Genomic DNA, 55,119 nt, shown 5'->3' with positions numbered 1-55,119 from the left:
GGCACCGGCCGCCTCGCCCGCCTGACCGGCGCGCACCTCGTGACCGACGAAACGGTGGCCTTCGCCCTCGCCCAGCAGGATCCGCTACGACGCCGGACCGCGTTCTGGGTCTCCGGGCTCGGCCTGTTCGCGGCCTGGAACGCCGGGGTGCTGATCGGGGCGCTCGCCGGAGGCGCACTCGGCGACACCGACACCTACGGCCTGGACGCGGCCTTCCCCGCCGTACTGGTCGCGCTCACGTTGCCCGCGGTGCGGAAGGACGCGCGGGTACGGCGGTCCGCGCTGCTCGGCGCGGCCGTGGCGGTCACGGTGACGGTGACGCCGGGCGTCCCGGCGGGGGTGCCGGTGCTGCTGGCCCTGGTGGGACTCGCGCTGTACCGGCGAGGGGCGACGGCATGAGCCCGACGGTGGCCGTGATCCTGGCGCTGGCGGTCGGGACGTACGCCTTCCGGCTGGTCGGACCGGTGCTGCACGGGCGGGTCGAACTCTCCGCCCGGGTACAGGAGTTGCTGTCGGCCGGGGCGGTGGTCCTGCTGGTCGCGCTGCTGGCGACCGGGGCGCTGACGGAGGGCGGCGGGTTCGCGGGGTGGGCCCGGCCCGCCGGGGTGCTGGTCGGGGGTGTGCTGGCGTGGCGGAGGGCGCCGTTCGTGGTGATCGTGCTGGGGGCGGCCGGGGCGACGGCGCTGCTGCGGTTGGCCGGGGTGGCCTGAACCGCCGTGCGCGGACCGGGCGTTGTCAGTGGCCGTCGGTATGGTCCTCGCCCATGACATCGACACCCTCGACAGCATCGACGCCATCCGCCGAAGCCGCCTTCGTGACCACCACCCGGACCTTCTACGACGCGGTCGCCGAGGACTACGCGGAGATGTTCGCCGGAGAACGCACCGAGCCGCGGGACGGCACCGTACTGGCCGACTTCGCCGAGCTGGTCGGCGGTTGCGGCGGCGGGCAAGTGGCCGACCTCGGCTGCGGACCGGGCCGTACGACCGCGTATCTCGCCTCCCTCGGCCTGGACGTCCTCGGCCTCGATCTGTCCGGTTCGATGCTCGCGATCGCCCGACGCGAGAACCCGGACCTGCCCTTCCGGCAGGGCTCGATGCTGGAGCTGGACATCCCCGACGGGGCGCTCGCGGGGGCCGTCTCCTGGTACTCGTCCATCCACACCCCTGTGGATCAACTCCCGTCCCTCTTCGCGGAGTTCCACCGCGTCCTGGCACCCGGCGGCCATCTCCTGATCGCCTTCCAGGCGGGCGACCGCCCCCTCACCCTCGACCGTCCCTTCGGCCACCCGGTCCGCCTGGACTTCGAACGGCGGCGACCGGAGGCGATGGCCGGGCTGCTGGAGGCGGCGGGGTTCGCGCTGCGGTCACGGACCGTACGGGAGGCGAAGACCGAACTCGGCGAGTCGTCAGCGCAGGCGTTTCTGACCGCCACCCGCAAGGCTGCGGCTCTGTTCCAGGGCCCGGCGGGCACCGACCTCGCTCGGGTATTCACGGACGGCGAACATGGCGATCACCGTGCCGACGCACCACGCGAAGAGCGCCGGCACGACGGGTAGCACGAGCAGCGCGGGGAGGAACAGGGCACGGCCCAGGTTCTGGCCGCGTTGCGTCCCGTACCGCCTCTCGATCCAGGCCTGCTTGGGAGTCGGCGGGTCGAGCATCTTCTCGCGGATGGCCCGGTGTTGTTTCGTCCACCCCCACACCAGGGCCACGCAGGACGCGGCGATCTGCGTCCAGTCCCACACCAGGCGCAAGGTCGGAGGCAGGTGGACGCGGAACGACTGGTACAAGTCGACGACGACACCGCACATCATCACCATCAGCACGAACCAGAGCAGCGCGCCGGAGGCACGGCGCACCAGTAGCCCGCGCCGCGCTTGTACCAAGTCCGGCGAGCGCGGGGATCTTCGGAATGTCGGAGGGGGTCATGTTCCGGACGGGTGCTCCTGGAGCCAGCGGCGGGCGCCGACCTCGCTGGGATATTCGCGGACGGTGAGCATGCCGGCACACCAGCCGACGGCCCACGCGGCGAGCGCCGGCAGGACGGGGGCCGCGAGGAGTACTCCCACGCGGCCCGCGAGGGCCAGGCCCGTGGAACGGCGGGTCTCGTCGCGCTTACGGCTGCGGAACTCGCCGGGGGCGGGCGGGTCCTGGAGGTCCCGGCGAAGACCCCGGCGCTGTACCACCCACCCCCAGACCGGTGCCCCGCACGAAGCGATCACCTGCGCCCAGTCCCACACCGTGCGCACGCCCGGCGGCAGCACCGTACGGAAGCCCCGGTAGAGGCTGACCGCGGCGAAGCACAGGAAGGCCATGACGATGAGCAGGAGTACGGCCGTGCGCACCCGGCGGAGCCAGTAGCGCGTCCCCCGCTCGTACCAGGTCGTGCCGAGCCCCGGCAGGGCCGGGATCTTGGCGGGGGTGCGGGAGGCGGGGGCGTCAGAAGAGGCTCGTGACCCCATGCCACACGTCCTTTCCCAGTCGTTCGAAGTCCTGGCCCGTCTCGGACAGGACGTTGCCGGTGCCGTGCAGCACACCGCCGACCACACCGTGGTCGTGGATGTCCTCACTCCAGTGCTCGTGGAAGGAATGGTCGATGAGGCCGGTCGCTCCGATCACCACCAGGCCGCCGCCCGCGGCGATGGCGAGCGCGGGGACCTCGAAGGGCAGGGCGGCCACCACGGCGGCGGTGGCCGCCGTACCGACCACCAGGCCGGCCACGTTGGCGCCCCCGTCCACCGCGACGGAGTGCTGCCAGGACCAGCCCTTGTCATGGTCGTCGGATGCCTCCAGCAGTCCGCAGGCACCGGCCGCGGCGACGTCCAGGACGGGGACCTCCTTGAGGAAGTCCGGCAGTTTCTCCAGGCTCTCGCCCGCGCGCAGCGCGTCCGCGGCGTCGGCCAGCTTGACGTTCAGGGCACGGTCGTAGGGCAGTTTGGTGCTGCCGTAGTCGGCGCGGGCTATGTCCTCCTCCAGCGACTGGACCTTGGCCACGGCGTCGGCGTAGGCGCCCTTGGCGGGAAAGTCCTTGGGGAGTGAGCGGCCGGCCTTCTGGAACGCCTTGCGTTCGGAGCGGAGTTCCTTCTTCGCCGCCTGCGCCTCGGCCTTGGCATCGTCGATCTTCGTGCGGGCCTTGGCGCCGCCGGCCCGTGCGTCCTCGGCGTCGAAGGCGTACAGACCACGCAGATAGTCGACGACGGTGATCTTGTCGCCGGCGGCGACCTCCGCCTTGCCGGTCACCTCCTCGTACAGCGCCCGCAACTGGTCCGCCGCCGCCAGGCGTGCCTTCTGCGCCGTGTGCAGGACCTCCTTGCGCACGGTGTCGTACTCGCTCATCGCGGAGAGCGTCTTCTGCTCGTCCGCACCGGGCGGATTCGCGGTGACCGTCGGCAGCGGGACACCCTTGTCCCCCATCGACACGCCCTTCTTCGTCGCCACGTGCTCGGCGTTCTGCAGGGCCGTCTCGCAGGTGGAGAGCGCGTCGGCGAGCGTGTCCAGGATGTCGCCCGCCTCGTGGACGAGGGCGGCGAAGGCCCCGGCGGTCACCGCGTCCTCGGTGTACGTGGCCCGGAAGGACTCCGCCGACTCGCCCTTCCAGCCCGCGTCGTCGACCAGGGCGTCCACGGCACGCGTGAGCGGAGCGATGACGTCGTCGAGTTTGTCCTTGGCGTTCTTGTACGTCGTGGCCATCGTGCGGAGTCCGCCGATGTCGCCGCCGACCCAGCTGTCGGCCATCAGCCCTCTCCCACCATCAGGTCGTCGAACACACCGTGGACGTCGATGTCGTGCCGGTGGAAGGAGTCGCGGGCATACGCGACCTTGTCGCCCCGTTCGTCCAGCCGGTCGGCGAAGCCGATGTGGAGGGCGACGATGAGATCGGCGACCTCCTTGATGGCGTGGTCAAGGCCGGCGTCCCCGCCGCTCACCACGGGCGGGGCCACCTGGTCGTGCAGCTTCCGGTAGTCCGTGGCCTGGTCGTGGAACGTCGTGGCCATCGAGGTCAGGTCGCTCATGACCGCCTTGAAGTCGGCCGACATCAGCGCACCTCCCGTGCGTAGGCGGCCAGATCGGCCGGTCGCCAGTTGCGTTGTCCGGGAGCCACCCGCGGATCGAGCAGCACGGTGACTCCCCGCTCGGCCACTCCTTCGGCGAGCGGCCCGAGGGAGGTGGCGACCCACGGCTGGGCCTCACCGAGCGCGGTGACCAGCTTCTCCAGGGTCGTGAAGGCGAAGGCCACGGTCCCGGTCGCATCGGTGGGGTGCGCGAAGAGTTCGTACGCGATGAACGGCACACGGACGGGACGGCCGTCGTCGTACGTCGTGTCGACGTAGCGAGGATGGGCGGGCACGAAGACAGGCGTCTCGTACGGCGGCACCCCGGGCCGTGGCCCCGGCCGCCCGTCCGCCGAAGGCCCGGGTGGCGGTGTCGCCTCCGCGTAGTCGAGCAGGCTCGACCGGCGCGCCTCGGGCACCTCCGCCGCTGCCGGCCCCTGCGCGTACTCAAGAAGGCGTGAACGGTTCGGCTCCCCCACCGCCGTCTCCTCATCCCCGTAGGTCGTGATCGTCGCTGTGGACGTGTTCGCGCCATCACAGTAGCCACCGACCGAGGGCCCAAATCCGGCTATGTCAGGCCTACCGACCCGTTGCATGCGCAATGCATACGGCCGCTTGGGCGCAGCCTGGCCTTCACTTGACCCGGCGATGACCAGGGTGATGACCAGACCGCACCGGCAGCTCTACGACCGCTACAGCGCCCCCGCCAGATCCAGCGCCGCCACATACCCGAACGTCATCGCCGGGCCGATCGTCGAGCCCGCGCCCGCGTAGCTGTGCCCCATGACCGCCGCGCTCGCGTTGCCCGCCGCGTACAGGCCCGGGATCACCGAACCGTCTGCCCGCAGCACCCGCGCCCGTGCGTCCGTGCGCATGCCGCCCTTGGTGCCGAGGTCGCCGGGGACGATGCGGAGGGCGTAGTACGGGGGCAGCCAGAGCGGGGCGAGGCAGGAGTTGGGGAGGATCGCGGGGTCCGTGTAGTAGTGGTCGTAGGCGCTGTCGCCGCGCCCGAAGTCGGTGTCCTTGCCGCTCGCCGCAAGGGAGTTGAAGCGGGTGACGGTGGAGCGGAGCGCCGCCGCCGGGACGCCGATCGACGTGGGGTCACGACCGCTCCAGCCCAACAAGGAAATGGAGTGGGAATGTCGCGCGGGGGTCTTTTGACGTCCTCCCCTCCCTAGGGAGGGGATTCCTGGCTCAGGCTGCCTCCGAGAGCTGCGCTCCCGGAGGTCTGACGCCCTCAGCACCAGCCGGGTTGAGACCAGCCCGGACGAGCATCACGCGCGCGGAGTTCTTGTCCCTGGGGGACGCGGCTCCGCACGCGGTGCATGCGTAGGTTCGTTCAGAAAGAGGCAGTGCGTGCTTGGTTCTCGCTCCGCACACGGAACAGTCCATCGTCGTGTGGGCCGGGTGCACGAGGTGCACGATGCGGCCGTGCTTGCGGGCCATCTCGATCAGGGCCGTCTTCGTGGCGCCGATCGCCGCATCAGCAGCTTTGCGCGCCATGGTGGTCTTCGCGAGGAACTTCGGGCGGAAGTCCTCGACGGCGATGGCATCGTGGTCACGGACGACGCGCTTGGCCCATTTGCGGGCGGCGTCCTGCCGCTGCCGGGCGATCTTCGCGTAGACCTTGGCGCGCGACTTCTTGGCCTCGCGGTGGCCTTTCGAGGAAGCCTGCCCCTTCTTCGGCTTGCGGCGGGCAACCATTCGGTCGTACCGCGACAGCCTGGCATGGGCCTTGCGCCCGTGCTGCGGGTGCGGCAGGTCGTGGGCGTCGGACGTGGTGGTCGCGGTTTCCTTGGACCGAGGCATACGCGCGGGCCGTCTTCGCACAGTGGCGCCCGCTTCTGAGCGAGGAGGCCGTCGAGAAACGGGTGGTCGACCGCATGGCCCGACAGCAGGTCCTTGAACCGTGGCCGACGCCGACGTTCAGTTTCGTGCTGGACGAGAGCGTGCTGTTGCGCCCGATCGGCGGACCCGCCGTGCACGCGGACCAGTTGCAGAACCTCCTGCGCATCGGCGGCATGCGTGCGGTCGAGCTTCAGGTGATGCCGATGGACCGCGAGGAACAGCCAAGCATGGACGGGCCGTTCAACCTCCTGACGGTCAGGAAGAGCGAGCAGGTAGCGTACGTGGAGATCCACACGTATCCACGCCTCATCACGGACGCGGAAGAAGTGCGCGTCCTGAGCGAGCGCTACGGGCTCCTCAGGGCGCAGGCCCTCAGGCCCAGCGAGTCGCTGGACCTGATCGAGAGACTGCGGGGACGCTATGAGCGCTGAGGACCTCACCTGGTTCAAAAGCAGCTACAGCAGCGGCGGAGGCGGCGAATGCCTCGAAGTCGCCTACGCCTGGCGGAAGTCGAGTCACAGCAGTGGCGAGGGCGGCGAGTGCGTAGAAGTCGCCGCCTGCCCCCACACGATCCACATCCGCGACTCCAAGAACCCCGCCGCCGCACACGTCACCGTCTCCCCCGAGGCCTGGTCGGCGTTCCTGTTCCCTAGTCGCCGCGTCAGCTGATTCGCGGCCGCACGTCGTACAGCGCCTCCACATCCCGCCCGAAGTCCCGCATGACGACCTCCCGCCGCAGCTTCATCGACGGCGTCAGATGTCCCGCCGCCTCGGTGAAGTCCACCGGCAGGATGCCGAAGCGGCGGATGGACTCGGGCCGGGAGACCAGCTTGTTGGCGTCGTCCACGGCCCGTTGCAGGACCGCCCTCAACTCGTCGTCGTCGACGAGGAGTTCGGCCGGTACCGGATGCTTGCCGTTCATCTGGCGCCAGTGGGTGATGCCTTCGAGGTCGAGGGTGATGAGGGCGGCGACGTAGGGGCGGCGGTCGCCGACGACGATGCACTGGGCGATCAACGGGTGGGCGCGCAGCCAGTTCTCCAGCGGGGCCGGGGCCACGTTCTTGCCGCCCGCGGTGATCAGGATCTCCTTCTTGCGGCCGGTGATGGTCAGATAGCCCTCGTCGTCGAGCCGGCCGATGTCACCGGTGGCGAGCCAGCCGTCCTGGGAGGCGGGGGCGACCCCGTCGCCGTGCGGGTCCCAGTAGCCGCGGAAGACCTGGCCGCCGGCGAGCAGGATCTCGCCGTCGGAGGCGATGCGGACCTTGGTGCCGGGCATCGGCCAACCCACCGTCCCCAGCCGGGGTTTGAGGGGCGGTGTGCAGGTGGCCGCGGCCGTGGTCTCCGTCAGGCCGTAGCCCTCGAAGATCTCGATTCCCGCGCCGGCGTAGAACGCGGCGAGCCGGCGGCCCAGCGGGGAGCCGCCGCAGATGATGTAACGGAGCTTGCCGCCAAGGGCGTTGCGGATCTTGCGGTAGACGAGCGGGTCGTAGAAGGCGCGGGCCGCTCTCAGCGCGCCGCTCGGGCCCGAGCCCTGGCCGGACTGGCGGCTCTCCAGGGCCTCGCCGTAACGGACGGCCGCGTTGGTCGCGCGGTCGAAGACCTTGCCCCGGCCGCCCTTCTCCGCCTTCGCCCGGGCGTTGTTGAAGACCTTCTCCAGCATGTAGGGGATGGCCAGCAGGAAGGTGGGCTGGAAGCTGGCCAGGTCCGCCAGCAGGTCCTCGGACTTGAGGCTCGCGGCGTGGCCGAGGCGGACCCGGGCGCGGATACAGGCGACCGCGACCATCCGGCCGAAGACATGGGAGTAGGGGAGGAAGAGGAGCGTGGAGGGTTCTTCGTTCGGCTTGTTCTTGAAGACGCCGTAGAGGAGTTCGATCGCGTTGTCGACCTCGGCGAGGAAGTTGCCGTGGGTGATCGCGCAGCCCTTGGGGCGGCCGGTGGTGCCCGAGGTGTAGATGACGGTGGCGAGCGTGTCGGGCAGCAACACCCCACGCCGTACGGCGACTTCCTGGTCCGGGACGCCCCGGCCCAGCTCGGCCAGCCGGTCCAGGTGGCCCTTCTCGAAGACCCACATGTGGCGCAGGTCGGGGAGGCGTGGCGTCTCCGGGCCCAGTGACGAGGCCTGCGCGACCGTCTCGGCGGCCATCGCGACCGCGCCCGTGTCCTGGAGGATCCAGCGGATCTGGAAGAGGGAGGAGGTCGGGTAGATGGGGACGGTGACCAGACCGGCCGCCCACGCCGCGAAGTCGAGGAGCGTCCACTCGTACGACGTCCGCGCCATGACCGCGATCCGGTCGCCCGGCATGAGGCCCTCCGCGATCAGCCCCTTGGCGACGGCCTGCACCTGCTCGGCGAACTCGGCCGCCGTGACGTCCGTCCAACTCCCGTCCTCCGCCTGCCTGCTGAGGACCAGGTGGTCGGGGGCCGCCGCCGCGTTCTCGAACGGCACGTCGGCGAGCGAGCCGTGCGTGGCCGGTGCTACGAGAGGCGGTACGGAGACCTCGCGGACCACGCCGTCCAGCCGCCGTATCTCGGGCTCCACGAGTACGGGCGTGCCGTCGTAGTCGTAGCCGGACGGGTAGGCGAGGGACATGGCAGCTCCTGAGGCGTGCAGCTTGTACCGCTCTGCTGCATTAGGTACGCATGGCGCGTACCGAGGCGTTCATCCGGACCCGGGGCAGGGTGTTACCTCGGGTCAGGTCGCAGATCGTACGGGCCTCTCGTGGGGACTTGGTGCGGTTTCGGGGGTGGTACGGAGCCGGGCCTGTGCAACCTCGGCGGGTTCGCAGCGTTTTGTCGGCCATGTGCCGGCCTTGCGCCGCCGGTGCGTCACCCGTGCGCCCGCCATGGACGGTCCGGCTCGCCCCACTTGGCCTTACCTGCGGTAACCTTACTCCGAAGTAAGCCGAAAAGAGCCGCCCAGGACACCACCCGGGAGTGGGACATGGCCAACCCCTATCCACCCCTCACCGACACCCCCGCGCTCACCCCGCTCCTCCTCCGCGGCGCCCTCCTCTCCCCCTTCAAACGGCCCCGCGCCGACGCCGAGTTCCCCCGTACCCATCTCGTCCTGCCCGGCGTCCGCGTGGACCTGGCCAAGCTGGCCGCCTACGAACGCGTCTGCGGCTTCCCCACCGGCGACGACGCCCTCCCCGTCACCTATCCGCACGTCCTCGGCTTCCCGCTGGCCATGCGCCTGATGAGCTGTCGCGCCTTCCCGCTCCCGCTGCTCGGCCTGGTCCACACCTCGGTGGAGATCACCCGGCACACGGCGACACCGGCCACCGGTGAGTACGAACTCACGGTCTACGTCGACGAGTTGGCCCCGCACCGGCGCGGCACCGAGGCGACGGTCACCACGGAGATGCGGACCGGCGACGCGCTCGTCTGGGAGTCACGGAGCACGTATCTCGCCCGGCACCGCACCGAGGCGCAAGCCTCCAGGGCGACCGAGGAACCGCCGCCGCTCCCCACCGTCGCCGAGTGGCGGCTCGGCGAGGACGTGGGCCGCCGCTACGGCGCCGCGTCCGGCGACCGCAACCCCATCCACCTCCACCCGCTCACCGCCCGCCTGTTCGGCTTCCCCCGCGCCATCGCGCACGGCATGTGGACGGCGGCCCGCTGCCTCGCCGCCCACGGGACCCCCGAACGCGCGCTGGTGCGGGCCGAGTTCAGGGCGCCGGTGCTGCTGCCGGGCACCGTGGAGTACGCGGCCCTCGACGACCGCTTCGCCCTGCGGGACACGGCCGGGCGGATCCACGTGAAGGGGTTCGTGCGCCCGCCCGTTGCCTGAACACCCATGAACAGTGGGCGAACAAAACGTGTCCGCCCCCTTTCGGGCGATCGCGAAACCCCAGGCGGACAAAGGGCCCTTGAGCATTCCGCACAGGAAAACCCCAGCTCGCCCAAGGCTCTTTCAAGACATCGCTCATATGTTCCTCAGGGTCGCTTCTTACCCTCGGCTCACTTCGCCGGACCCGCCAGGAAGGGCCCCTGAGCCATGCCCCCCAGACGCATCGCCGTACTCGCCGACTCGGACACCCGCTGGAAGTGGGGCGCGTCCGTGGCCCAGCAGATCGCTCCCGGGCACGCCCTCGACGCGTACTTCCTGCGCGGCCGGTCGACCCCCACCGAGCGGCAGCTCGCCGAGATCGGCATCGAGCCCGACACCGCGCGCGAACTCCCCACCGCCGAACTGGTCGACGACACGGAACTGGCCGACGCGGACATCGTCGTCATGGCCGTATCCGGCGGCACGGTCCTCGCCCTCACCCACAGCCTCGGCCTCGCCTGGGCGGGCCGCGAACACCGGCCGATCACCGTCACCGGATACGTCGGCGTCGTCTACGAGAAGATGATCGACGGACTCCTCACCCGCGGCGGCACCGACATCGTCCTCGCCAACTCCACCTACGACGCCGACCGGTTCGGCGCCGCGTTCGCGAGCGTCGGCGTCGACCCGGACTCGGTCGTGGAGTGCGCGCTGCCCTTCCTCGGCGGCGAACCCTACCGCCCGTCCACCGAACGGCCGTTCACCCTCACCTTCGCCGTCCAGCCCTCCGTCCCCAAGAGCAAGCAGGACCGGCTGCGGCTCCTGGAGCGGGCCGCCGCCCACGCCCGGCGCCACCCCGACCGCCAGGTCCTGATGAAGCTGCGCAGCCTCCCCGGCGAACACACCACCCACGTCGAGGCCGACCCCTACCAGCTCCTCATCCAGAACCTGGCCGAACCCGCCCCCGCCAACCTCCAGTTGGTCTACGGCAACATGGGCGAGGTCCTCGACCGCACCGACCTCCTGGTGACGGTCAGCTCCACCGCCGCGCTGGAGTCGATACAGCGGGGCATCCCCACCGCGATCCTCACCGACTTCGGCGTCCGCGAGGCGCACGGCAACCACTACTTCATCCACTCCGGCTGCCTGGCCTCCTGGGACGAACTCGACGCCGGCGCCCTCCCGTCGCCCGACCCCGCCTGGGCCGACGCCCAGGGCATCGGCAAGAGCGACCCCTACGCCGCCGCCCGCGCCCGCGTGGCCGCGCTGCGCGCCGCGGGACCGCTGCCGACGCTGCGCCCCTACTACACACCGGAGCGCGCCGGCATCTACCTCAACGGCCTGCTGGCCCGCAACGGCTTCGACGAGAAGGGCCGCCCGCTCAACACCCCGCTGGGCGCGGGCGGTTCGGGCCGGGTGAAGAGGGCCGTACGCGGAGTGGCCAGGCGCGGCGCCAAGGCCGTGTACCGGGTGGGGTATCAGCGGGTGGCGCCGACGCTGCGCAAGTGGGGGGCCGTCTGAGACCTCAGGGCCGGTCCTCGGTGCCGGCCGGCGGTGACCAGGGCCGCCCCTCCATCAGGTTGCCGAGGCCCGCCCACGCGAAGTTCATCAGGGTCGCCGCAGTCTGCTTCGCGCTGACGCCCGGGGTCGCGTTGGACCAGGCGGCGAGGGACTCGGCGGCACCGACCAGCGCCTCCGCGAGGCCGGCCACCTCGCGCTCGGCCAGGTCGGGATCGCGGTCTCGGTGCGCCTCGCGAGCGGTGACCGCGATCAACTCGGTGACGAACGCCACGAGTTCGGCGCGCAGCGCGGCCACCTCGGCCGCGAACGGCTCCCCGTGGGTGCGGGCCTGGAGATGCAGGACGGACCAGCCGTCCGGGTGCTGGGCGGTGTGGGTGAAGAACGCCCGCAACCCGTCCCAGAGTTGGCGGTCGGCGGGCGAGCGGGTGTCGACCCCGGCCCGCACCGCCTCGGTGAGCGCCTGGCCCTCGCGCCGGATGCACGCGGTGAACAGGTCTTCCTTCGAGTTCAGGTAGAGATACACCAACGGCTTTGACACGCCCGCGAGTTCGGCTATCTCGTCCATCGACGCGGCCATGTAGCCGCGCTGTCCGAAGGTCCGCACGGCGGCGTCGAGCATCTGCTGCTCACGGACCGCACGCGGCATCCGCTTGGTCTTCACGGCACCCATGGGGGCAAGCCTAGTTCGACCCCAGGTGTCAGGAAGTCTGCCCCTGAGGACCGGCGGCGTCGACGGCCTCGTCCTCCTGGTTGCGGTTGGCGTCCAGGTTCGCCTTCATCCGGTCGACCCTCTCGACGATCTGCACCGAGGCCCGGTCCCGCACCCCGCGCAGCACCACGAAGCTGATCGGCGCCGAGATCACCAGCGCCAGCAGAACGATCCACATGCCGTTGGACTCGCCGAAGCCGCGCGGGAAGACGCCGAGGTAGACGAGGCCCCAGACGACTCCGAGGCAGCCCGCGAAGACCGCGAGGCGCCACAGTGTGTAGCGGAACATCTCAATCCACTCTTCCGATTCGGGACAAGGGCATCAATCAGTGAAGCACGGTGCCGCACGGATCTTGCAAGGGGGTCACAGCAGCGGCAGCAGCATGAAGATGTCGTCCCGGTCGTCCCCCGGGGCGACACGGATCGCGCCGGGCACCCGGCCGACCTCCTTGTAGCCGCAGGAGCCGTAGAACCGCTCCAGGCCGTGCCCGCCCCGGCAGGTGAGGCGGATCGCCTCGATGCCGTCGAGACCGCGGGCGGCCCGCTCGGCGGCGGCCAGCAGATCCCGGCCGTACCCCTTGCCCTGGTGGCGGGGGTGGACCATCACCGTGTAGAGCCACAGCCAGTGCAGCATCAGCCGGTGCGTGTTGAACGCGAGGAACACGGTCGCGGCGACCGTGCCCGTCTCGTCCCGGCCGACCAGCAGCCGGGTACGGCCCTCCGCCATGGAGACGAAGTGCTTGATCAGCTCGGGCCGTATCTCGTCCACCGTGACCGGCGCGACGAAGCCGACCGAGCCCCCCGCGTTGGAGACGTCCGCCCAGAGGGTGAGGATCTCCTCGCGGAGGGCAGGGGTTATCGCGGGGTCCAGTTCAAAAGTCAGCGTCATGTCGGAAAACCGTGTTCACACTCGCATCGGCTGCGGCGACTCCCGCCGCGCCGGGTCCGGGCCGTCGTACTCGCGGATGATCTCGTAGCGCGTGTTCCGCTCGACCGGCTGGAAACCGGCGTCGCGGATCAGGTCGAGGAGGTCGTCGCGGGTGAGCTTGTTCGGGGTGCCGTAGTTGTCGGCGTCGTGCGTGATCTTGTACTCGACGACCGAGCCGTCCATGTCGTCCGCGCCGTGCTGGAGGGCGAGTTGGGCGGTCTGGACGCCGTGCATGACCCAGAAGACCTTGACGTGCGGGACGTTGTCGAAGAGGAGACGGGAGACCGCGAAGGTCTTGAGGGCCTCCGCGCCCGTCGCCATCTGCGTCCGCGCCTGGAGGCGGTTCCGTACCTTCCCGTCCTTCATGTCCACGAAGTCGTGCTGGTAGCGCAGCGGGATGAAGACCTGGAAACCGCCGGTCTCGTCCTGGAGTTCACGCAGCCGCAGCACGTGGTCCACGCGGTGGCGCGGCTCCTCGATGTGGCCGTAGAGCATGGTGCACGGGGTCTTCAGACCCTTCTCGTGCGCCAGCCGGTGGATGCGCGACCAGTCCTCCCAGTGCGTGCGGTGGTCCACGATGTGCTGGCGGACCTCCCAGTCGAAGATCTCCGCGCCACCGCCGGTGAGGGATTCGAGACCGGCGTCGATCAGCTCGTCGAGGATCTCGGAGGCGGACAGCCCCGAGATCGTCTCGAAGTGATGGATCTCCGTCGCCGTGAAGGCCTTCAGCGAGACGTTCGGGAGGGCCTTCTTCAGCTCGCTGAGGGAGCGCGGGTAGTAGCGCCAGGGGAGGTTCGGGTGCAGGCCGTTGACGATGTGCAGCTCGGTGAGGTTCTCGCCCTCCATCGCCTTGGCGAGGCGGACGGCCTCCTCGATGCGCATCGTGTACGCGTCCTTCTCGCCCGGCTTGCGCTGGAACGAGCAGTAGGCGCAGGACGCGGTGCACACGTTGGTCATGTTGAGGTGGCGGTTGACGTTGAAGTGGACGACGTCGCCGTTCTTCCGCGTCCGCACCTCGTGCGCCAGCCCGCCGAGCCAGGCCAGGTCGTCCGACTCGTACAGCGCGACGCCGTCCTCGCGGGACAGCCGCTCACCGGAGCGGACCTTCTGCTCCAGCTCGCGCTTGAGCCCGACATCCATGCCCATACCTCTTCCTGAGACAACTTCTTAAACGGTACGCCTACGCCACTACGCCTCTTCGGGCAGCTCTCCGACCCGGTTCTCCCACTTCGTGGAGAGCACGATGGTCGTACGGGTACGGGACACGCCCTTGGTCCCGGACAGCCGCCGGATGGTCTTCTCCAGGCCGTCCACGTCCGGTGCCCGCACCTTGAGCATGAACGAGTCCTCGCCCGCGATGAACCAGCAGTCCTCGATCTCGCTGAGGTCCTTCAGCCGGGCCGCCACGTCCTCGTGGTCGGCGGCGTCCGAGAGGGAGATGCCGATCAGGGCGATCACGCCGAGGCCGAGCGAGGCCGAGTCGACGGTCGCGCGGTAGCCGGTGATGACACCGGCCGCCTCCAGCCGGTTGATGCGGTCGGTGACGCTGGGTCCCGACAGGCCGACGAGGCGCCCCAGCTCCGCGTAGGAGGCCCGGCCGTTCTCTCTCAGGGCCTGGATGAGCTGCCTGTCCACCGCGTCCATGCGATCGATTGCCTTCCGGTGATGAGGATGAATTCGTCGGTGCCGTACGTCAGTTGCCGGTGGTGCGGGAACCCCCGAGGTCGCCCTGCCACCGGCGGTACAGATCGTGCTCGACGCCCGCCGCGTCCAGGACCCGCCCGGCGACGAAGTCCACCAGGTCCTGGATGTGGGTGGCGCCGGCGTAGAAACCGGGCGAGGCCGGCACCACGGCCGCGCCCAGGTCGTCCAGGGTCACGAGGTGCCGCAGCGTCTGCCCGTTGAGCGGCGTCTCGCGTACGGACACCACCAGCCTGCGCCGCTCCTTGAGGGTCACGCTCGCCGCCCGCTGCAACAGGTCCTTGCTCAGCCCGAGGGCGACCCCGGCGACACAGGCGGTCGACGCGGGCACGATCAGCATCCCCTTCGCGGGATACGACCCCGAGGACGGCCCCGCCGCGAGGTCGCCCGCGCTCCAGTGCCGTACGGCATCGATGTCGGGCGCGAAGGCGCCGGGCTTGCCGTCGGCGCCGAGGGCCAGCCATTCCCGCAGGTCGTCCTGCCAGTGCGCGTCCCTGAAGGAGATCCCGGTCTCGTCGAGGAGGGTGAGCCGGGACGCCCGGGACACGACGAGGTCGACACTCTCGCCCGCGTCGAGGAGCCCGCGGAGCACCGCGGCCGCGTATGGGGTGCCGGAAGCGCCGGACACCCCTACGATCCAAGGCGTACGCGGCGTCTCTCCTGGCTTGACTGGGTTCACGACACCGAGCCTAGCTGGCGTCGCGGAACGGGAACCGGCCAAGGGGGCCGGGGCGTTCTTCTGTGGGGACGAGTGGACCGCGAGTGGACCGTGGGGGGTGCCATGTCCGGTACGGAGTCGGAGTGGTCGCGGGGCGACCGCGCGAAGGCCGCGGCCAAGCTGATGGTGGGCTGGGTCGCGCTGTTGTGGCTGCTCGAAGTGGTGGACGTGGTGTCCGGCCACGCGCTCGACAGCCTCGGGATCGTGCCGCGTGAGCCGTCCCAGCTGATCGACATCGTGCCGGCCGCGTTCATCCACTTCGGCTTCGCCCATGTGGCGGCGAACAGTGTGCCGCTGCTGGTGTTCGGCTTCCTGGCGGCGCTGGGCGGCATCCGTCGCTTCGCCATGGTCTGCGCGCTGATCATCGTCGCTGACGGTCTGGGCGTGTGGCTCATATCCCCGGCGCACACCAACACGGCGGGCGCCTCCGGCCTGATCTTCGGCCTCTTCGGCTTCCTGCTGATCACCGGCTTCGTCGAGCGCCGCCCACTGGGCATAGCCGTCGGCCTGCTCATCGGCGCGGTCTGGGGCACGTCGATCCTGTTCGGCCTCGCGCCCACACAGTCGGGCGTCAGCTGGCAGGCACACCTGATCGGGCTGGCGGCGGGGGTGGGGGCGGCGTTCGCGTTCCGGCGCCCCGCACAGCAGAGGCCGGCGCTTCAGGCCTGAGGGCGGGCTTTCGGGCCGACCGGGAGGTGAGCGGTGCGGATCGTGAGCTTGCCCAGCGGGTAGTCGACGGCGACATCGGTTCCGTACGGGATGGTGTCGCGGCCGCGGTAGCCGTCAGGTCCCGGGTTCCACATCGTGACGCAGTGGCCCTTGAGGGGGTCGAGGATCAGGTAGTTGGCGATGCCTCGGGAGGCATACAAGCCCCGCTGGTATGCAATGCGATTCTCGGCCCCCGCCGGGGCGGGAATGACCGCGAGGTCCGGGCAGAACTCATGGGCGTCGTCGAACGGAAAGGCCACATCGCTCACCAGGCCCCAGTCCGACGGCAGCTGCCTCTCGACGGTGGCCCACAGCTGCTGAATCGTGCGCCCGTGGTGCGGTGTGACCGGTGTCGCCACCACGCTGCCCTCGACGATCTCCGTCAGGAAACCGGGAAACGCGTCCTCGAAACGAGAGAGCTGTGCGTGCAGGCGGTCCACGGACCGCACGCCACTCACACGGTCAGACCCCGGACCAGGAGATCGAGAAGCGCACACACGAACAGGGCGATCCCGATGAACCCGTTGACGCTGAAGAACGCCCTGTTCAACCGCGAAAGATCATGCGGTCGCACGATCGAGTGCTCGTAGACGAACGCGCCCGCGACGATCAGCAGACCGAACCAGAAGAAGGCGCCGGCGCCGGTCGCCGCGCCGTACCAGGCGAGGAGGGCCGTGGTGATCGCGTGGCAGACGCGGGCGCCCCAGATGGATGCCGGGATGCCGAAGCGGGCCGGGACCGACATGACGCCGATCTCGCGGTCGGTCTCGATGTCCTGGCAGGCGTAGATCAGGTCGAAGCCGCCGATCCAGATGCCGACGGCGAGGCCGAGGATCACCGCGTCCCAGGACCACTCGCCGGTGATCGCCAGCCAGCCGCCGACCGGGCCCATCGCCTGGGCGAGACCGAGGATGGCCTGCGGGAAGTTCGTGAACCGCTTGCCGTAGGGGTAGATCACCATCGGGATCACGGCGATGGGGGCCAGTGCCAGGCAGAGGGGGTTCAGCAGGGCCGCCGAGCCGAGGAAGACGACCAGCGCGACCAGCGCGCCCGTCCACGCGTGCTTGACCGTCATCGCGCCGGTCACCAGCTCGCGGTGTGCCGTGCGCGGGTTACGGGCGTCGATCTCCCGGTCGATGATCCGGTTCACCGCCATCGCGAACGTGCGCAGCCCCACCATGCAGATGGTGACCAGCAGCAGCCGCCCCCAGTGGATGTTCTTGTCCCACTGGAACATCGCGGTCAGCGCCGCGATGTAGGCGAAGGGCAGGGCGAAGACGGAGTGCTCGATCATGACGAGGCGTAGGAACGCCTTGGTGCGCCCCGGCTGCGGGATCGCGGCTGACGCGCTGCTCACAGGCCGTACTCCTTCCACCGGCGGTCGACCTTCGCCGCCGTCTCCGGGTCGGACAGCACCATCTCGGGCCAGCCGCCGTCCCGCGTGTAGCCCTCCTCGGGCCACTTCCTCGTCGCGTCGATGCCCGCCTTGCCGCCCCAGAACTGCTGGTAGGAGGCGTGGTCGAGATGATCGACGGGTCCTTCCACGACCGAGAGGTCCCGGGCGTAGTCCGTGTTGCCGAGGGCTCGCCACGCGACCTCGTGCAGATCGTGGACGTCGCAGTCGGAGTCGACGACCACGATCAGCTTGGTCAGGGACATCATGTGCGCACCCCAGACCGCGTGCATCACCTTCTGGGCGTGCTTCGGATACTTCTTGTCGATGGAGACGATCGCGCAGTTGTGGAATCCACCCGCTTCGGGCAGGTGGTAGTCCACGATGTCCGGCACGATGATCTTCAGGAGGGGGAGGAAGAAGCGCTCCGTCGCCCGTCCCAGCGGTCCGTCCTCCGTCGGAGGCCGCCCTACGACGATCGACTGAAGCAACGGCCGCTTCCGCATCGTGACGCAGTCGATGGTGAGGGCCGGGAAGGGCTCCTGGGGCGTGTAGAACCCGGTGTGGTCGCCGAACGGCCCCTCCGGCAGCATCTCGCCGGGCTCCAGCCACCCCTCGATGACGACCTCGGCCTGCGCCGGCACCTGCAAGGGCACGGTCTTGCAGTCGACCATCTCGATCCGCTTGCCCGCGATGAACCCGGCGAACAGGTACTCGTCGATGTCACCGGGGAGCGGCGCGGTGGAGGCGTACGTCACGGCGGGCGGACACCCGAAGGCGATCGCGACGGGCAGCCGCTCCCCACGCCGGGCCGCGACCTGGTAGTGGTTCCGGCTGTCCTTGTGGATCTGCCAGTGCATGCCGATGGTGCGCTTGTCGTGCCGCTGCAGCCGGTAGAGCCCGAGGTTGCGGATCCCGCTCTCCGGGTCCTTGGTGTGCGTGAGCCCCAGATTGAAGAAGGACCCGCCGTCCTGCGGCCAGGTGAAGAGGGCGGGCAGCGCGTCGAGATCGACGTCGTCGCCCGTGAGCACGACCTCCTGCACGGGCGCGTCCTTGACCTTCTTCGGCGGTACGTGCGTCATCGCGCCGAGCTTCCCGAAGGCGTCCCGCACCCCCACGAACCCCTGCGGCAGCTCGGGCCGCAGCAGCCCGCCGATCTTGTCCGAGATGTCGCCGTAGGACTTCAGCCCGAGGGCCTTCAGCAGCCGCCGGTCGGTCCCGAAGACGTTCATGGCGAGGGGCATGCTCGATCCGCGGACGTTCTCGAAGAGAAGCGCGGGCCCACCGGCCTTCTGGACCCGGTCGACGATCTCCCCGACCTCCAGATACGGGTCCACCTCGGCCTTGATGCGCTTGAGGTCTCCCTCGCGCTCCAGTGCCCTGAGCAGGGAGCGAAGATCGTCGTAAGCCATGTGTCCAAGTATCTGCCACCCGCTAACCTGACCCCGTCACCGGGGCCGCCACACCACTCAGGAGAATCTCGCCGCCATGCTCAGGTATCTGCCCTTCCTGCTGGTCCTGGCTCTGTGGATCTACGCCTTCGTGGACTGCCTGAACACGCCCGAGGAGGACGTGCGGGGCATGCCGAAGCTGGCGTGGGTGTTCGTCATCCTGCTCTTCGGCGAGGTGCTGGTCGGTCCGGTCGCGTGGCTGATCGCGGGCCGGGCGCGGCGGAACCCGGACGGGGCGACGGCCGCGGAGGGCCGCTGGATCGCGCCGGACGACAACCCCGAGTTCCTGAAGTCCCTGAACAAGGACGACCTCAAGGACGACCCCAAGGCCGAGTGATACGTGCAGGTTGTACGCCGGTGAGCGGCCCGGTACGGACATTGCGCCTCTGGGCCCGGACCGGCAGGAACCGGACACTTACCTCGCATGACGACTGCTCCCGCCGACACCGCCGGCACCCTCGCCCCCGAATACGGTGACAAGGTCATCGCCGTAGAGACGGCGGGTGCCGAGCCCATCCCCGACGCCGAACGGCACGGCAGCCCGCTCCAGTTGCTCTGGACCTGGGCCTCTCCGAACATCGAGTTCGCGACCGTCTACATCGGTGTGATCTCGGTCCTCTTCTTCGGCCTGAGCTTCTGGCAGGCGACCGCGGCGATCGTCCTGGGCACCGGCCTCGGCGCGATCACGCAGGGCTTCCTCTCGCTGGACGGCCCGCGCTTCGGTGTCCCGCAGATGGTGATCGGCCGCTTCTCCTTCGGCTTCCGCGGCAACATCCTCCCGTCGGCGGCCAACGGCCTGGTGGCGGGCGTCGGTTGGTTCGCGGTGAACAGCGTGAGCGCGGCCTTCGCACTGAACACATTGACGGGCCTACGACCCCTGCCGTCGCTGTTGCTCGTGGTGGTGGCGGAGATCCTGATCGGTTTCATCGGCCACAACTTCGTGCACACCTTCGAGAAGTACGCGTTCCCGGCGCTCGCGGTGATCTTCCTGCTGGCCGGCGTGTGGACCTTCAAGGACGCGCACCTCGGCGGGGGCGGCACGGGCGGCGGCGTTGGCGGCTTCCTGCTGGCCTTCAGCGCGGCCTGGGGCTACGCGGCGGGCTGGAACCCGTACGCCACGGACTACTCGCGCTATCTCCCGCGCACGGCGAACAAGTTCAAGACCATCCTCTACCCGGCGGTCGGCCTGTTCGTGTCGGTGACGTTCGTGGCGGTGATGGGCGCGGCCTCGGCGACGTTGCTGGCCCCCAAGGACGCGACGCCCACGGCGGCATTCACCGGCCATCTCCCCGGCTGGCTGGGCGACTTGGTGCTGATCGCGATCATCCTGGGCGCGGTCTCGGCGAACGCCCTCAACGTCTACTCCGGCGCGATCTCCCTCACCGCGCTGGGCCTGAAGCTCCCCGCGTGGCTCAACCGCAGTGTCCTGGTGGTCGTCTCGGGCGTGGCCGGTACGGCGGCGGCGTGGGCGTCCCTGTCCGACGCGGGCTCGGCGTACGAGGCGTTCCTGCTGGTCATCGCGTACTGGGTGGCCCCGTGGCTGGGCGTGGTCCTGGTGGAGCGCTGGTTCCAGTCCCGCACCCCCACCGAGGAACTGGCCCCCCGCCTCACCGACCCGACCTTCACCAACTGGCCGGGCCTGGCAGCCCTGTTGATCGGCATCGGGGTCTCGGTCCCGCTCTTCTCCAACCAGGAGGACTACGTCGGCTACGTCCCCAAGCACTGGCCGTCGTTCGGCGACAGCACGCCGATCGTGGGGTTCGTACTGAGCGCGGTGCTGTATGTGGTGCTGCGGTCGGTTCCGGGGCTGAAGGGCAGGGTTCAGCCTCAACTGAACAAGGTCGACGCCTGATTCACGTGCTCGACCTTGATGTAGGGGCTGTTCTCCGCCCCGTAGGCCTTCTCCAGGATCGCCCGTGCCGTGTCGGGGTCGTCGACCCCGACACGCACGAACCCCCGCTCGTCCACGCCGACTTCACGCATCTCGAAGGTGCCGTCCCAGCGCTTCATGTCGTCGCCGATCCGGTCGGACAGCGCGTCGAGCGTCTTCCGGTCGGCGTCGGCGCCGTGGAGCCGCACAGTCGCACCCTTCACGACGGATCCGCACACCTCGGCGTCGAAGGCGGCTGAGGGAACGCGCCACACGTCGACGGACTGGGTGTCCGCGTCGAGGGAGAGGCCGGTGTAGACGGCGCTGTAGCGCTTGGCGTCCGCGAGCTTGTCGATGCGGGCGATGACGCGCTCCAGAGGGGAACCGTCCTCACCTGCCGGGAGGCTGTCGAGGGGCCGGGTGCCGACGCATGTCCGCACGGATCCGGTGTCGGACTTGGGTCGGGCGCCGGCCACGGAGTCGGAGCCGGAATCGGATTCGGCGCCCAGATTGCGGAGCCCGTGCACGGTCAGTGCCACCAGGACCGCCACAGCCACGATCGCGACGACCACGAAGGTCCACAGGTATTTCTTCAGGTGCTTCTTCACGCCGAAGTCCCCTCTACGTCCCACTCGACACTGTGACGCGGAGGCGGCCGGAGGCGTTCAGTCCCCTTTGCCGCGGTGCCCGGCGCGGCAGGTGCAGGACGCCGGGGCAGGGAGCGGTCAGCGCACCCAGCTGCCGGTGAGGGCCTGGACGGCCGAGCCGTCGGGGTCGGCGAGGGTCGTGGCGACGAAGTCGTGGGCCCACTGCGAGGTCTGGACGCGGAAGGGCGGGTGGGCGGCGGTCAGGGCGTCGACGATCGGGGCGGCCGCCTCGGCCGGCGTCTGGGCGTTGCCGAACGACTGCTGGGTGCGGGCGATGTAGGCCTGGAGCGCCGGGGCGTAGGGACCTGCGGCGGCGAGCAGGGCCGGGACGTCCAGTCCGAGGTTGGCGACGAACTCGCTCGCCACCGCGCCCGGTTCGACCACGGTGACGTCGACGCCGACGGTCGCGGCGACCGGCGCGAGCGACTGCATGAAGCCCTCGACGGCGAACTTGGCCGCGCAGTACGCCTCGTTGAAGGGCTGGCCGACGGCGCCGCCGACGCTGCTGACGGTGATCACCCGGCCCTTCGACGCGCGGAGGTGCGGCAGGGCGGCCCGGGTCGTCGCCACCACGCCGAAGAAGTTGACCTCCATGGCCGCGCGGACGTCCTCGACGCTGCTCTGCTCGATGGTGCCGACCTGGGCGGCGCCGGCGTTGTTGACCAGCGCGTCCAGGCGGCCGTGCTCGGCGACGACCTCGTCCAGGCAGGCGGTGAGGCCGGCGGTGTCGGTCACGTCGAGGCGCCTGACCTGGACGCGGTTCGCGACGCCCGCCTCGGCGGCGGCCTTGAGCAGGGCGTCCGCCTTGCCGGTGTCGCGCATGGTGGCGATGGCCGTCCAGTCCGCCCGTGCGGCGCCGACGGCTGTGGCCAGGCCGATGCCGGAGGACGTACCGGTGATCAGAACCGTCTTCGGGGAGGTCATGAGGGTCTTCCTTGCCTGGAGTACGACGGGCCCCTGTTCAGCACATGACCCGATACATGACCCGATTCATTCTGCACGCAGTACGAGTTCCAGCAGCCCCGGGAACCGGGCACCGAACTCTTCCCTCCGCAGCCGGTTGACCCGCTTGGGCCCCTCGTCCCGCTGCTCCACGATCCCCGCGCCCCGCAGCACGGCGAAGTGATGGCTCAGGGCGGCCTTGCCGACGGGTACGTCAAAGCTGCCGCAGCTGCGCGACCAGTCGCCGGACCCCGCCAACTCCCTTACGAGGGTGAGGCGTACGGGGTCGGCGAGGGCGGCGAGGGCGGTCTGTACGGGGACGTCGTCGGGGTGGGTGTGTTCGGGGGCGGCCCGGTGACTTCCGGTGCTGCCGTTCCGCTGCGCCACGGGGGCCTCCCACTTGCCGAGTGTTCGATGAAAACCATACACTCGCGAGTGTTCGCTTTTCATTGAACAGTCGAGCGGGGAGTGTGTGTGCCATGCGCGCGGTCGAGGTCCAGGAGTACGGCGGTCCCGAGGTTCTGAAGGTCGTCGAGACGGAGGTCCCGCGGCCCGGCCCTGGCCAGGTGAGCGTCGACGTGGCGTACACCGGGGTGAACTTCGCCGACCTGAAAGCGCGGGCCGAGGGGTACCGGGTGCCAAGTCTCCCGTTCGTACCGGGACTTGAGGTCTCGGGGCGCGTACGGGAGATCGGCGCGGGCGTCTCCGACGGCCTGACCGTGGGCCAGGAGGTCGTCGCCCTCACGGCGGGCGGCGCCTACGCGGACGTCGTCGTCGCCGACGCGGTGACCGTCTTCCCCCTCCCCGAAGGCATCGACCTTCGCACGGCCGCCACCCTCCCCACCGTCCTCCCGACCGCCTACGCCCTCGTCCACACCGTCGGCCGACTGCAACCCGGCGAGACGATCCTCGTCCAGGGCGCGGCGGGCGGAATCGGCACGGTGGTGGGGCAGTTGGCGCGGGCGGCGGGGGCCGGGGCGGTGTACGGGGTCGTATCGAGCGCGGGGAAGGCGGAGTTCGCGCGGGGACACGGCTACGACGAGGTGTTCGTGGGCGAGTTCGAGGCGCCGGTGCGGGCGGCGACGTCCGGCCGCGGAGTCGACCTGGCCCTGGACCCGGTGGGCGGCGAGACCCTCCGCGCCGGCCTGGCCTCCCTCGCGACCTACGGTCGCCTGGTCTCCTTCGGCAACGCGAGCTCGGCGGAGCCTTGGCAGGTGGGCCAGCCGGAGCTGTATCCCGGCGCCCTGTCCGTCTCCGGCTTCTCGATCCTCACCCTCGCGAAGACCGACCCGGCGGCGCTACGGGCCCTGACCGGGCGGGCGTTCGCGACGGTGGTCGCCGGCACGGTGTCCCTGCCGGTGACTGCGGAGTTCGGGCTGGAGGAGGCGGCGGAGGCGCATCGGGTGATGGGGGCGCGGACGAGTGTGGGGAAGTTGCTGCTGCGGGTGGGCGGCCTGGTCACTGGATGATCCAGCGCTGCGAGGTCTCACCCCCCACGCAGGTGACGGTGCCCAGCCGGCCGGAGAATTCGCCGAGGCACTGGCCGGTGCGCTCGTTGACCAACTCGTAGTAATAGCCGTCCGACCGGCTCTTATGGGCCCATGCGCTCGCCGGACTGTCCGAACACTCCCCGAGGACCGGGCCGCCGCGGTCGCTCATCACCAGGCACTGGCCGGAACTGGCGCTCTTCAGTTGGTAGTAACCGCCCATGGATACGGGGGCTTTCGTCGAGGTACCGCCGGACGCACTGACGGAACCGGCCGAGGCGGAGGGTGTGCCGCGGGCCTCGTCCTGCGGTGCGGGGGTGCTCGGCCTCGGCAGGAGTTGGGTCACGAGGATCGTGCCGATCGCCACGGCCGCGACGGGAACGACGACGAACAGGATCCGGGTTCGCCGAGGCTCGCGCCGCTCGGGGAGGGGCGGGACGGCGACGGGCACCTCGTCGACCACAGGGGTCGTGACGGCGAACGCGGCCCGCTCGGACAGTTGCTCGGCGATGGCCCGGGGCCACAGGGACGGGGTGAACGGCCCGTGCCGGTCAGCCAGTTCAACGAGTTCGGCCGCGGTGGGACGGCCCTTGGGGTTCTTGTCGAGACAGGCCGCGACGACCTCGGCGAGTTCCGGGGCCACTTCGCGCACCGGGTCCAGGTCGGGCTCCTCGTGGACGATGCGATCCAGCACCCCGCGCTCGGACTCGTCGCCGAAGGGCGGCCGGCCGCACGCCGCGTACGCGAGCACCGAGCCGAGGGCGAACACGTCGACGGCACCGCTCAACCGGCGCCGGTGCGAGGCCTGTTCGGGTGACATGTAGGCAAACGTGCCCGCCACCATGTCGGTCCGCAGCAGTCGGCTCCGTTCCACGGCGCGGGCGACGCCGAAGTCGATGACGGTGGGGCCGTAGAGGCTCAGCATGACGTCGGACGGCTTGAGGTTCCGGTGCACCATGCCCAGCGCGTGCACCACCGCCAGCCCGGAGGCCGCCTCCCGCAGCAGCAGCCACAGCACGTCGGCGGGCAGCGGAGCGCCGTGCAGTTCGACGGCCTCGCGCAGGGTGAGCCCGGGGACGTACGCGGTGGCGAACCAGGGCGGCTGTGCGGTGCGGTCGCTGACGAGCAGGGGTGCGGTGCCCCATGCGGGCAGCCTGGCGAGTTTGTCCAGCTCGCGCCCGAAGCGGCGCGGGAAGTCCTTGTCCTCGGCGACGACAGAGGGCAGCACCTGCTTGACGGCGACATAGCGCCCCTCGTGCACACCGAGGTACACCCGGCCCGTCCCACCGACCCCGAGCCGCCCGACCAACGGAACCGGCCCGATCCGCCGCGGGTCCCCGTCCTCCAGCGGCTCGGCCCCGCTGCCGTCCAGCTCTAACACATCAGCGCAGACCCGAAGTGAACGCCGCCCAGGCGGCGTTGGTGATGATCAGTACCGGCCCCTCGGACACCTTGCTGTCACGCACCGGAACCACGGCGGGGAAAGCGAGGGCGATTTCTACGCAGTTGCCGCCGTTGTCGCCGCTGTAGCTGCTCTTGATCCAGGTCGCCGCGCCGAGTTCGTGCCTGTCCATGGTGCTCGTAACCCTCCATCACGTCGCTGATCAGAGCGGCGGATTCGCGGGCTGACGGGATGTCCGCCCTGAGCACATCATAGGTCTGGCTGTGGCGCGCGAAGGTGGTCGGATCGTTGTTGAAGTGGCCACGGTCCAGGGATTCCGAATAGATCCACCGCCCGTCCGGCAGCTCGATCAACGACATCGAGTTGCGGGGACGAATGAGTCCGAAAAGACCCGCCGGGGCCACCTGGATACGGATGTTGGGACGCCGGCCGACACTCAGCAGATGGGCGCACTGATCCCGCATGACCTCCGGACTACCCACCGCGTTGCGCAGACAACTCTCGTCCAGGACCGCGACGTACAACGGGCCTTCGTCGGCGAGGAAGCGCGGCTGGCGGCTCAATCGGGCCCGGACACGCGACTCGATCTCGTCAACGTCCGTGCGGCTACGGCTGAACAGCGCATGCGCATAGCCAGGCGTCTGCAACAGGCCGGGGATTACCTGGTCCTGGTATTCCCTCAGGGCCACCGCCCGCCCATCCATCTCAGCCCGCCGCTCGAACCAATCGGGATGTTGTACTTCCGGATACCAGTCGATCTGGCGCCACATGCGGAGCAACGCCCCACCCGTACCCAGGATTTCGTCGCACTTCTTCGCGAACGACTCCTGCGGAACCCGTGTCCCGGCCTCGACCTTGGCCACATGGGAACGGTCGCAGGGGATCTGTCTGGCCAACGCCTCCTGGGTGAGCAACTCGGCCTCGCGATAGAAGCGGAGTAAGTCACCGAAGAGCACCGCGTTGCTGACTCCGCCCGTGGCCTCCGCATTTCGCTGGGTCACAGAACCCGCCTCTCCTCCGTGGCAATGGCCCAGTGGCACGCGTCAAGCATTGATACGCACCGTTCCCTCACGCGACCCTCTATACACCCAGAGTGACGAAGTGGCCCCGGAGTGAACATGGTTGAGCCGATCACGAAGCGGATCGAACAAGGAACGCTCGTTTACGACGCCAGTACGAACAAGGTGGGTGAGTACCGGGGCAAGGCGGGCCCCTACGCGATGCTGCGCCCCCTCGGCGGCGGCCGGGAGTGGGAGGCCAATCCGGGGGCCCTACGTCCCGCAACTCCGGAGGAACGGCTGAGTGCAAGCGTGAAGGCAGCCAACTCCCGCTCGGGGGAAGGAAATTCGGTGCCCTACGACATCACCACGCCGCCCTCCCCCATCCCCGACTGCCAAGCCTGCGCCGACTTCGCCGCACTCCGGCACGACGCCCGCGCCCGCGGTGACGGCACCGCCGAGACGGATGCGAACGTCCTGCTGCGCCGGCACCAGCACCGCGACCACGATGCACTCCGGCACCGACGGATCTTCCGCTTCGTGCCGTACGCGATCGTCCAGGACCCGGGCGCGGAACCGGAGTACGAGGCCCGTTGCGTCTCCGGCGACAAGGACGACTGCAGCGCCACGTCCGGACCGTGCGGCGACCCGGCGACCGTAGAGGAATGGCAGCGCAAGCACACCCAAGCGACCCGGCACACCCGCTACCGCCGCAGCTTCGCGGACTACGCGGTGCTGGCTCCGCAGCCGTAGACCTGGCTGCGGAGCCCCCCTCCTCGGGTCAGCCGAACTTCGGCAGGTCGCTGGAGCAGGTCAACTGGCTTGTGTCCGCAGGGACGATGCGCTCGACGGAACCAGGCCGGCCGTCGGTGATCTTCAGCTGAGCGGCCGACAGGTAACCGATGAAGAACTGCTTCCCGTTGGGAACGGCGGCGGGATGGAAGTCGAAGACGACCCGGTCGTCAGCCTCCCGGTGGGCGGTGCGCACCTTCTCGACGCCGGGCCCGGAGCCATGCCGGTCCAGCGTCGCCGGGTCATCGACTCCCCTGCAGAACTCGCCCACCTTGATGAGCACCGGGAACCCCGCCGCGTCCAGCGCCCGTTCCAGCCCCGCGTGATCGTCGAAGTAGGCCTGCTTGTCCCAACTCACCCTGACGGAACCGTTCTTGAGGCTGTCGACGGCGTAGGCGGCGGTGTGGATGTGGACGGTGCCCGCGCCGGTGGCGAGTTCGTCCGACGGGGGTGCCGTGGACGGGTTGCCGTAGGTGGACACGCCAAGCGCCAGCCCGGTCACGGCCACCGCGCCCACCAGGGCGACGACGCGCCGCCTGCTCCGCCGCGCGCGTCCGGCGGCGGTGATCCGCTCGACGGGGGTGTCGAGAGTGACGTCGGCGAACGAGGTCCGCAGCGCGTCGAGTACGTCGGTTACGTCCGTGTCGTGTTCGGTCATGGTCCGGCCTCCGGGGTGACGAGATGGCCGCGCAGGGTCGCGACGGCCCGTGACAGGTGGGCGGTGACGGTGCCGGGCGCGATCCCCAGGGCCTTCGCCGTCGCCTCGGTGTCGAGGTCCAGGAAGACCCTGAAGGCGATCACCTCCCGCTGCCGGCGCGGCAGTTGGCGCAGCAGGACGAGCAACGCGGGGTCGAGGCCGGCCTCGGCGACCGCGGGTGCGGCCAGGTCGTGTCCGGCATCATCGAGGGCGAGGGTCACCTCGCGCCGTCTCCGCCGCCACCACGAGACACGCGCGTTGAACGCCGTACGCACGACCCATGCCCGGGGCGCCGGATGCCGCCCGACTTTCGGCCAGGCCACCCACGCCCGGGTGAACGCCTCGGCCACCAGATCTTCGGCGAGCTGCCGCTCCCCCACACCGGCGAGCACGGCCCTGAGGCACACGTCCCGGCTACTGCTGTAGAACTCCGCGAACTCCAGCTCCTTCACACTCCCTATACGCGTCGGGGGTGGGATTCGCTTACTCGGGGATGTCGAGGCTGGCCGGGGGGACGGCGGAATGGACGCGTGCTGATACGTGAACGTCGGGCCGCCCGCTTCTTTGCCAGTGTCGGGCTTCCACGGCCCGAGTAAAGGGCGCTGCGCTTCGCTCCGCGTCGCCTTCGGCGATGCCCCTTCGGGTCACCCTTGACCCGGTCCGCTCCAGCCCGTTCGAGAAGCGAGCCGCTGAACCTGCCCAGCGAGAGGCGAGCGCGCCGCGCGCCCCACCCACCAACCGTTGGCCGCCAAGCCGGCCCGGCGTGCCGGCGAGACGCGGACGCGCCCCGCTCCGCTGGTTGCGGACGCAGCCCACGCAAGGGTTGGCATGCCTCGGCCACCCGTTCCTCCCGGCCGCTCGCTCGCTTCCAAGACGGGCTGGAGCGGACCTAGTCAAGGGTGGAGCGCAGCGGAATCACCGCAGGCGACGCGACCGCAGGGAGCGCCCTTTACTCGGTCCGCGCAAGCCCGACACTGGCAAAGAAGCGAGTGGCCCAACGGTGACTTGTGAAGTCCCATCCCCGAACTCTGGACAATCCGGGGCGAATTTTGACACGGTGCGGTGTCATGCCCCTCGACTTCCGCGCCTTCTACGCCACTCAGAGCACGTACTCCGACCCCGGCGCCCTCGCCGACCACTACGCCGATCTCCCGCGCGACCCCGCCCAACTCGCCCGCATCGCCCGCGACTTGATCGTCCACCGCCTGGAAGCCGGCTTCTACGACCACGTCCACCCCACCGACCGTCTGCACAACGACGCCGAGACCCGCTACATCGACGACATCCTCCGCATCCTCGTCGACCGGAACGACGCCCCGCTCACCCAACGACGCGCACCGGACGACCGGTTCGTCGGAACCTGCCGGGACTTCTCACTGCTGCACTGCTCGTTCCTGCGGCGCCTGGGCATCCCGGCCCGTATCCGTTCCGGCTTCGCCGACTACTTCAGCGAGAACAACTCCGCCCGCTTCCACGGCGATCACGTCGTCACCGAGTACTGGCACGACGACCGCGGCTGGCTCCTCGCCGACTCCCAGCTCGCCGACCCCGTCATCGCGGACCACTGGAACATCGACTTCGACCCGATGGACGTACCCCGCGACAGATACCTCGTCGCGGGCGAGGCCTGGCAGGCCATCCGCACGGGCGGCGCCGACCCGACGACCTTCGGACTGCATCCGCCGGAGGAAGGCCCGTTCTGGGGCGAACGGTTCGTCGCGGGCAACATCCGCCTCGACCTCGCCGCCCTCAACAAGGTCGAGACCCTGCTCTGGGACGTGTGGAGCGAGGACGAGGGCAAGCCCGGGGAGCCGTTGCCGGAGTCGTCACGCCTCTTCTACGACCGTGTCGCCCCGGTGGTCAGCGGCGAGGTCTCCTTCGACGCCGTACGGAAACTGTTCACCGAGGACGACATCCTGCGCACCCCGCCCACGGTGACCTGTTACGCCCCCTTCAACGGGCCCAGCCAAGTCACCCTGCGCGCCGGCATCGTCTAGGCCACGGTCCGCAGCCCTCGCACCTGCGCCGCCCCCATCCCCCGTACCACCCGATGCGCGCACGCCGCCGCCAGCAACTCCCCCAACAGGTCCGGGTCGTCGATCTCCAGGCCGAGCAACGACTCGATGCGTTCCAGGCGTTGGTAGAGCGACTGGCGGCCGATGTGCAGCAGGGCCGCTGTCCGGGTGGGTGAGCAGCCGTGCCGCAGGTGTACCTCCAACGTCCGTACCAGGTCGCTGGGATGGGCCGCCTCCCACGCCAGCAGCGGGCCCAGCGCGTGCTGCACGAGCCGGGCCAGGCGGTCGCGGTTCGCGTCGATGCCGCCTCGGGTCAGCTCCCGTTCCAGCGCCAGTGCCCGCGCCGATGTCACCAACGGGCCTCCCGGTACGGCGGGTTCGGCGGCCGGGACGGTCAGCGCGAGTTCCAGGGTCGTACGGGCCGCTCGCAGGGTGTCGCTCCAGCGCAGCCAGCCGCTGCCCGCGTCGACCACATGCCCGACCGCGACGGTCAGCCCGGGCTCGGCCGCCGTACGGAAGGCTTCCTGTACGGCGCGGACGGGGTCACCCGAGACAGCGCCCGGAAGCGCGAGCAGCGCCAGTACGTCGCCGGGAAACGCCGCCCGCAGCATGCTCGCCCCGCCCAGCAGCCGTACCGCCCGGTCGACGGAGGAAACCTCGCGTGTGCCGTGCACCGAGACGCCGATCAGGCGGGCGCCGGGGCCGGGGTGGAAGCCGGCGAGTGCGGACCGTGCCTCGACCTCGGGCTGGTTCAGCGCGGCCCGGTCCGCGAGGTCGGCCAGCAGCGCGGCGGTGTGGTCGTCGCCCCAGGGGCGTACGACGGAGCGGCCGGACAGGCCCCGGGCGACGATCGCCCGGTTGGCTGCCTCGGTGATCCGTACGAAGGGCACGACCCGGTGCAGGGCCAGCAACGGAAGCCCCAGGCGGCGGGCCTCGTCCGTGACCTCCGGCGGCATCGTGGGCAGGGAGCGGCCGATCTCGACCGCCAGGCCGGACGCGCCCCGGGCCGCCAGTTCGCGGACGTAGCGGCGGCGGATCTCGGCGGCGGTGTCGGTGAGGCCGAAGCCGTTGGTGAGGAGGAGTTCGCCGCCGTCGAGGAAGTTCGCGCCCTCGTAGACCTCGCTGGAGTGGACCCAGCGCACGGGGCGGTCGAGGGCGGCTTCTCCGGCCAGGAGTTCGGGTTCGGCGGCGCGGACCGGGTCGAGGGCCAGGACCTCACGGAGGGTGAGTGCGGGCACGGGAACCTCCAGAGGCGCGGACAGTTCGTCCGGGTACGGGTTGCGGGGAGAGTACTTTCCGCACGTTGCCCTCGTGTTTCGGCCACTGGAGAGTGAGCACATGAAGCCTTTGGATCAGGCACAAGCGAGCGCCTGGCTCGCCACCGCCGTCGAGGAGGCCCGCGCCGGACTCGGCGAGGGCGGCATCCCGATCGGTGCCGCGCTCTACGGCGCCGACGGCACCCTGCTGGGGCGCGGCCACAACCGGCGCGTCCAGGACGACGACCCCTCGATGCACGCGGAGACGGCCGCCTTCCGGGCGGCGGGGCGGCAGCGGTCGTACAAGGGGACGACCATGGTCACCACCCTCTCGCCGTGCTGGTACTGCAGCGGGCTGGTGCGGCAGTTCGGTATCTCGCGGGTCGTGGTCGGCGAGGCCGTCACCTTCCACGGCGGGCACGACTGGCTCGCCGAGCACGGTGTGGAGATCGTTCTCCTCGACGACGCCGAGTGCACCTCGCTGATGCGCGACTTCATCAAGAACAACCCGGCACTCTGGAACGAGGACATCGGTGACTGAGCCCCGTATTCCGACCATTGATCTCCGTCCCTGGATCGACGGGGACGACGAGACCCGCAAGGACATCGCCCGTACCGTCGACAGCGCCCTGCAGACGGCCGGGTTCCTGCTCGTCACCGGGCACGGGGTCGATCCTGCGCTGCGGTCCCGGATCCGGGAGGCCGCGCGTGCCTTCTTCGCGCTGCCTGTCGATGTCAAGGAGCCGTACTCCGCGAAGGTCGGCGGGCGCGGGTGGCTCGGGCCCGGTGCCGAGGCCAACGGGTACTCGGAGGGGACCGAGACTCCGCCGGATCTGAAGGAGTCGCTGACCTTCGCGACGCACCGGCCGTTCGAGGACCCGGTGGTCAACGCGGAGTGGTACGCGCCGAATGTGTGGCCGACGGAGATCCCCGGGCTCCAGGAGCTGTGCGAGGAGTACCTCGACCGGATGGGCGAGCTGGAGAAGCAGCTGCTGTCGCTGCTCGGGGACGCGCTCGGGCTCGAACCCGACTTCTTCTCGCGGCACATGGACCATCCGACGTACGGGTTCAACATCAACTGGTATCCGGGCGTGGAGGTCGTCGGGGAGCCGGAGCCGGGGCAGTTCCGGATCGGGCCGCACACCGACTTCGGGACGGTGACGATCCTCGACCGGCAGGCCGGGAAGGGGGGCCTTCAGGTCTTCACCGACGAGGGCGGGTGGGAGGACGCGCCGTTCGATCCCGACGCCTTCACCATCAACATCGGTGATCTGATGGCCCGTTGGACCGGTGACCGGTGGCGTTCGGGGCGGCACCGGGTGCTGCCGCCGCCCGCCGACGCACCCGCCGAGGAGCTGATGTCGCTGGTCTACTTCGGCGAGTGCACCCCGGGCACGCTCGTGGAATCGGTGCCCGCGCCGGTCGGGCGGGTGGCGTACGAGGCCGTCGACTCGCATGTCTATCTGCGGGAGAAACTGGACTCGATCACCGTCGAATAGGCCCTCGTTCAGACATTTTCGTAACTCAACGGACACCACACGACCTAGTCCGAACCAACTCCCCCTATTTACCCTGGTGTTGATAGACAGGTTCCGGTGTGCAGGGCGACCGCTCAGGGGGAGATGCGGTGGGTAGAGGGCTGCACGGCCGCGGGGCGCTGTTCGAGTCACAGCCGCCCGGTCTCGCCTCGCGCCTGACCGGGCTGCGCCCCTACCAGCTGCTCACCACGCCGTACGAACACCCGGAACCGCCCTTCGTGGTGCTCGCGGGCGCGCGCGGCCTCGGCAAGAGCACGGTGCTGGCGGAGCTGCGCACCGCGTACCGCGGGCACACGCCGGTCGCGCTGATCGACTGCGAGGCCGACCGGCTGACCAGGCTGCCGGACGGGCGGCCCGCCGCGACCTGGTCGCCGGTGTGGCAGGCGCTGACCACGATCGCGGAGCAGCTCAGGGAGCCGGTGGTGCACGGCGCCGGTGCCATCGACTTCCCGCGCCTGGAGGCCGGGCTGCTCGCGGTGTGCGCCACCGGCTGGGACGCCCGGGACGAGGACAGTGCCCGTGAGGAGGCCCGGCGGATCCTGCTGCTGAGCGATCCGGCCCGGCGCTGGTCGGTGATCGCGCAGGGCTGGGCGACGAAGGTCGCCTCCCGGCTGATCGCCAATGTGTCCGGTACCGGTCCGGTCGGCCAGGCCTTCATCGAGGCGACCCTCGACACCCTCTTCGACCTGGTGTGGACGCCGAACGGGCTGCTGAAGGCGGGCGCCGACTGGTACCGCGACTATCCGGGCGCGAGCGGCGACCCCAAGCGCGGGCTGATCGAGATCGCCCGGGACTTCCGCGCCGACGGCACCTCCCGCACGGACGCCGAACGCTGGCTGCTGCGCGCGCTGCTCGCCGACCTGGGCGACACCTACCGGCGGCGGTGGGAGCGGATGCGCCGGGTCGGGCGGCCGGTCGTGCTCGTCGACAATGTGCAGTCGGGGCCGGGGCCCGGGCTGATGAAGGCCGTACTGAAGGAACGTTCGGACGGTGTCGGCGACCAGGTGGCCTTCTTCGCCGCGCTGCGCGGGGACCGGCATCCCGATCTGCCGGACGCGGTCCGTCATCCGCTGCCGGAGGTGGGGCGGGCGAGCGGCTGGGTGCCGGGGGCTTCGCCGTCCTCGCGGGCCCTGCTGGTGACGCTGCCGCCGCTGACTCCGGAGGAGACCCGGCGGGTGATCGCGGACGTGTGCGCGACCGAGCAGATCCGGGTCGAGGTGCCGCCCCAACTGCCGTACGCCATCCACCGGTTGACGGCCGGCAGTCCGCTGGGGGCGGCGCTGCTCGGGGAGGCGGTACGGCAGACCCGGCCGGCCGGGGCCGTGAGTCCCGGGGAGTTGCTGACCGCGGGGCTGAAGCCGGAGGGGGATGTGGCGAGTGATCCGCGGCCCGTGTACCGGGAGTTGCTGGACCGGCTGGTGGCGTCCGGGATCGCGGAGGAGCTGGCCGTGCTGGCCACCGCGCACGACGGGGACTCGGCGCGGGCGCTGGCCCAGGGGCGGCGGCTGCGGGACAGTTTCGGCGCGTCGGGGGTCAACCGGCTGCGCACGCAGCTCACTTCGGAGGGGTTGCCGCCGGCGGCGGGCTATTTCGTGGGCGATCCGTTCCTGCGCACCCTGCTTCTGCTGCGGCTGCATCTGGACGACGCGGACCACGGGCGCTGGCGGGCGGTGCACCGTTCGCTGCTCTCGCACTACGAGGGGCTGCCCGGCAGCCCGGACGCACCGTCCCGCGCCCGCTACCGGCTGCACCACGAACTCGCGCTCGGCGACACCGCGGACGCGGTGGAGTACCTGCGGGACAACTTCCGTCTCATCCCGCCGCGGGCCTGGCTGGAGACGCTGCTGTTCGTGACCGCCGCGCCCTACTACCACGCGCACGATCCGCACGGCCGGGACATCGGTGCGGCCGGCGACCACCGCAAGGCCGTCGCACTGGCCCGCACGGACGCCGAGGAGCAGCCGCCGGAGGGTGTGGACCCAGTTCTGCATCTGACGGTACGGCGGCTGCTGCACGCGGTGTGGCAGGTGACGGATCCGCTGGTGCTGCCGGACGGGGAGGTCGCGGACCGGATGCACTTCGATCTGGAGCAGCTGTCGACGGTGTGGCCGGCGGGCAGCGAGCTGCTGTACCGGGCCGCGCAGCAGTGGCCGGAGGACGCGTTGGCGGGGCGTGCGCTGCGGGTGCCCGCGGGGGCGGACGGCGACGACGGAAGCGGGGGGCTGCGGTGAGGCGACGGCTGCGCGAGCTGTTCGAGGAGATCCGGACCATCCCGGTCTACCGGTACACGGCCCTGGTGGTGGCGGCCGTCCTGGTCGCCGGGCTGGTGGTGCTGGTGCGCACCGCCCTGCGCGAGGACCGGTCCTGTGCGGCCGGGGTGGCCCGTCCCGAGGGCAGCGACGAGTGTGTGGGGGTGTCGACGTCGGCGTTCGACTTCGGGCAGCGGCGGCTCGCCGACACCATCAGGGCGGTGGCCCGCGAGAACGGCCGCCTGAAGGCGGGGACCTTCGTCTCGGTCGCACTCTACGAGCCGTTCACCGCGACCGACACCGACACGATGAACGACGTACTGCATGAATTGCAGGGCGCCTATCTCGCGCAGTACGCGGCCAATCACGACGACAACGGCGAGACGCCGTACATCCGGCTGGTGCTCGCCAACCCCGGTGCCACGGGCGCCCATTGGGAGCGGGCGGTGGACAAGATCGTGGCGATGACGAAGTCGTCGGACCGGCTGCGGGCGGTCACCGGGATAGGGACGAGCACCGACAACAACAAGAAGGCCGTGGCGGAACTGACCCGGCTCGGCGTCCCGGTGGTCGGCTCCTCCATCACCGCCGACAACCTCGCCAACGGGCAGCGGGGCAAGGACCCTTACCCCGGGCTTGCCCGGGTCTCCCCCACCAACACGAACGAGGCGCGTGCGCTGGCCTCGTTCGCCAAGGTGACGGCGGACCGGGCGCTGCTGGTCTACGACAAGCCGGGCGACCCGTACACGAAGACGCTGCAGCAGGCCTTCACCACGCTGCTGAAGGGATCGCCGTACGGTTCCTGGCCGTTCACCCCGCCCGCGGACCGCAGCCAGGAGGGCAGTACGCCCAACACGTTCCGGCAGATCACCGATCTCGTCTGCGACACGGACGCGAAGCTGGACACCGTGTTCTTCGCCGGGCGGCACACCCAACTGCGCCAGTTCATCAACGCGTTGGGCCGCCGCGGCTGCCAGTCACGGAAGTTCACGGTGCTCACCGGCGACGAGGGCTCCTACCTGACCGGCGACAGCCGACTCGACGCCAGTGCCCTCCAGCACGGGGTGTCGGTCCGCTACACCGCGCTGGCCCACCCGGACGCGTGGCTCAAGAACGCCCCGGCGACCGGGGGTTCGGCCCAGGACTCGCAAGAACTCGACAGGCTCCTCGCCGCCGCCAAGACCGCACCGGTCGGCCCGATCGGCACCGTCGCCCTCGCCGACGGACAGGCGATCATCGCCTACGACGCGATGCAACTCGCCGTCCACGGCGTCCGCGAGGCCACCCCGGCCCAGCGGAAGATCCCGCCGCTGTCCGATGTCGGCCTCCAATGGCCGCAGGTCAAGGGCTCGTTGCGGGTGAGCGGGGCGAGCGGCTGGATCTGCCTGGACGTCCACGGCAACCCGTACGACAAGGCCGTACCGATCGTGGAACTCACCCCGAAAGGCGCCGCCCGCTTCGTGAAACTCGCCTGGCCGGAGGGCAGGCCTCCGTCGAAGGGGTGCCTGCCTCCGGCCTGAACACCGCTGATTTCTACGGCCGTTCGCCCGCCTTGTCGACGACGGCCCGGCGCAGGACTGCCGTGTTGGCGGTGACCGTGCCCTTCTTCGCGCCGGCGTTGTCCTTGGTGGCCACCTCGCGCTCGCCGAGGAATTCGTAGGTCTTCGCGTCGAAGATCCACTCGTCCCGGAGCGGGTTGTCGGGGTCGGTGCGGGCGATGCCGATTCCGGGTCGGCCGACGGCGTCCACCACGTGCTCGACCGTCGTGACGCCGGGAATCCTGGCCACCGCTCGGAAGAGTGCCGCGCTCTGCGCGGGCGGCACGATCGCGTCGCGGAGGAGATCGCCGACCAGCACGAACATCGCCTGGCTCTGCTCCTGACCGCCGTACTTCAGGGCGGACCTGGCGAGGTAGTCGTACATCGCGTCGGCGTCGGTCGGCAGTGTCCTGACGTGGTTGTAGAAGGAGGAGACGTCCCAGCCCGCCTTGCCCGGTTTCACGTCCGGCGGGACGGAGTGCTCCCCCAGGCCCGCCTGCCGCACCAGCCCGGTGTGCAGGCCGTCCACCGACATCCACACCTCCTGCCGGTGCAGCGGATCGACCTGGGTCTTCGCGCCCGCGCCGGAGCGCGTGTACGACACCTTGCTCTCCACGTACACGAACTGGTCGTCACGGACCCTGCCGTAGGACTTCTCGTGCTCGGCCGCCAGCGCGATGTCCTCCAGGAGGGCGGCGGTGGAACGGCTCGGTGGCCGGGCGGGCGCGCCGGAGCCGGAGCCGGACGGCGGCAGGACCACGAAGGCGACGGCAGCCGCGGTGGCGACGGCGGTCGCGGCGAGCGCGGGCCGCAGCCATCGGCGCGGCCGGGCCTCGGGCTTCTCGTGCCGGATCTCGGTCATCAGACGCTCCTTGAGGAGTCGGTGACGGCCCGGCGGAAGGTCTCTCTCGGGGAGTTCCGGGAGCTGGTTCATCGCTTGTCCTCCCTCAGGGGCCCGACCGCTTCGCCGCGGTCACCTTTCATCTGTCCGTCCCGCGTGGGGAGTTCCGTGCTTTTGAGATGTTTCGCGAGCTTTGCGCGCGCCCGCGAGAGCCGCGACCGTACGGTCCCCACCGGCACCTCCAGCGCTTCGGCCGCCGCCCGGTAGTCGAGCCCGGACCACACGCACAGGGCCAGCACCTCGCGCTCGGCCCGGCGGAGGGTGGACAACGCGGTGCGTACGAGGGCCAGTTCGGCCGCGTCGTCGAGGCGGGCGGCGACCTCGTCGGCGAAGTCGCGCTCGACCTCGTCACGGGGCAGCCGGGACACGGCCGCCGCGTGTCTTCGGGCCGCGCGGCGGGTGTTGCGCGTGACGTTGGTGGCGATGCCCAGCAGCCAGGGCCGCAGCGAACCGCCCTCCTCGTCGACCTTGCCGCGCAGCCGCCAGGCGTCCAGGAAGGTCAGCGACACGATGTCCTCGGCCTGCACCCAGTCCCCCGTGAGCCGGAAGCCGTGGTTGTAGACGGAGCGTGCGTACGCGTCGAAGAGCTCGCCGAAGGCGTCGTGGTCCCCCGCGCGGATGCGTTTCCTCAACCTCGGGTTCGTATCCACACCCCTCTACCTGTCCGGACGACACAGGCCGGTTCCGGTGACCCATGTCACACGGAACCGGCCTGTGCCGAAAGGGAGTTGCGGCTTACACGCCGGCGTAGGAGTGCTTGCCGCCGACGAAGATGTTGACGCCGTAGTAGTTGAAGATCCAGCAGCCGAAGGCGATCAGGGCAAGGTAGGCGGCCTTGCGGCCCTTCCAGCCGGCCGTGGCGCGGGCGTGCAGGTAGCAGGCGTAGGCGACCCAGGTGATGAACGCCCAGGTCTCCTTCGGGTCCCAGCCCCAGTAGCGGCCCCACGCGGACTCGGCCCAGATCGAGCCCGCGATGATCGTGAACGTCCAGAGGGGGAAGACGGCCGCGTTGACGCGGTAGGAGAACTTGTCGAGGTTCGCCGAGGCGGGCAGCCGCTCCATCACGGAGGTGGCGAAGGCGCCGGGCTTGCCGCCGGCGGCGAGCTTGCTCTCGTACGAGTCCTTGAAGAGGTAGAGGAGCGTGCCCACCGCGCCCACGTAGAAGACCGCGCCGCAGATGATCGCGGTGGAGACGTGGATGTACAGCCAGTACGAGTGGAGGGCGGGAACCAACTGGTCGCTGGCGGTGTACAAGACAGTGACGGCGATACCGAGATCGAGGAGGACCGTGGTGACCAGGAACAGGCCGAGCCAGCGCACGTTCTTCTTGAGCAGCAGCAGCGTGAGGTACACGCCGACGGCGACCGTGGAGAAGGTGATGTTGAACTCGTACATGTTGCCCCAGGGCGCCCGCTCCACCGAGGCCGCGCGGGCGAGGACGCCGCTCAGCTCGACGAGGAACGCGAGCACCGTGAGGGACACGGCGATACGGCCGTAGAGGTCGCCCTGTTCGTCCCCGCCGTGTGCGCCGGGACCGTCCGGCACGTCGCGGGAGCCGGACGCGGCCCGGACGACGACCTTCGGCCGTTCCAGGACGGTGGTGCCGCCCGCGTTCTGCACGGTGACGGCGGGTGCGGCCGCCTTCTTCGCGGCGGCACCGGTCAGCGCGGCGGCCGTACGGCCGATCTTGCTGCGGCTGCCGAAGGTCCACTCGGCGATGTACGCCAGGAAGGCCAGGGTGTAGACGGCCATCGAGGAGTAGATCAGCGTGTTGCTGACGTTGGCGAGGTGTTCGTTGGTGGCGGCGGTGACATTCACTGCTGCTCAGCCCCTTCGGGGGGTACGGGGGGTTCGTCGTCGGTCTTCGTCGGGGCCCGGTCGTGCACGAGTGCCGCCAGGTCGCCGAGTTCCTCGGGGAGTTTCGCGGACTCGCTGCGGCCGAGCCCGGCCATCTCGACGACGGTGCTGCCGTCGTCGCCGGTGGTGGCGCGCACCCAGACGCGGCGGCGCTGGATGAACAGGGAGCCGGCCAGACCGAAGATCGCGGTGAGCGCGCCGGCCAGCGCCCAGTCGGTGCCGGGCTGCTGGACGACCTGGAAGCCCGCCCATTCCTTGATCTGCTTGTCGAAGGTGATCGACCCGGCGCCGTTCGGCAGGGTCATCGTCTCGCCGGGCAGCAGCTGTTGCTTGAGGATGTTGCCCTTGGAGTCCTTGAACTGCTTCAGGTTCTTGGTCTCCAGCTGGTACACGTTCTGCGGGATGCCCGCGTTGACGCCCAGGTCGCCGTGGTAGCCGGTGACATTGAGCACCGGGTAGTCGAGGCCGGGGTACTGGGAGAACATCGTGCCGCTGCTCTTGGCGTACGTCGGCACGAACACGGCGGCGAAGCCGAGCTGTTCGGCGACGCCCTGGGCGTTCTTGTAGCCGTCGAGGACCTTGATGGCGCCCTGCGAGGTGACGTTGGAGTCGATCGGCAGCATCGGCACGGCCTGGTGGAAGACCACGTTGCCCTTGCCGTCCCGGACGGTGACGACCGGGGCGTAGCCGTGACTGACCAGATAGACCTTCGAGTCGCCGATCTCCAGCGGCTCGTTGACCTTGATGGTGTGCTTCTTGGCCTTGCCGTAGGCGCCGACGCTGTAGGTGATGTCGGCCTGGAAGGTGCGCGGGGTGCCCCGGTTGGGGCCGGTGCGCTCGTAGGTGCCGACGAAGTTCTTCAGGTTGAAGCTGAAGGGGACGAGGTCGTCGTCGCTGAAGAGGTTGCCGGACTTGAAGTCGTCGTACTGGGTGAGGGTGTTGGAGAAACCGTCGCCCTCGACGATCAGCTTGTCGCCCTCGGACTTGAAGAGCTGACCCCAGGCGAACGCGATCAGCATGACGATCAGCGCGAGGTGGAAGAGGAGGTTGCCGGTCTCGCGCAGATAGCCCTTCTCGGCGGCCACGGCGTCCCCGGCGACGTGGGCGCGGAAGCGGCGCTTCTTCAACACCGTGAGGGCGACTTCGCGGACCTGCTCCGGTTCGGCGGCGGTGCGCCAAGTCGCGTAGGCGGGAAGGCGGTCGAGGCGTTTGGGGGCGCCCGGGGGACGGCCGCGGAGCTGGCCGACGAACTGCCAGGTGCGCGGGATGATGCAGCCGATGAGGGAGACGAAGAGGAGGATGTAGATCGCGCCGAACCAGGCGGAGCCGTAGACGTGGAAGAGGCCGAGCTTCTGGTAGATCGGCCCGAGCGTCTTGTGCGCGGCCTGGAACTCGGACACCTTCAGCGCGTCGGTGCCGGACTGCGGGATCAGCGAGCCGGGGACCGCGCCGAGCGACAGCAGGAACAGCAGCATCAGCGCGACCCGCATCGAGGTCAGCTGCCGCCACATCCAGCGCGCCCAGCCGAGCGCCTCACGGCCGGTCCAGGCGAGCCAGCCGCTGAGGCCGGGCTTCCGGTTGCCGCCGAAGGAGCCGGGCATGGCGGTCTCGACGGGGGCGGTGGAGAGCTGGGAACCGGCGGCGCCGAGGTCCTGCTCCTCGGCGGCGGACGAGTCGGTGGTCGTCTTGCTCATCGATCAGATCCCTACAGTGAAGCCGTCGGACCAGCTCTGCATGTCCTGCACCAGCGCGTCCCACGCGCCGGTGAGCAGCAGCACGCCGGTCACGATCATCATGGTGCCGCCGACGCGCATCACCCAGACGTAGTGGCGCTTGACCCAGCCGAAGGCACCGAGGGCCTTGCGGAACGCGACCGCGGTGAGGACGAAGGGGACACCCAGGCCGAGACAGTACGCGACGGTCAGTATGGCGCCGCGACCGGCACTGGCCTGACTCATCGAGAGGGCCTGCACGGACGCGAGGGTCGGTCCGATGCACGGGGTCCAGCCGATGCCGAACAGCGCGCCGAGCAGCGGAGCCCCTATCAACCCGGTCGTCGGCCGCTTGTGGAAGCGGAACTCACGCTGGGTCAGCCAGGGCATCAGCCCCATGAAGAACACGCCCATGGCGATCATGAGCACACCGAGCGTCTTGGACAGGACGTCCTTGTTCTCCTGCAGCGTCTGCCCGAAGTAGCCGAAGAGGGCCCCGCCGGACACGAACACGACGGTGAAGCCGAGGACGAACAGGGAGGCGCCCGCGACCATCCGGCCGCGCCGGGCGTCGCCCAGGTCGGTACCGCTGACGCCGGTGACGTAGGAGAGGTAGCCGGGGACGAGCGGGAGGACGCACGGGGAGAAGAAGGAGACGAGCCCGCCGAGCGCAGCGATCGGCAGGGCCAGCAGCAGGGCCCCGCTGAAGACCGTCTCGTTCTGGCCCGGCAGGGCGGCGGCGGTGAGCAGCACGTCAGCTCACTTCTCCGCGATGACCGGGTCGAGCATCTCGCGCAGCTTCTCCTCGCTGAGTGCCTGGAGTGCGCGCGCCGCGATCTTGCCGTCCCGGTCGATGACGATCGTGGAGGGGATGGCCTGCGGGTTGAGGGTGCCCTTCTTGAACCGGAGCATCAGCTTGCCCGTCGGGTCGTACAGGCTGGGGTAGGGGACGGCGTACTTCTTCTCGAAGGCCACGGCCGGTTCGGTGCTGGTGTCGCGGGTGTTGAGGCCGACGAACTGGACGCCCTTGCCGGCGGTGGCCTTGGCGACCTGGACGAGGTTGTCCGCCTCGGCGCGGCACGGGGAGCACCAGGAGCCCCACACGTTGACGACGACGACCTTGCCCTTGTAGTCGGCGGTGTCGAGCGTCTTGCCGTCGATGGTCTTGCCGGACAGGTCGGGGGCGGCCTGGCGGTCGCCCTTCTTGACGGTCGCGATGCCGTCGGAGCCGGTGATGAAGTTGGTGTTGCCAGAGCCTCCGGAGGTACCTCCGGAGCTGCAGGCGGAAAGCACCAACGCGGCGACGGCAACGCCGGCGGTCGACAGGACGGCGCGGCTACGGGCGCGACTGGCGGCACTCATGTGAAAAGTTTCGCATGCCCGTTCTGGGGATCTTGCGCGCCCCCCTCAAGGGCGCCCGGCGGGCGGAAACTCGCATTTCAGTCGGCGTATCAGGCGGCGTCTCCGGTAGCCGTGGAAGAGGCGGTGGGGCTCGCGGCCAGGTACGACTTCCAGCCGCCGGCCGGGGCCTGGCCGACGTCGAGGCCGCGCAGCTTGGCGAGCACCTCGGGCTTCTGCACGTCGATCCAGTCGGTGAACTGCCTGAAGGAGACCATGCGGACGTCGGCGCCCTTCTCCTTCTCCGCGGCGATGTGCTTGAAGGCCTGCTCGACGGCGTCCATGTAGATGCCGCCGTTCCAGTGCTCGAAGTGGTTGCCGACGAAGAAGGGGGCGCGGTTGGTCTCGTACGCGCGCTGGAAGCCGGAGATGTAGGCCTGCGCGGCCTGGGTACGCCAGCCCGGGTAGTTGTAGGCGGGCGCGTTGGTGGAGTTGACCGACTGGTTGGCCAGCATGTTGTAGTCCATCGAGAGGACCTCGAAGCTGTGCCCGGGGAAGGGGACGGCCTGGAGGGGGTAGTCCCAGACGCCGTTCTTCTTGTCGGGCCAGACCTGCCGGCCGCCGGGCGAGGAGGCGTCGTAGCGCCAGCCGAGCGAACGGGCGGTGGGCAGCAGCTGGTTCTGGCCCAGGAGACAGGGCGTACGGCCGCCGACGAGTTCCTTGTCGTAGTCGAAGGGCAGCGACGGCAGGTCGTGCCAGCCGGTGTTGGTGCGCCACTCCTTGACGAAGGACTTGGCCTGGTCGATCTCGCTGCGCCACTGCTGGGGCGTCCAGTTGGCGACGGTGCCGTAGCCGGAGCAGAAGTGGCCGTTGAAGTGGGTGCCTATCTCGTGGCCTTCGAGCCAGGCGCGGCGGACGTTGGTGAGGGTCGCCTTGACGTGTTCGTCGGTGAGGTAGCCGATGTCGGAGGCGCCGCGCGGGTTGTTCGGCGGGTTGTACAGGCGCTTCTTCGACTCGGGCAGCAGATAGAGGCCGGAGAGGAAGAAGGTCATGCTCGCGCCGTGCTGCTTGGCGAGGTCGAGGAAGCGCGGGAACAGTCCGTTGCCGACCTCGCCCGCACCGTCCCAGGAGAAGATCACGAACTGCGGCGGGGTCTGGCCTGCCTCCAGCGGCACGGGCTTGGCGGGCTGCTTGGGCTGGCTGCCGGTGAAGGACGTGGAGCCGTCACCGATGGGCTTGGCGCGGGGCTCCATGGACTTGCCGGGCTTGCCGGAGTGGCCCTTCCCGGAGTCGCCGAAGGGGTCCGACCCCTGCGAACCGAGCGTGCCGCACCCCGCGAGACCTACGGCTGCCGCGGCGCCGGCACCGGCTCCGAGCACTCCCCGTCGCGTGAGACTCCGCATTGCTTCCCCATCCGTCGCATCCTCTGTGGTCTACCTGTGAGAGGACGCGACGGACGGGAAAGTTCGCCAGGAACCATCTGGGTTCCGAAACAAATGTCACAGGCCTGTCTCGGCAACTGGCCCTGACGAGTGACGGAATCGTGATAGCTACGACATTCAGGCGCCGAAGGCCTTGCTCTTCCCCTTCACCGGCTTCGCGCCCGCGAGGAGATGCGCCGGGACGAGATCACGGGCCGGCTCGGTGTAGCCGACGGACACGATCTTGTCGCCGCGGTAGGTGAAGGACGTCAGCGACGCGAGCGTGCACTGCCGCTTGCGCGGGTCGTGCCACAGCCGCCGCCGCTCGACGTAGGACCGCACGATCCAGATCGGCAGCTGATGGCTGACCAGGACCGCTTCATGTCCACGGGCGGCATCCTTGGCGGCGTCGAGCGCGGCCACCATCCGCACGACCTGGTCGACATAGGGCTCGCCCCAGGACGGCCTGAACGGGTTGACGAGGTACTTCCAGTTCCCCGGCTTCTTCAGCGCGCCGTCGCCGACCCCGAAGGTCTTGCCCTGGAAGACGTTGTCGGCCTCGATGAGCCGCCCGTCGGTCGCGAGGTCGAGCCCGTGCGCCTTGGCGATCGGCGTGGCCGTCTCCTGCGCCCGCTCCAGCGGGGAGGCGACGACATGCGTGACATCGCGGGAGGAGAGGTGCTCGGCGACCCGGTCGGCCATCTGCCGCCCCAGCTCGGAGAGGTGGTAGCCGGGCAGCCGCCCGTACAACACCCCGTCGGGGTTGGCGACTTCGCCGTGCCGCATCACATGCACGACGGTGATGTCACTGGTGTTGTCGCTCATGCTGCCGTGGCCTCCGCCGCCGCTCTGGCCGCCGCCGGGAGGGCGTCGGCGATCCGCTGGATGGCCCGTTCGTCGTGGGCCGTGGAAACGAACCAGGACTCGAAGGACGAGGGGGGCAGATAGACACCCTGCGCCAGCATCGAGTGGAAGAAGGCGGTGAAGCGGTACGACTCCTGCGCCTTGGCGTCCTCGTAATTGCGCACGCTCCGGTCGGTGAAGAACACGGAGAACATGTTGGAGGCGTTCTGCAGCCGGTGCGCGACACCTTCCTTGGCGAGCGCCTCGGTGACGAGCGCCTGGATCTGCGCCGATACGGCGTCCACCGTCTCGTAGGCCGCGTCGTCGAGGAGCCGCAGCTGGGCGAGACCGGCGGCGGTGGCGACGGGGTTACCGGAGAGGGTGCCGGCCTGGTAGACGGGCCCGGCGGGAGCGAGGTGCCCCATGATGTCGGCGCGCCCGCCGAACGCGGCGGCGGGGAAACCACCGCCCATCACCTTCCCGAAGGTCATGAGATCCGGGACGACCCCGTCGATCCCGAACCACCCGGCCCGGCTGGTCCGGAACCCGGTCATGACCTCGTCGGAGATGAAGAGGGCACCGTTCTTCGAGCAGGCGTCCTTGAGCCCCTGGTTGAACCCGGGGGCGGGCGGCACGACGCCCATGTTCCCCGGCGAGGCCTCCGTAATGACGCACGCGATCTCACCGGGATGCCGGTGGAAGGCCTCGTTCACGGCTTCGAGATCGTTGTACGGCAGGACGATCGTGTCGCCGGCCTGGGCGCCGGTGACGCCGGGGGTGTCGGGCAGCGCGAAGGTGGCGACACCGGAGCCCGCGGCAGCGAGGAGCGCGTCGACGTGACCGTGATAACACCCGGCGAACTTGATGACCTTGGGGCGGCCGGTGAACCCGCGGGCGAGCCGGATCGCGGACATGGTCGCCTCGGTCCCGCTGCTGACGAGCCGCACCTGCTGCACGGGCCCGACCCGGGCGACGATCTCCTCGGCGAGCGCGACCTCGCCCTCACCGGGGGTCCCGAAGGAGGTCCCGCGCGAGACGGCGTCCTGGACGGCGGCGATCACGTCGGGCTGGGAGTGCCCGAGGATCATCGGCCCCCAGGAACAGACGAGGTCGACGTACTCGCGCCCGTCCGCGTCCGTCAGATAGGGACCGTTGCCGGACACCATGAACCGGGGCGTGCCGCCGACCGCGCGGAAGGCGCGCACCGGGGAGTTCACGCCGCCCGGTGTGACGACCGACGCACGGTCGAAAAGAGCCTGCGAGACGGGTGCTTCGTAGGGATAGGGCAGTGTGCCGGGCGACGCACTGGGCGTTCCGCTGGGCGTTGCGCTGGGCGTTTGGCTCATGACCTGCGACTTCTCCGACTTCTCGGACTCCGGGACCTCAGTTACCTCCTCAGGGTAGGCGGCGGGAGCGCGGGCACGGGCCCCCACCCATCTGCGAGACTGGGAGGTGATACACACAGATACACACAGCTCATGCGGGCGCCGGTGTACAGGGCTTGCGCAGATCCTGCGGACAGGTGTTTCAGCGCACGTTTCGGCGGGCGGCCGTGGGGGAGGTCACTGACACGATGATCGGGTTGCGCGGCTGGGGCCACGCGTCCTAGAAAAGCAGTCGGGTGGAGATATGCATCGCGGTGGCGGACTGGGCGAGGGGACTGACGATCTGGGTCCTCGGCGTGCCCGGCGGGGGAAGCACCGACGCGACGCGGAGGAGGCCGCCGAGGCGGCACGGCAGAGTGGTCCCGGATCCAGTGGATCCGCTGGATCCGGTGTGGGTTCGAATGAGTCGGATCGCGACGAACGACGTATCGAACGTCGGATCGATCAGTTGCGGGCGGGGAGCAGGAATGGTGGTCGGGTGGGGGTGACCTACAAATACTTCGGCGCGCCCGACGGCGCGACCGCGGCCCGCGTCCCGATCTCGATGCGCCCCGAGGAACTCGGCGGCGACGAGCTCGGGATGAACGGCATGTTCACCAAGATCAAGCCGGAGACGATGGCCGCGATGGTCCTCACCGGCATCGAGGGCGTCCCCCTCAACAAGGTGCCCCCGCTGGAACTGGTCGTCCTCCACCCCGACTACGCCGTCGTCAAACTCCCGATGACGGTCGTCGACCCGCTCCGCGGAATCGGCGAGGAGGCGGTCGGCGCGGCGGCGTTCATCTGGTCGACGGTGCCTGACCGGGGCGGGCCGCGGGACGCGTTCAACGTGTACCAACTGCTGCACGAGTGGCAGGACTTCAGCCATCGGTTGCATGAGGCGGGGCATCAGCCTTATTGCCTTGTGTGGCCTTGAGCGGGCTGAGGGTTCGTGGGTGATGGGCGGGGTCCTTCGGGCCTCGCCCTTTTCGGTGCCGGGGAGGGGCCGTCAGGCGGCCAGGGCGTATTGGTTTCGCTGGGGGCGCTGATGTGACCCGGGTGGCTCGCCCTCGGCTTGCGTGAAGGCGGCGTCGATCGCCTTGCGGGTGCAAGTAATCGAGTCCCGCGTGCTCCCACCCCGGGGGCATGCACACTTGTGTGGACGCAGGAACTCGCTGCCCGTCCTTCACTACGGGGATCCGCGCGTACTACAGGGATCCGCGTGCGGACCTCGGATCCGAGGTCGCTGTCGGCATTCTCCGCGATACCGCCCTGATCCAGGACTCCTGGATATTCTCGGACGGATCTTTCCCCCAGTCCTTTCGGTGGGGCATGGAGCAGGGCCCGGACCGCAAGACGGTCAGGTGCGGGCTCAGGAGGTCGCGGCCCCCAGTTGGACGGACTGCTGCCGCTCCGCCGTCGTCGATCCGGTCCCGGGGTCGTCTCCCAGAACGTTGAAGGTCGCGAGATACTCGACCGCGCCGCCGACGCGACCGACGTCCAGGTAGATGGGCAAGGTCTGATCGCCGACCTTGGCGGTCAGCCGGAGGCCAAGGCTGCTCTGGGCGCTCAGATAGTCCCCGTACTGCGCCACCCCGACGTGCTGTTTGCCGTCACTGCCGGATCCGTCGAACCCCTTGCACTGCTGCGCCGCGCCCGCCAGATCGGCCATGATTTTGTTAGCGCCGCCGCCGGCATATGAGGCCAGTCGTACCCGGACCATCACCCCGGAACGATCCTCCGCCACCGCGCTCCGCTCCACGGAGGCCACCGACTCGACAGCCCCGGTTTCGCTCAGTGCGTCGGCGACGGGCTGGCATGCGGCCTTGTCGGCCACCATGCGCACCCCACCGACAGGCCCGGACGCCGACTTCGGGACGGACACCTTCCACCCCACCGCATCACCATTAGCGATCACGGCGTGCTCCAACTGTGTACGTGTCAACGCAACCGACTTCCCACCGGGTCCACCAGTCGCGGCAACGGTCGCACCACTCGCCTTCGCGGAAGGCTTCTCTGCCTTGGAGGAGCCGTGCCCGCCACATCCCGCAGCCAACAACACCGAGCCGGCCACGATACCGGCCCGGACTATTTCCCCACGTCTGTTCGTCAACGCTCTCATCCCTTGGAAGCGCCTGCCGGTACAGCGATCAAGCATATTGTCAATCCGGATTCAATTAGTCGCCGTAAAGGCCGCAATGCCATCGAGTGCATCTTCCGCCCGACCCTCCAGCTCAGGGTCGTCGAGCAACTCTTCAAGGCGATGGACCATTTCCGCGCTGACCGCTCGGTGAATCCTTGCCAGATGTCCCATACAAGTCACAGCCAGGGCTCTGATTTGAGGGTCCGCCTCAGGTGAAATACAGTCGAGCAAAACGGCTTCTACACGCATTCGATCCGGATCATCGCAGGTCAGCCTCAGCAGAGCCCTGGTGGACAGCCCGACATCCGAACTCTGAATGTCTGCCGTCAGTGCGGCCCGCCAATTCTCCAACTCCAACTGCTTTCCATCCATCATGGAACCCCGATATCCCCCGACTTGATTCCCTTGCGCAGCGCCGCCTTCGCCTTCGCCATGCCGGGATCGGTATCTAAATCTGTTCGGACATGGCCATGGAATATCTCGTTGGTTCCGTCCTCAACGGTACAACCGCAGGGAACCTCGCCAGTCCGGTCGGTGAGGTCGTAGGTGGTCTGATGCTGGTGGAAGTTGTGGACCTCGGCCACCGTGACGGTAGTGCCGTCCGTGGTGCGGAGTTTGGTGCCAGCGGTGAGGTCGTGGGCGTTGATCCAGCGGCGGTTGGTGACGTCCCAGAAGGGGTGGTGCCAGATCGACCAACCGAAGATCAGTCACCGATGAACCAAAGAAATCTATGCGGCTTAGCCAACGCCTGGCTGGAAAAGGTTTCCAGCTCTCCCAGGAAGGCATCAAATGCGCCCCCAGTCCGCTCATGCTCCTGGATTTCGATCAGGATCCTCTCCACCTGAAGGTAATTGAAAGCAGTGTCCCCATACGGGTCAATTGAGCCCAGTAGTGGGAATTTTTTGACATCAATCCCCATGAGAACCGGATTGAACCTCTCATGGGCGAGCATCTTCGCCAGCACCTGCCCCCTACCGTTGCGGATCTCAGCAACGAGCATCACTACACCTCCTCGATCATTGAAGGTCCCTCGGGAGGCCCGGATGCATCGTTACGAGGTCTCCCATGTCCCATTCTTTGGTCGCTTGCCGCACAATGGTCAGCATAGATGTGGGAGACCCGTCGGCTTTAGTTCCGACCGTCCTTCCGGTGTCAATTATCCAACGGGCTCGTCCCGTCGCCTGCTGAACCTTTCCAATGAACCTACTCGACTGCGAGGCGAGCTTCGACAAGGCTTCCGGGGAAGAATAATCATCAGAGAAAGTTGCCCTCCCGGCATTCTCCTCCCCGCCTGCCGTGTGACGCGGGATCACATGGTCCTCAATTTGCCAATCATCGGCCTCCCCGCAGTTATGTACAAGGACCGGCGTGGTTCCCGCCATTACGTAGTACGTGTGGAGGGTACCGACGGTGAGATCGTAGGTCGTCTCGTGCTGGTGGAAGTTGTGGACTTCGGTCACCATGACGGTGGTGCCGTCGGTGGTGCGAAGTTTGGTGCCGGGGGTCAGGTCGTGGGCGTTGGTCCACCGGTGGTGGGTGGCATCCCAGAAGGGGTGGTGCCAGGTCGTGGTGATGGTCTGCCCGGCGGGTGCGTCAGCCTTTGCCTTCTGCGACGGTCCACGGACCGGGGCCGTGTCCAGGGTCAGGGTGGTGAAGTCCTTGTCCGTCGTGGTGACAATGACGTTCTGGACCTTCTCCGGAGCTGTGACGCCCGTCTGTGGGTCCGTCGCCAGGACCGTGTCGCCGACCTTGACCTTGCTGATCGGTTTGGACGAGCCGTCTGCCAAGCGGACACCGGTGCTCGGTACGAAACTGTGTGTCGCACAACTCGCGGCGTCTTCAGCCGCGTTGGCCCCCGCGCTCTCCGCCTCCGCGACCGCGTGTTCCGCCTTGACCGCGTCCTCGGCCAGTTTCGCGGCCTCCTCCGCGTCCTTGACCGCCGTATAGGCGCGGTCCAGGGAGCGCCAGACCTTGAAGGCTTCGACGCCGACCTTGATGGCCTTGAAGACCTTGCCCCAAGGGACCGCTGTAAGGGCTGTGTTGATACAGCCCATCACGTCGCCCTTGGTGAAGCAGTTGTAGGCGTCTGTCAGACCGAGGACGTCCGCGACCAGGCTGAGTAGTTGGTGCTTGAGGCCGGATGCCTGCTTCTTCGCCGCGGCGGCGGACGCGTCCGCGGTCGCCTTGGCGCGCTGTACGGCCTTGGCCTCGGCCTGCGGGTCGTAGGTCTGCTTGCTGATGTTGCCGCCGGCGGCGCCGAGCGTGTGGCCGTCGGAGCAGTGGCCCTGGTGGCAGACGGCGTGGTTCTGGCCGCCGGGGTCGACCGGGCCGGTCTCGACGTACCGGGTCGGGTTGCTCTTGCTGGTGCCGGTGCCGCCGATGGGGTAGCCGACGCCGCACTGGTCGGCCATGCACAGGCCCGACGGGTCGGACTCGGTGACCGGGGAGTCGCCGGCGTAGTCGTAAGCGTTCCAGGTCTGCGGGGAGCCGGGGTCCATGATCGGGTCGGGGCTGAGGAAGCGGCCGATGGACGGGTCGTACTCGCGGGCGCCGAGGTTGGTCAGGCCCGTGTTGTCGTCCTGGGTGCCGCCGACGTAGCCCTGTTGCCCGATCCACGTGCCGGTCTGATCGCGTGACTCGCCGAAGGGCTTGTACTGGCGGCGCGTGACCTGCTGGGTCTGGGAGTCGATCTCCAAGGTGCCGGTGCCCTGGCGGTCGGGGATCAGGTAGGTGAACTTGCCGTCGGAGGAGTGGGTGGCCACGGTCTGACCGGCGATGGAGATGTAGCGCACGCCGTCGGCGCTGGTGGCGCCTGTCTTGAGGGTGATCTCCTCGTCGCCCGTGTAGAGGGTGGTGGCGTCGGGGCTGTGGCGGATCAGCAAGCCGCCGCTGGCGTCGTACAGGTACTTCGTGTCGCCGCTGGAGCCGGTCGAGGCCAGTTCGGAGAGGTCGCCCTCGTCGTTGTAAATGAGGGTGTCAGTGCCCGCGCGGGTGGTGCGGGTGTGGACGTTGCCGTCGTCGTCGTAGGTATAGGCGTTGGTGGTGTTGGCCGTCGAGTCGGCCGGCACCACCGTGTTCACCTGGGACACCGCGTGGGCGGGACCGTTGCCCGCCGCGAACGGGGTGTACGAGGCAGTCGCGTCGTGGGAGGTGTCGCCGGTCGTGTTGTGGTCCACCTGGGAGGAGCGGGCGCCCGTGGCGTCGTAGGACCAGGACTGCCAGTACGGTGACGGGCCGCCCACCGTGCTGGAGGCTCCGGATGTGGGAGTTGCCGCGCAGGCGTCCGTGGCCGTCCAGGCGTCTTTCAGGCGCTGTGCCCAGTCGTAGTCGAAGCACTGGGTGTCGGTCGAGCCGGTCTCCAGCTGGTCGGTGATCTTCGTGACGTTGCCGGACGGCTGGTAGGAGTAGCCGGTCCTGTCGGCGATTGCGGCGCCCGACTGGGTGATGGTGGTCGAGTCCGTCAGACGCTGGGTCTGGTCGTCGTAGTTCAGGGTCTGCTGGGCGAAGTTGCCCGAGGTGCCGTAGGTGAGCTGGTAGGGCTGGTCGAACTCCGTGTAGCTGAGTTTGTCGACGTAGTCCCAGCTGTTCGTGGTGCCGCCGACAGAGGTGGGGCGGCCGTAGGCGTCGTAGTTGTACGAGACGGTCTCCTGCGGCAGCTTGACCGTCGTCGGGTCTTGGTCGGTGTAATTCTTCAGCGTTCCGGTGAGGTTGTACGTGTTCTGATGGATGTAGTTGCCGGCCAGGGCGCCTTCGGCGGCGGGGACCACGAGTTCGGTGGCCTGTGCCCAGCCGTGGCTGTCGTAGCCGAGGACCTTGTCGGTGTAGGCGGAGCCGCCCGTACCGCCCACGTAGCGGATCGACGCGGTGGGCTTGCCCTTCTTCAAGGTGTCGTACGTCCAGGCCGCCAGCTCGTTCGTCGTCGACTGCACGGCGCCGCCCGTGGTGTCGAACTCGGCCTTCTTGCGGCCCATTTCGTCGTACGTGTCGCTGATGGTCTTGCCGCGTGCGTCGGTCGTGGTCAGCAGCTGGCCGGCGTTGTCGTACGTCGAGCTGGAGGAACCGGTGTCGGGGTCGGTCTGGGAGGTGCGGCGGCCGAGCAGGTCGTAGCCGTTGGACCAGGTGTGGCCCTGACCGTCGTCCTCGCCGGTCTGGTGGCCGGCTGCGTCGTAGGAGTAGGTGACGGTGTCCGCGGCACCGGTGGCTGTGGTGCCGTGGTAGCGCAGCAGTTTGACCAGTTGGTCGCGGGCGTCGGTATACGTGGTGGTGGGTGTGGCGCCGAAGGGCGTGGTCCCGGCGGACGGGGTGACGTCGACCCGGTCGGCGCCGGGGTAGGCGGTGGTGGTGCGCCAGGTCTCGGACGCGAAGTGGTAGGCGATCGAGGCGGTCACCCGGCCCGCGCCGTCGTAGAACGTGCCGGTCTGGGACGGGGTCTGATTGTCGGGCGCGTCGACCAGAGTGCCGGACGGGGCGCCGGTGTTGTAGTACGCGTCGGAGGAGCTGACCGCCCAACCGTGCGAGTCATAGACGGTGTCGGTGATCGTACGGCCGCCGTCGACGGTCGCCGTCTGCGTTTCACGCGGGCGCAGCATCGCGTCGTAGATCGAGATGGAGGTGTGGTAGGCGTTGTCGTCGGTGAGGGTCTGGGTGGTGACCGTGGACGGCACCGACGGCGAGAGGTTGTAGCTGTACTTGATGTTCGGGTTGTTGTCGGTGGGGAAGCCCGGGCTCCACACCGCGCTCAGGCGGCCCAGCGGGTCGTAGGTGCTGGTGGTGGAGTATCCGGCCGCGTCCGTGGTCTTCAGGTCCAGGCCGCGGGCCGGGTCCAGAGTGGTCGTGGTGATGAAGCCGGCGGTCTGGCCGGTGACCTTGGGCTGGGTGACCGTGATGGAGGTCGGGTTGGTGCCGGTCGCCGGGGTGTAGGCGGTGCTTGTGACACGGCCGTCGGCGTCGGTCTCGGTGAGTTCGCGGCCGTAGGAGTCGTAGGTGTTCTTCAGCGCCGTGATGTAGTGCGGGGTGCCGTCGTCGGCGACCGTGTCGGCCTTCTGGACCATCGTGACGTCGCCCTTGGTGGGCGTGGCGGTGTTGTCCGTGGAGCCGTCGAAGAACGTGAGGTCGTCGCTGAGCACGTCGTGCGGATATTTCGGGGTGGCGGAGCAGGAGACGGCGACTTCTTGGACCCTGCGTGGGATCGGCAGCAGGTTGCCGGAGGTGTCCGTCGCGTACCAGGTGCGGGTGCACTTGTCGTCAGTTGATGTCGCGGTGTCGCCCTGGTCGTCCACGGCCTTGGGCAGACCTGTGGCACCGTCGATCGAGTAGTCGATCTCGGTCGTGCGCTTGGTGCCGTCCGCCTTGGTGGTGACGGTGCGGGCCCGCTGGATGTTGGTGCGGCGGGCGACCAGCGGGTCCAGGCCAGCCTTCGTACGGGACTGGGTGGCCGTCGCCGCCGAGCTCCAGGGGTCGGTGACACCGTCCGAGAGCAGCGCGCCGCCGGCACCGTTGTAGGTCTGCGCCTCGAAGGTCTGGCCGGCCAGCCAGTCGGAGTCCTTCTGCGGATCGTCGTTGGCCGTGTCGTTGAGGGTGACACTGCGAGTGCCGCTTGAGGTCTTGTCGCCGTCCATGCCACGGAAGAACGTCTCCCGGGACAGCGTGATCTGCGCAGGCGCCGTGCCGGTGCGGGTCTCGACCGTGCCGTAGCCACGCCACTGGTTCCAGGTGCGGTACTTGGCCTGGGTCAGCGGGTCGTCGTTGTAGTGCCAGGCCGGGTCGCCGACGTAGTTGTACGAGGTCTGGACCGGGAGCCCGCCAGCGGTGGGGTCCTGTGTCGTCACCGAGTTGACGAGGAACTTGTTGAACCAGTCCAGCTGCGGCGAGGTCTGGCCCGGCGGTGTCCAGTACTGCGGATAGCAGCGGAGGGTGTTGTTGTCCTCGCTCGACGGGAGTACTGCCGTGCCCGTGCGGTGGCATTGGGGGCCGGTGTAGTTGACCGTGACCACTTCGCCGGACTCGGTGGTGACCGTGGTCATCCGGTAGCGGGTGATCGGTTGGTAGCCGTCGAGACCGTCCACACGGTTGGCGAGCGCCTGTCCGGCGAACTTCACCGGCGGCAGGTCCAGGCTTCCGCCGTCCTTGCCGGTGTGGACGATCTGGCTCAGCCACAACGACGGGGTGGTGGTGTCCCCGGTCGACGGGAAAGTCTGGGTCAGTGTCCAGGCGTCGACGTTCTGGTAGGCGGTGCCGACCAGGGCCTGGGTGCGAATGCCCGTCAGACGCTGGGTGGTGAAGAAGGCCGGGCCGTGGTTGTTGCAGGTGCCTGTGGAAGCGCAGGTCTGGTCGACAGGGACGTCGGGCCAGTGCGAGGCGTTGGCCGTCGTCATCTTCGACGTGGCGCAGTCGAAGCTGGAGTCGGCCAGGCAGCGCTCGGAGGTGTCGAAGAAGACCTGGGCGGCGGCCTGGGCAGTGGTGTCGTAGACCTTGCCTGCCAACTGCCCGTACTGGATCTTGGACAGGTAGCCGCCGCGGGCGTACGTGGTCGGGGTGGTGGCGTTGTCCCGGCCGTAGTAGCCGGTCTCGGGCGTGTACCAGTAGCTGATGGCGTTGCCGTGCGGGTCGACGGTGTAGTCGAGGTTCCAGCGGTAGCCCTGCTGGCACCAGGAGTCGGCGAAGGTGGCGGCGTGGCAAGGCTCGGTGGCGTCATTGCCGTAAACAGGCGTGGTGAACACCGAGTTGGTGGTCGCGTTGCCCGTGGCCCAGCCGGGCAGCCGGTTCTTGCCGAAGTAGTACTGCGTACCGTCGGCGGTGGTGACGACGAAGTACTCGTTGTCGTTGTCACCGTTGACCGTGTCGGTCTTGACCTCGATCTTCTCGCCGCTGTCGCCCTGCGGGTGCCAGGTGTTGGTGGTGTCGTCGTGGACGAGCGTGTTGGACGAGCCGTTCAACGACAGAGTGAGCGAGTCGACGTCGTCCGACCAGCACTCGTCCGAGGTCTTGGGGGAGCCGCCCGCCGTGTCGTCGGAGCAGGAGGCGTAGCTGCGTTCGACGAAGCCGGGCGAGTAGTCCCAGCCGTCGCCGATCCAGGAGGACTGCGCGTTCGTCGAGGAGGTGCGCCCGTCCACGGTCTGCGAGCTGTAGTCGAGGGACACGCTCGGGGCCAGGCTGCCGGGAACGTCCGGCACCGAGATGGGGTACGAGTAGCTGAAGGCACCGGTCGAGCCGCCGGCCGTCCACTGGCCGGACGGGGCCAGGGAGGTGGCCGCGTAGCTGCCGCCGCCGCCCGCAGCGGCGGCCTCCGCCGCGAGCACCATCGGCTGTG

General features: G+C 69.4%; 55 protein-coding genes and 2 pseudogenes (2 of these 57 running past the window's edge). 18 read left to right on the top strand and 39 right to left on the bottom strand.

Annotated elements, in window-relative coordinates:
- The 3 genes in view from ACIBJH_RS23200 to ACIBJH_RS23190 are tightly spaced (at most 53 nt apart) and all read left to right on the top strand, a layout consistent with a single transcriptional unit that may run on beyond the window.
- Window positions 1-399, top strand: the 3' portion of a protein-coding gene (locus ACIBJH_RS23200; protein WP_399118756.1) for an AzlC family ABC transporter permease. It extends 297 nt beyond the left edge of the window; only the last 399 of its 696 coding nucleotides appear in the window; the start codon falls outside the window, past its left edge; it ends in the stop codon at window positions 397-399.
- Entirely contained in the window at window positions 396-710 is a 315-nt protein-coding gene (locus ACIBJH_RS23195) for an AzlD domain-containing protein (RefSeq protein ID WP_399118755.1), read from the top strand. Before ACIBJH_RS23200 ends, ACIBJH_RS23195 begins: the two co-directional genes overlap by 4 nt.
- 53 nt (window positions 711-763) lie before the next feature.
- The gene (locus ACIBJH_RS23190) at window positions 764-1,558 is read left to right on the top strand and encodes a class I SAM-dependent methyltransferase (RefSeq protein WP_399118754.1); all 795 of its coding nucleotides are present in this window, start codon (window positions 764-766) and stop codon (window positions 1,556-1,558) included.
- 369 nt (window positions 1,559-1,927) lie between these two features.
- Here ACIBJH_RS23190 and ACIBJH_RS23185 read toward each other — a convergent pair whose 3' ends face one another.
- The 6 genes and pseudogenes from ACIBJH_RS23185 to ACIBJH_RS23160 form a co-directional block, all read right to left on the bottom strand.
- Window positions 1,928-2,464, bottom strand: a complete 537-nt coding sequence (locus tag ACIBJH_RS23185) for a hypothetical protein (RefSeq protein ID WP_399118753.1) — start codon at window positions 2,462-2,464, stop codon at window positions 1,928-1,930.
- Entirely contained in the window at window positions 2,442-3,737 is a 1,296-nt protein-coding gene (locus ACIBJH_RS23180) for a WXG100 family type VII secretion target (protein WP_399118752.1), read from the bottom strand. Before ACIBJH_RS23180 ends, ACIBJH_RS23185 begins: the two co-directional genes overlap by 23 nt.
- Complete coding sequence (locus ACIBJH_RS23175; RefSeq protein WP_399118751.1) at window positions 3,737-4,039, bottom strand: DUF6317 family protein; 303 nt, start codon at window positions 4,037-4,039, stop codon at window positions 3,737-3,739. Before ACIBJH_RS23175 ends, ACIBJH_RS23180 begins: the two co-directional genes overlap by 1 nt.
- Window positions 4,039-4,533 carry an SAV_915 family protein gene (locus ACIBJH_RS23170; protein WP_399118750.1) on the bottom strand — a complete coding sequence of 165 codons (495 nt, stop codon included), beginning with the start codon at window positions 4,531-4,533 and terminating at the stop codon, window positions 4,039-4,041. Before ACIBJH_RS23170 ends, ACIBJH_RS23175 begins: the two co-directional genes overlap by 1 nt.
- 213 nt (window positions 4,534-4,746) lie before the next feature.
- A pseudogene (locus tag ACIBJH_RS23165) lies at window positions 4,747-5,229 on the bottom strand (FAD-binding protein); the annotation flags it as partial.
- A gap of 19 nt (window positions 5,230-5,248) precedes the next feature.
- Window positions 5,249-5,851: pseudogene (locus tag ACIBJH_RS23160) on the bottom strand (RNA-guided endonuclease InsQ/TnpB family protein); the annotation flags it as partial.
- A gap of 47 nt (window positions 5,852-5,898) precedes the next feature.
- On the opposite strand from ACIBJH_RS23160, the gene ACIBJH_RS23155 reads away from it, so the two are divergent.
- Both ACIBJH_RS23155 and ACIBJH_RS23150 read left to right on the top strand, forming a co-directional pair.
- Window positions 5,899-6,333, top strand: a complete 435-nt coding sequence (locus tag ACIBJH_RS23155; RefSeq protein ID WP_399118954.1) for a DUF5753 domain-containing protein — start codon at window positions 5,899-5,901, stop codon at window positions 6,331-6,333.
- Complete coding sequence (locus tag ACIBJH_RS23150; RefSeq protein WP_399118749.1) at window positions 6,323-6,571, top strand: DUF397 domain-containing protein; 249 nt, start codon at window positions 6,323-6,325, stop codon at window positions 6,569-6,571. The genes ACIBJH_RS23155 and ACIBJH_RS23150 overlap by 11 nt, the downstream gene beginning before the upstream one ends.
- Here ACIBJH_RS23150 and ACIBJH_RS23145 read toward each other — a convergent pair.
- Entirely contained in the window at window positions 6,564-8,492 is a 1,929-nt protein-coding gene (locus ACIBJH_RS23145; protein WP_399118748.1) for an AMP-dependent synthetase/ligase, read from the bottom strand. The two genes, ACIBJH_RS23150 and ACIBJH_RS23145, sit on opposite strands and share 8 nt — an antisense overlap.
- 351 nt (window positions 8,493-8,843) lie before the next feature.
- Between ACIBJH_RS23145 and ACIBJH_RS23140 the strand changes: the two genes are divergently transcribed.
- Together ACIBJH_RS23140 and ACIBJH_RS23135 are read left to right on the top strand one after the other, a co-directional pair.
- Window positions 8,844-9,692, top strand: a complete 849-nt coding sequence (locus tag ACIBJH_RS23140) for a MaoC family dehydratase (protein ID WP_399118747.1) — start codon at window positions 8,844-8,846, stop codon at window positions 9,690-9,692.
- Window positions 9,693-9,899: 207 nt separating this feature from the next.
- On the top strand, window positions 9,900-11,192 hold the full coding sequence (locus tag ACIBJH_RS23135) for a DUF6716 putative glycosyltransferase (RefSeq protein WP_399118746.1): 1,293 nt from the start codon (window positions 9,900-9,902) through the stop codon (window positions 11,190-11,192).
- A 4-nt stretch (window positions 11,193-11,196) separates the two neighbouring features.
- Here ACIBJH_RS23135 and ACIBJH_RS23130 read toward each other — a convergent pair whose 3' ends face one another.
- The 6 genes from ACIBJH_RS23130 to ACIBJH_RS23105 form a co-directional block, all read right to left on the bottom strand.
- Window positions 11,197-11,862 carry a TetR/AcrR family transcriptional regulator gene (locus tag ACIBJH_RS23130; RefSeq protein WP_399118745.1) on the bottom strand — a complete coding sequence of 222 codons (666 nt, stop codon included), beginning with the start codon at window positions 11,860-11,862 and terminating at the stop codon, window positions 11,197-11,199.
- Between the two features lie 28 nt (window positions 11,863-11,890).
- Window positions 11,891-12,190, bottom strand: coding sequence for a DUF4229 domain-containing protein (locus ACIBJH_RS23125; protein ID WP_399118744.1), 300 nt, complete (start codon window positions 12,188-12,190; stop codon window positions 11,891-11,893).
- A 75-nt stretch (window positions 12,191-12,265) separates the two neighbouring features.
- Window positions 12,266-12,790 carry a GNAT family N-acetyltransferase gene (locus ACIBJH_RS23120; RefSeq protein ID WP_399118743.1) on the bottom strand — a complete coding sequence of 175 codons (525 nt, stop codon included), beginning with the start codon at window positions 12,788-12,790 and terminating at the stop codon, window positions 12,266-12,268.
- Window positions 12,791-12,805: 15 nt separating this feature from the next.
- The gene (gene mqnE, locus ACIBJH_RS23115; protein WP_019074323.1) at window positions 12,806-13,969 is read right to left on the bottom strand and encodes an aminofutalosine synthase MqnE; all 1,164 of its coding nucleotides are present in this window, start codon (window positions 13,967-13,969) and stop codon (window positions 12,806-12,808) included.
- A 48-nt stretch (window positions 13,970-14,017) separates the two neighbouring features.
- Window positions 14,018-14,473 (bottom strand): Lrp/AsnC family transcriptional regulator, encoded by a 456-nt coding sequence (locus tag ACIBJH_RS23110; protein ID WP_262063773.1) that lies wholly within the window; start codon window positions 14,471-14,473, stop codon window positions 14,018-14,020.
- Between the two features lie 49 nt (window positions 14,474-14,522).
- On the bottom strand, window positions 14,523-15,209 hold the full coding sequence (locus ACIBJH_RS23105; protein WP_399118742.1) for a UbiX family flavin prenyltransferase: 687 nt from the start codon (window positions 15,207-15,209) through the stop codon (window positions 14,523-14,525).
- A gap of 102 nt (window positions 15,210-15,311) precedes the next feature.
- Between ACIBJH_RS23105 and ACIBJH_RS23100 the strand changes: the two genes are divergently transcribed.
- Window positions 15,312-15,917, top strand: coding sequence for a rhomboid family intramembrane serine protease (locus ACIBJH_RS23100; RefSeq protein ID WP_399118741.1), 606 nt, complete (start codon window positions 15,312-15,314; stop codon window positions 15,915-15,917).
- Here ACIBJH_RS23100 and ACIBJH_RS23095 read toward each other — a convergent pair.
- From ACIBJH_RS23095 to ACIBJH_RS23085, 3 genes are read right to left on the bottom strand one after another with little or no spacing between them, the layout of a single operon-like run.
- Complete coding sequence (locus ACIBJH_RS23095) at window positions 15,908-16,396, bottom strand: Uma2 family endonuclease (protein WP_399118740.1); 489 nt, start codon at window positions 16,394-16,396, stop codon at window positions 15,908-15,910. The two genes, ACIBJH_RS23100 and ACIBJH_RS23095, sit on opposite strands and share 10 nt — an antisense overlap.
- A gap of 14 nt (window positions 16,397-16,410) precedes the next feature.
- Window positions 16,411-17,313, bottom strand: coding sequence for a menaquinone biosynthesis prenyltransferase MqnP (gene mqnP, locus ACIBJH_RS23090; RefSeq protein WP_399118739.1), 903 nt, complete (start codon window positions 17,311-17,313; stop codon window positions 16,411-16,413).
- On the bottom strand, window positions 17,310-18,761 hold the full coding sequence (locus ACIBJH_RS23085) for a menaquinone biosynthesis decarboxylase (protein WP_399118738.1): 1,452 nt from the start codon (window positions 18,759-18,761) through the stop codon (window positions 17,310-17,312). Before ACIBJH_RS23085 ends, mqnP begins: the two co-directional genes overlap by 4 nt.
- Before the next feature lie 76 nt (window positions 18,762-18,837).
- Here ACIBJH_RS23085 and ACIBJH_RS23080 point away from each other — a divergent pair, with 76 nt between their 5' ends.
- Together ACIBJH_RS23080 and ACIBJH_RS23075 are read left to right on the top strand one after the other, a co-directional pair.
- Window positions 18,838-19,137, top strand: a complete 300-nt coding sequence (locus ACIBJH_RS23080) for a PLD nuclease N-terminal domain-containing protein (protein ID WP_399118737.1) — start codon at window positions 18,838-18,840, stop codon at window positions 19,135-19,137.
- An 87-nt stretch (window positions 19,138-19,224) separates the two neighbouring features.
- Window positions 19,225-20,652 carry a purine-cytosine permease family protein gene (locus ACIBJH_RS23075; protein ID WP_399118736.1) on the top strand — a complete coding sequence of 476 codons (1,428 nt, stop codon included), beginning with the start codon at window positions 19,225-19,227 and terminating at the stop codon, window positions 20,650-20,652.
- Here ACIBJH_RS23075 and ACIBJH_RS23070 read toward each other — a convergent pair.
- From ACIBJH_RS23070 to ACIBJH_RS23060, 3 genes are all read right to left on the bottom strand, one after another.
- A complete protein-coding gene (locus tag ACIBJH_RS23070; RefSeq protein ID WP_399118735.1) occupies window positions 20,628-21,278 on the bottom strand; it encodes a hypothetical protein in 651 nt (216 codons plus the stop codon). The genes ACIBJH_RS23075 and ACIBJH_RS23070 overlap by 25 nt on opposite strands.
- Before the next feature lie 117 nt (window positions 21,279-21,395).
- A complete protein-coding gene (locus tag ACIBJH_RS23065; RefSeq protein WP_399118953.1) occupies window positions 21,396-22,295 on the bottom strand; it encodes an SDR family oxidoreductase in 900 nt (299 codons plus the stop codon).
- 12 nt (window positions 22,296-22,307) lie between these two features.
- Complete coding sequence (locus ACIBJH_RS23060) at window positions 22,308-22,646, bottom strand: ArsR/SmtB family transcription factor (protein ID WP_399118734.1); 339 nt, start codon at window positions 22,644-22,646, stop codon at window positions 22,308-22,310.
- Between the two features lie 92 nt (window positions 22,647-22,738).
- Between ACIBJH_RS23060 and ACIBJH_RS23055 the strand changes: the two genes are divergently transcribed.
- On the top strand, window positions 22,739-23,728 hold the full coding sequence (locus ACIBJH_RS23055; RefSeq protein ID WP_399118733.1) for a zinc-binding alcohol dehydrogenase family protein: 990 nt from the start codon (window positions 22,739-22,741) through the stop codon (window positions 23,726-23,728).
- Here the strand turns inward: ACIBJH_RS23055 and ACIBJH_RS23050 are convergent.
- Genes ACIBJH_RS23050 through ACIBJH_RS23040 form a run of 3 tightly spaced genes read right to left on the bottom strand, consistent with a single transcriptional unit; the run spans window position 23,718 to window position 26,149 of the window.
- Entirely contained in the window at window positions 23,718-25,127 is a 1,410-nt protein-coding gene (locus ACIBJH_RS23050) for a protein kinase (protein ID WP_399118732.1), read from the bottom strand. The genes ACIBJH_RS23055 and ACIBJH_RS23050 overlap by 11 nt on opposite strands.
- 1 nt (window position 25,128) lies before the next feature.
- Entirely contained in the window at window positions 25,129-25,242 is a 114-nt protein-coding gene (locus ACIBJH_RS23045) for a DUF397 domain-containing protein (protein WP_399118952.1), read from the bottom strand.
- Complete coding sequence (locus tag ACIBJH_RS23040; RefSeq protein ID WP_399118731.1) at window positions 25,205-26,149, bottom strand: Scr1 family TA system antitoxin-like transcriptional regulator; 945 nt, start codon at window positions 26,147-26,149, stop codon at window positions 25,205-25,207. The genes ACIBJH_RS23045 and ACIBJH_RS23040 overlap by 38 nt, the downstream gene beginning before the upstream one ends.
- Window positions 26,150-26,266: 117 nt before the next feature.
- Between ACIBJH_RS23040 and ACIBJH_RS23035 the strand changes: the two genes are divergently transcribed.
- Window positions 26,267-26,899, top strand: a complete 633-nt coding sequence (locus ACIBJH_RS23035; protein ID WP_399118730.1) for a hypothetical protein — start codon at window positions 26,267-26,269, stop codon at window positions 26,897-26,899.
- A 28-nt stretch (window positions 26,900-26,927) separates the two neighbouring features.
- Here the strand turns inward: ACIBJH_RS23035 and ACIBJH_RS23030 are convergent, their stop codons facing one another.
- Window positions 26,928-27,596, bottom strand: a complete 669-nt coding sequence (locus ACIBJH_RS23030) for a hypothetical protein (RefSeq protein WP_399118729.1) — start codon at window positions 27,594-27,596, stop codon at window positions 26,928-26,930.
- Entirely contained in the window at window positions 27,593-28,087 is a 495-nt protein-coding gene (locus tag ACIBJH_RS23025) for a sigma-70 family RNA polymerase sigma factor (protein WP_399118728.1), read from the bottom strand. Before ACIBJH_RS23025 ends, ACIBJH_RS23030 begins: the two co-directional genes overlap by 4 nt.
- 615 nt (window positions 28,088-28,702) lie before the next feature.
- Here ACIBJH_RS23025 and ACIBJH_RS23020 point away from each other — a divergent pair.
- Complete coding sequence (locus ACIBJH_RS23020; RefSeq protein ID WP_399118727.1) at window positions 28,703-29,632, top strand: transglutaminase-like domain-containing protein; 930 nt, start codon at window positions 28,703-28,705, stop codon at window positions 29,630-29,632.
- On the opposite strand, the gene ACIBJH_RS23015 is transcribed toward ACIBJH_RS23020, so the two are convergent.
- Window positions 29,629-30,888 carry a PucR family transcriptional regulator gene (locus ACIBJH_RS23015; RefSeq protein WP_399118726.1) on the bottom strand — a complete coding sequence of 420 codons (1,260 nt, stop codon included), beginning with the start codon at window positions 30,886-30,888 and terminating at the stop codon, window positions 29,629-29,631. The two genes, ACIBJH_RS23020 and ACIBJH_RS23015, sit on opposite strands and share 4 nt — an antisense overlap.
- A gap of 100 nt (window positions 30,889-30,988) precedes the next feature.
- On the opposite strand from ACIBJH_RS23015, the gene ACIBJH_RS23010 reads away from it, so the two are divergent.
- The 4 genes from ACIBJH_RS23010 (at window position 30,989) to ACIBJH_RS22995 (ending at window position 36,213) form a co-directional block, all read left to right on the top strand.
- Complete coding sequence (locus tag ACIBJH_RS23010) at window positions 30,989-31,447, top strand: nucleoside deaminase (protein ID WP_399118725.1); 459 nt, start codon at window positions 30,989-30,991, stop codon at window positions 31,445-31,447.
- Window positions 31,440-32,405 carry an isopenicillin N synthase family dioxygenase gene (locus ACIBJH_RS23005; protein WP_399118724.1) on the top strand — a complete coding sequence of 322 codons (966 nt, stop codon included), beginning with the start codon at window positions 31,440-31,442 and terminating at the stop codon, window positions 32,403-32,405. Before ACIBJH_RS23010 ends, ACIBJH_RS23005 begins: the two co-directional genes overlap by 8 nt.
- 128 nt (window positions 32,406-32,533) lie before the next feature.
- The gene (locus tag ACIBJH_RS23000; protein ID WP_399118723.1) at window positions 32,534-34,675 is read left to right on the top strand and encodes a hypothetical protein; all 2,142 of its coding nucleotides are present in this window, start codon (window positions 32,534-32,536) and stop codon (window positions 34,673-34,675) included.
- Window positions 34,672-36,213, top strand: a complete 1,542-nt coding sequence (locus ACIBJH_RS22995) for a hypothetical protein (protein WP_399118722.1) — start codon at window positions 34,672-34,674, stop codon at window positions 36,211-36,213. The genes ACIBJH_RS23000 and ACIBJH_RS22995 overlap by 4 nt, the downstream gene beginning before the upstream one ends.
- A gap of 13 nt (window positions 36,214-36,226) precedes the next feature.
- Here ACIBJH_RS22995 and ACIBJH_RS22990 read toward each other — a convergent pair whose 3' ends face one another.
- The 9 genes from ACIBJH_RS22990 to hemL all read right to left on the bottom strand — a co-directional run bounded on the left by ACIBJH_RS22990 (window position 36,227) and on the right by hemL (window position 45,649).
- Window positions 36,227-37,165 (bottom strand): CU044_5270 family protein, encoded by a 939-nt coding sequence (locus tag ACIBJH_RS22990; protein WP_399118721.1) that lies wholly within the window; start codon window positions 37,163-37,165, stop codon window positions 36,227-36,229.
- Window positions 37,162-37,764, bottom strand: coding sequence for an RNA polymerase sigma factor (locus ACIBJH_RS22985; protein ID WP_399118719.1), 603 nt, complete (start codon window positions 37,762-37,764; stop codon window positions 37,162-37,164). Before ACIBJH_RS22985 ends, ACIBJH_RS22990 begins: the two co-directional genes overlap by 4 nt.
- Window positions 37,765-37,867: 103 nt before the next feature.
- The gene (ccsB, locus tag ACIBJH_RS22980) at window positions 37,868-38,950 is read right to left on the bottom strand and encodes a c-type cytochrome biogenesis protein CcsB (protein ID WP_399118718.1); all 1,083 of its coding nucleotides are present in this window, start codon (window positions 38,948-38,950) and stop codon (window positions 37,868-37,870) included.
- The gene (locus ACIBJH_RS22975; RefSeq protein ID WP_399118717.1) at window positions 38,947-40,683 is read right to left on the bottom strand and encodes a cytochrome c biogenesis protein ResB; all 1,737 of its coding nucleotides are present in this window, start codon (window positions 40,681-40,683) and stop codon (window positions 38,947-38,949) included. The genes ccsB and ACIBJH_RS22975 overlap by 4 nt, the downstream gene beginning before the upstream one ends.
- A gap of 3 nt (window positions 40,684-40,686) precedes the next feature.
- Window positions 40,687-41,454: a cytochrome c biogenesis CcdA family protein gene (locus ACIBJH_RS22970; RefSeq protein WP_399118716.1), complete on the bottom strand. Its 768-nt coding sequence runs from the start codon at window positions 41,452-41,454 to the stop codon at window positions 40,687-40,689.
- A gap of 6 nt (window positions 41,455-41,460) precedes the next feature.
- The gene (locus ACIBJH_RS22965) at window positions 41,461-42,063 is read right to left on the bottom strand and encodes a TlpA family protein disulfide reductase (protein ID WP_399118715.1); all 603 of its coding nucleotides are present in this window, start codon (window positions 42,061-42,063) and stop codon (window positions 41,461-41,463) included.
- A gap of 89 nt (window positions 42,064-42,152) precedes the next feature.
- Window positions 42,153-43,442: a hypothetical protein gene (locus tag ACIBJH_RS22960; protein WP_399118714.1), complete on the bottom strand. Its 1,290-nt coding sequence runs from the start codon at window positions 43,440-43,442 to the stop codon at window positions 42,153-42,155.
- 156 nt (window positions 43,443-43,598) lie between these two features.
- Window positions 43,599-44,285 (bottom strand): histidine phosphatase family protein, encoded by a 687-nt coding sequence (locus tag ACIBJH_RS22955; RefSeq protein ID WP_399118713.1) that lies wholly within the window; start codon window positions 44,283-44,285, stop codon window positions 43,599-43,601.
- Window positions 44,282-45,649 carry a glutamate-1-semialdehyde 2,1-aminomutase gene (gene hemL / locus ACIBJH_RS22950; RefSeq protein WP_399118712.1) on the bottom strand — a complete coding sequence of 456 codons (1,368 nt, stop codon included), beginning with the start codon at window positions 45,647-45,649 and terminating at the stop codon, window positions 44,282-44,284. The genes ACIBJH_RS22955 and hemL overlap by 4 nt, the downstream gene beginning before the upstream one ends.
- Before the next feature lie 283 nt (window positions 45,650-45,932).
- Between hemL and ACIBJH_RS22945 the strand changes: the two genes are divergently transcribed.
- A complete protein-coding gene (locus tag ACIBJH_RS22945) occupies window positions 45,933-46,604 on the top strand; it encodes a hypothetical protein (protein ID WP_399118711.1) in 672 nt (223 codons plus the stop codon).
- 435 nt (window positions 46,605-47,039) lie between these two features.
- Here ACIBJH_RS22945 and ACIBJH_RS22940 read toward each other — a convergent pair whose 3' ends face one another.
- The 5 genes from ACIBJH_RS22940 to ACIBJH_RS22920 form a co-directional block, all read right to left on the bottom strand.
- Entirely contained in the window at window positions 47,040-47,507 is a 468-nt protein-coding gene (locus ACIBJH_RS22940) for a hypothetical protein (RefSeq protein ID WP_399118710.1), read from the bottom strand.
- A 333-nt stretch (window positions 47,508-47,840) separates the two neighbouring features.
- On the bottom strand, window positions 47,841-48,185 hold the full coding sequence (locus tag ACIBJH_RS22935; protein WP_399118709.1) for a hypothetical protein: 345 nt from the start codon (window positions 48,183-48,185) through the stop codon (window positions 47,841-47,843).
- A complete protein-coding gene (locus ACIBJH_RS22930; RefSeq protein ID WP_399118708.1) occupies window positions 48,182-48,394 on the bottom strand; it encodes a hypothetical protein in 213 nt (70 codons plus the stop codon). Before ACIBJH_RS22930 ends, ACIBJH_RS22935 begins: the two co-directional genes overlap by 4 nt.
- Window positions 48,395-48,513: 119 nt before the next feature.
- The gene (locus tag ACIBJH_RS22925) at window positions 48,514-48,810 is read right to left on the bottom strand and encodes a hypothetical protein (protein WP_399118707.1); all 297 of its coding nucleotides are present in this window, start codon (window positions 48,808-48,810) and stop codon (window positions 48,514-48,516) included.
- Between the two features lie 16 nt (window positions 48,811-48,826).
- Window positions 48,827-55,119 carry the 3' portion of an RHS repeat-associated core domain-containing protein gene (locus tag ACIBJH_RS22920; protein WP_399118706.1) on the bottom strand. 535 nt of this gene lie beyond the right edge of the window, so the window shows 6,293 of its 6,828 coding nt (coding positions 536-6,828); its start codon lies off the right edge, out of view — the gene reads right to left on this strand; the stop codon is at window positions 48,827-48,829.

The organism is Streptomyces sp. NPDC050548, from assembly GCF_044457385.1.
Lineage (GTDB): Bacteria > Actinomycetota > Actinomycetes > Streptomycetales > Streptomycetaceae > Streptomyces.
The sequence above is the reverse complement of the archived record's forward strand: the minus strand, read 5'-3'. Positions and strand labels throughout refer to the sequence as shown.

Coding starts and splice junctions, on each gene's coding strand:
- ACIBJH_RS23195 (WP_399118755.1), top strand. CDS start 396: ATGAGCCCGACGGTGGCCGTGATCCTGGCGCTGGCGGTCGGGACGTAC.
- ACIBJH_RS23190 (WP_399118754.1), top strand. CDS start 764: ATGACATCGACACCCTCGACAGCATCGACGCCATCCGCCGAAGCCGCC.
- ACIBJH_RS23185 (WP_399118753.1), bottom strand. CDS start 2,464: ATGGGGTCACGAGCCTCTTCTGACGCCCCCGCCTCCCGCACCCCCGCC.
- ACIBJH_RS23180 (WP_399118752.1), bottom strand. CDS start 3,737: ATGGCCGACAGCTGGGTCGGCGGCGACATCGGCGGACTCCGCACGATG.
- ACIBJH_RS23175 (WP_399118751.1), bottom strand. CDS start 4,039: ATGTCGGCCGACTTCAAGGCGGTCATGAGCGACCTGACCTCGATGGCC.
- ACIBJH_RS23150 (WP_399118749.1), top strand. CDS start 6,323: ATGAGCGCTGAGGACCTCACCTGGTTCAAAAGCAGCTACAGCAGCGGC.
- ACIBJH_RS23145 (WP_399118748.1), bottom strand. CDS start 8,492: ATGTCCCTCGCCTACCCGTCCGGCTACGACTACGACGGCACGCCCGTA.
- ACIBJH_RS23140 (WP_399118747.1), top strand. CDS start 8,844: ATGGCCAACCCCTATCCACCCCTCACCGACACCCCCGCGCTCACCCCG.
- ACIBJH_RS23135 (WP_399118746.1), top strand. CDS start 9,900: ATGCCCCCCAGACGCATCGCCGTACTCGCCGACTCGGACACCCGCTGG.
- ACIBJH_RS23130 (WP_399118745.1), bottom strand. CDS start 11,862: ATGGGTGCCGTGAAGACCAAGCGGATGCCGCGTGCGGTCCGTGAGCAG.
- ACIBJH_RS23125 (WP_399118744.1), bottom strand. CDS start 12,190: ATGTTCCGCTACACACTGTGGCGCCTCGCGGTCTTCGCGGGCTGCCTC.
- ACIBJH_RS23120 (WP_399118743.1), bottom strand. CDS start 12,790: ATGACGCTGACTTTTGAACTGGACCCCGCGATAACCCCTGCCCTCCGC.
- mqnE (WP_019074323.1), bottom strand. CDS start 13,969: ATGGATGTCGGGCTCAAGCGCGAGCTGGAGCAGAAGGTCCGCTCCGGT.
- ACIBJH_RS23110 (WP_262063773.1), bottom strand. CDS start 14,473: ATGGACGCGGTGGACAGGCAGCTCATCCAGGCCCTGAGAGAGAACGGC.
- ACIBJH_RS23100 (WP_399118741.1), top strand. CDS start 15,312: ATGTCCGGTACGGAGTCGGAGTGGTCGCGGGGCGACCGCGCGAAGGCC.
- ACIBJH_RS23085 (WP_399118738.1), bottom strand. CDS start 18,761: ATGGCTTACGACGATCTTCGCTCCCTGCTCAGGGCACTGGAGCGCGAG.
- ACIBJH_RS23080 (WP_399118737.1), top strand. CDS start 18,838: ATGCTCAGGTATCTGCCCTTCCTGCTGGTCCTGGCTCTGTGGATCTAC.
- ACIBJH_RS23075 (WP_399118736.1), top strand. CDS start 19,225: ATGACGACTGCTCCCGCCGACACCGCCGGCACCCTCGCCCCCGAATAC.
- ACIBJH_RS23055 (WP_399118733.1), top strand. CDS start 22,739: ATGCGCGCGGTCGAGGTCCAGGAGTACGGCGGTCCCGAGGTTCTGAAG.
- ACIBJH_RS23035 (WP_399118730.1), top strand. CDS start 26,267: ATGGTTGAGCCGATCACGAAGCGGATCGAACAAGGAACGCTCGTTTAC.
- ACIBJH_RS23030 (WP_399118729.1), bottom strand. CDS start 27,596: ATGACCGAACACGACACGGACGTAACCGACGTACTCGACGCGCTGCGG.
- ACIBJH_RS23020 (WP_399118727.1), top strand. CDS start 28,703: ATGCCCCTCGACTTCCGCGCCTTCTACGCCACTCAGAGCACGTACTCC.
- ACIBJH_RS23010 (WP_399118725.1), top strand. CDS start 30,989: ATGAAGCCTTTGGATCAGGCACAAGCGAGCGCCTGGCTCGCCACCGCC.
- ACIBJH_RS22990 (WP_399118721.1), bottom strand. CDS start 37,165: ATGAACCAGCTCCCGGAACTCCCCGAGAGAGACCTTCCGCCGGGCCGT.
- ACIBJH_RS22975 (WP_399118717.1), bottom strand. CDS start 40,683: ATGAGCAAGACGACCACCGACTCGTCCGCCGCCGAGGAGCAGGACCTC.
- ACIBJH_RS22965 (WP_399118715.1), bottom strand. CDS start 42,063: ATGAGTGCCGCCAGTCGCGCCCGTAGCCGCGCCGTCCTGTCGACCGCC.
- ACIBJH_RS22960 (WP_399118714.1), bottom strand. CDS start 43,442: ATGCGGAGTCTCACGCGACGGGGAGTGCTCGGAGCCGGTGCCGGCGCC.
- ACIBJH_RS22955 (WP_399118713.1), bottom strand. CDS start 44,285: ATGAGCGACAACACCAGTGACATCACCGTCGTGCATGTGATGCGGCAC.
- hemL (WP_399118712.1), bottom strand. CDS start 45,649: ATGAGCCAAACGCCCAGCGCAACGCCCAGCGGAACGCCCAGTGCGTCG.
- ACIBJH_RS22945 (WP_399118711.1), top strand. CDS start 45,933: ATGCATCGCGGTGGCGGACTGGGCGAGGGGACTGACGATCTGGGTCCT.
- ACIBJH_RS22940 (WP_399118710.1), bottom strand. CDS start 47,507: ATGGTGGCCGACAAGGCCGCATGCCAGCCCGTCGCCGACGCACTGAGC.
- ACIBJH_RS22935 (WP_399118709.1), bottom strand. CDS start 48,185: ATGATGGATGGAAAGCAGTTGGAGTTGGAGAATTGGCGGGCCGCACTG.
- ACIBJH_RS22925 (WP_399118707.1), bottom strand. CDS start 48,810: ATGCTCGTTGCTGAGATCCGCAACGGTAGGGGGCAGGTGCTGGCGAAG.